The sequence below is a fragment of the Marinobacter lacisalsi genome, from assembly GCF_042651045.1.
GTDB lineage: Bacteria > Pseudomonadota > Gammaproteobacteria > Pseudomonadales > Oleiphilaceae > Marinobacter > Marinobacter lacisalsi.
The window spans coordinates 1-57,671 of the sequence record NZ_JBHSDI010000064.1 but is presented as its reverse complement, the minus strand read 5'-3'; the positions used below and the strand labels follow the sequence as shown (position 1 = coordinate 57,671).

The 57,671-nt window shown below is 58.7% G+C and carries 45 protein-coding genes and 1 tRNA gene (1 of these 46 running past the window's edge); 24 read left to right on the top strand and 22 right to left on the bottom strand.

The window, feature by feature from the left end:
- Window positions 1-606, top strand: the 3' portion of a protein-coding gene (locus tag ACFOZ5_RS19265) for a pirin family protein (RefSeq protein WP_379890441.1). Its footprint begins 279 nt before the window's first position; 606 of the gene's 885 nt are visible here — the last part of the coding sequence; the start codon falls outside the window, past its left edge; the stop codon is at window positions 604-606.
- A gap of 59 nt (window positions 607-665) precedes the next feature.
- On the opposite strand, the gene ACFOZ5_RS19260 is transcribed toward ACFOZ5_RS19265, so the two are convergent.
- Both ACFOZ5_RS19260 and ACFOZ5_RS19255 read right to left on the bottom strand, forming a co-directional pair.
- A complete protein-coding gene (locus ACFOZ5_RS19260) occupies window positions 666-2,642 on the bottom strand; it encodes a hypothetical protein (RefSeq protein ID WP_379890439.1) in 1,977 nt (658 codons plus the stop codon).
- 70 nt (window positions 2,643-2,712) lie between these two features.
- Window positions 2,713-3,120 carry a PaaI family thioesterase gene (locus tag ACFOZ5_RS19255; protein WP_379890437.1) on the bottom strand — a complete coding sequence of 136 codons (408 nt, stop codon included), beginning with the start codon at window positions 3,118-3,120 and terminating at the stop codon, window positions 2,713-2,715.
- An 85-nt stretch (window positions 3,121-3,205) separates the two neighbouring features.
- Here ACFOZ5_RS19255 and ACFOZ5_RS19250 point away from each other — a divergent pair, with 85 nt between their 5' ends.
- Window positions 3,206-3,967: a pseudouridine synthase gene (locus tag ACFOZ5_RS19250; RefSeq protein ID WP_379890435.1), complete on the top strand. Its 762-nt coding sequence runs from the start codon at window positions 3,206-3,208 to the stop codon at window positions 3,965-3,967.
- On the opposite strand, the gene efpL is transcribed toward ACFOZ5_RS19250, so the two are convergent.
- The 4 genes from efpL to ACFOZ5_RS19230 form a co-directional block, all read right to left on the bottom strand.
- Window positions 3,930-4,496 (bottom strand): elongation factor P-like protein EfpL, encoded by a 567-nt coding sequence (gene efpL / locus ACFOZ5_RS19245; protein WP_379890433.1) that lies wholly within the window; start codon window positions 4,494-4,496, stop codon window positions 3,930-3,932. The two genes, ACFOZ5_RS19250 and efpL, sit on opposite strands and share 38 nt — an antisense overlap.
- Before the next feature lie 130 nt (window positions 4,497-4,626).
- Window positions 4,627-5,265, bottom strand: a complete 639-nt coding sequence (locus ACFOZ5_RS19240; RefSeq protein ID WP_379890430.1) for an SDR family oxidoreductase — start codon at window positions 5,263-5,265, stop codon at window positions 4,627-4,629.
- A gap of 121 nt (window positions 5,266-5,386) precedes the next feature.
- Window positions 5,387-6,607, bottom strand: coding sequence for a cation:proton antiporter domain-containing protein (locus ACFOZ5_RS19235; RefSeq protein WP_379890428.1), 1,221 nt, complete (start codon window positions 6,605-6,607; stop codon window positions 5,387-5,389).
- Between the two features lie 326 nt (window positions 6,608-6,933).
- Entirely contained in the window at window positions 6,934-8,670 is a 1,737-nt protein-coding gene (locus ACFOZ5_RS19230) for an isocitrate/isopropylmalate family dehydrogenase (protein ID WP_379890426.1), read from the bottom strand.
- A gap of 325 nt (window positions 8,671-8,995) precedes the next feature.
- On the opposite strand from ACFOZ5_RS19230, the gene ACFOZ5_RS19225 reads away from it, so the two are divergent.
- Window positions 8,996-9,211 (top strand): hypothetical protein, encoded by a 216-nt coding sequence (locus tag ACFOZ5_RS19225; RefSeq protein WP_379890424.1) that lies wholly within the window; start codon window positions 8,996-8,998, stop codon window positions 9,209-9,211.
- A 122-nt stretch (window positions 9,212-9,333) separates the two neighbouring features.
- On the opposite strand, the gene ACFOZ5_RS19220 is transcribed toward ACFOZ5_RS19225, so the two are convergent.
- Complete coding sequence (locus ACFOZ5_RS19220) at window positions 9,334-10,011, bottom strand: nitroreductase (RefSeq protein WP_379890422.1); 678 nt, start codon at window positions 10,009-10,011, stop codon at window positions 9,334-9,336.
- Window positions 10,012-10,337: 326 nt separating this feature from the next.
- Between ACFOZ5_RS19220 and ACFOZ5_RS19215 the strand changes: the two genes are divergently transcribed.
- The 13 genes from ACFOZ5_RS19215 (at window position 10,338) to ACFOZ5_RS19155 (ending at window position 29,926) form a co-directional block, all read left to right on the top strand.
- Window positions 10,338-12,062: a GMC family oxidoreductase gene (locus tag ACFOZ5_RS19215; RefSeq protein ID WP_379890420.1), complete on the top strand. Its 1,725-nt coding sequence runs from the start codon at window positions 10,338-10,340 to the stop codon at window positions 12,060-12,062.
- 55 nt (window positions 12,063-12,117) lie between these two features.
- Window positions 12,118-13,875, top strand: coding sequence for an aldehyde dehydrogenase family protein (locus tag ACFOZ5_RS19210; protein ID WP_379890418.1), 1,758 nt, complete (start codon window positions 12,118-12,120; stop codon window positions 13,873-13,875).
- A gap of 44 nt (window positions 13,876-13,919) precedes the next feature.
- Window positions 13,920-14,534: a TetR/AcrR family transcriptional regulator gene (locus ACFOZ5_RS19205; RefSeq protein ID WP_379890416.1), complete on the top strand. Its 615-nt coding sequence runs from the start codon at window positions 13,920-13,922 to the stop codon at window positions 14,532-14,534.
- Window positions 14,535-14,543: 9 nt separating this feature from the next.
- Window positions 14,544-14,786: an alkaline phosphatase family protein gene (locus tag ACFOZ5_RS19200; protein ID WP_379890574.1), complete on the top strand. Its 243-nt coding sequence runs from the start codon at window positions 14,544-14,546 to the stop codon at window positions 14,784-14,786.
- Window positions 14,787-14,915: 129 nt separating this feature from the next.
- Window positions 14,916-15,725, top strand: a complete 810-nt coding sequence (locus ACFOZ5_RS19195; protein WP_379890414.1) for a gamma-glutamylcyclotransferase family protein — start codon at window positions 14,916-14,918, stop codon at window positions 15,723-15,725.
- Between the two features lie 9 nt (window positions 15,726-15,734).
- A complete protein-coding gene (locus tag ACFOZ5_RS19190; RefSeq protein WP_379890411.1) occupies window positions 15,735-16,463 on the top strand; it encodes a hypothetical protein in 729 nt (242 codons plus the stop codon).
- Between the two features lie 33 nt (window positions 16,464-16,496).
- Window positions 16,497-21,542 (top strand): diguanylate cyclase, encoded by a 5,046-nt coding sequence (locus ACFOZ5_RS19185; RefSeq protein ID WP_379890408.1) that lies wholly within the window; start codon window positions 16,497-16,499, stop codon window positions 21,540-21,542.
- Window positions 21,543-21,901: 359 nt separating this feature from the next.
- A complete protein-coding gene (locus tag ACFOZ5_RS19180; RefSeq protein WP_379890406.1) occupies window positions 21,902-22,558 on the top strand; it encodes a hypothetical protein in 657 nt (218 codons plus the stop codon).
- Window positions 22,559-23,080: 522 nt separating this feature from the next.
- Window positions 23,081-23,782, top strand: coding sequence for a hypothetical protein (locus ACFOZ5_RS19175; protein WP_379890404.1), 702 nt, complete (start codon window positions 23,081-23,083; stop codon window positions 23,780-23,782).
- A 255-nt stretch (window positions 23,783-24,037) separates the two neighbouring features.
- Window positions 24,038-24,802 carry an FKBP-type peptidyl-prolyl cis-trans isomerase gene (locus ACFOZ5_RS19170; protein ID WP_379890402.1) on the top strand — a complete coding sequence of 255 codons (765 nt, stop codon included), beginning with the start codon at window positions 24,038-24,040 and terminating at the stop codon, window positions 24,800-24,802.
- Window positions 24,803-24,977: 175 nt separating this feature from the next.
- Entirely contained in the window at window positions 24,978-26,042 is a 1,065-nt protein-coding gene (locus tag ACFOZ5_RS19165; RefSeq protein WP_379890400.1) for an HlyD family secretion protein, read from the top strand.
- Between the two features lie 12 nt (window positions 26,043-26,054).
- A complete protein-coding gene (rbbA, locus tag ACFOZ5_RS19160) occupies window positions 26,055-28,802 on the top strand; it encodes a ribosome-associated ATPase/putative transporter RbbA (RefSeq protein ID WP_379890398.1) in 2,748 nt (915 codons plus the stop codon).
- A gap of 2 nt (window positions 28,803-28,804) precedes the next feature.
- Window positions 28,805-29,926 (top strand): ABC transporter permease, encoded by a 1,122-nt coding sequence (locus tag ACFOZ5_RS19155; protein WP_379890396.1) that lies wholly within the window; start codon window positions 28,805-28,807, stop codon window positions 29,924-29,926.
- Window positions 29,927-29,928: 2 nt separating this feature from the next.
- Here the strand turns inward: ACFOZ5_RS19155 and ACFOZ5_RS19150 are convergent, their stop codons facing one another.
- Window positions 29,929-30,270, bottom strand: coding sequence for a zinc ribbon domain-containing protein YjdM (locus tag ACFOZ5_RS19150; RefSeq protein WP_379890394.1), 342 nt, complete (start codon window positions 30,268-30,270; stop codon window positions 29,929-29,931).
- 695 nt (window positions 30,271-30,965) lie between these two features.
- Here ACFOZ5_RS19150 and ACFOZ5_RS19145 point away from each other — a divergent pair.
- Both ACFOZ5_RS19145 and ACFOZ5_RS19140 read left to right on the top strand, forming a co-directional pair.
- Window positions 30,966-31,673 carry a hypothetical protein gene (locus ACFOZ5_RS19145; protein WP_379890392.1) on the top strand — a complete coding sequence of 236 codons (708 nt, stop codon included), beginning with the start codon at window positions 30,966-30,968 and terminating at the stop codon, window positions 31,671-31,673.
- Between the two features lie 287 nt (window positions 31,674-31,960).
- Window positions 31,961-32,263 (top strand): 2OG-Fe(II) oxygenase, encoded by a 303-nt coding sequence (locus ACFOZ5_RS19140; protein ID WP_379890390.1) that lies wholly within the window; start codon window positions 31,961-31,963, stop codon window positions 32,261-32,263.
- Between the two features lie 56 nt (window positions 32,264-32,319).
- Here ACFOZ5_RS19140 and ACFOZ5_RS19135 read toward each other — a convergent pair whose 3' ends face one another.
- The 6 genes from ACFOZ5_RS19135 to ACFOZ5_RS19110 form a co-directional block, all read right to left on the bottom strand.
- Window positions 32,320-33,519 carry a CaiB/BaiF CoA transferase family protein gene (locus ACFOZ5_RS19135; RefSeq protein WP_379890388.1) on the bottom strand — a complete coding sequence of 400 codons (1,200 nt, stop codon included), beginning with the start codon at window positions 33,517-33,519 and terminating at the stop codon, window positions 32,320-32,322.
- A gap of 255 nt (window positions 33,520-33,774) precedes the next feature.
- Complete coding sequence (gene prpF / locus ACFOZ5_RS19130) at window positions 33,775-34,953, bottom strand: 2-methylaconitate cis-trans isomerase PrpF (RefSeq protein WP_379890384.1); 1,179 nt, start codon at window positions 34,951-34,953, stop codon at window positions 33,775-33,777.
- 260 nt (window positions 34,954-35,213) lie between these two features.
- Window positions 35,214-37,826: a Fe/S-dependent 2-methylisocitrate dehydratase AcnD gene (gene acnD, locus ACFOZ5_RS19125; RefSeq protein WP_379890381.1), complete on the bottom strand. Its 2,613-nt coding sequence runs from the start codon at window positions 37,824-37,826 to the stop codon at window positions 35,214-35,216.
- Window positions 37,827-38,156: 330 nt separating this feature from the next.
- Entirely contained in the window at window positions 38,157-39,287 is a 1,131-nt protein-coding gene (prpC, locus tag ACFOZ5_RS19120) for a bifunctional 2-methylcitrate synthase/citrate synthase (RefSeq protein WP_379890379.1), read from the bottom strand.
- A 39-nt stretch (window positions 39,288-39,326) separates the two neighbouring features.
- The gene (prpB, locus tag ACFOZ5_RS19115) at window positions 39,327-40,214 is read right to left on the bottom strand and encodes a methylisocitrate lyase (RefSeq protein ID WP_379890377.1); all 888 of its coding nucleotides are present in this window, start codon (window positions 40,212-40,214) and stop codon (window positions 39,327-39,329) included.
- Window positions 40,215-40,412: 198 nt separating this feature from the next.
- Window positions 40,413-41,093: a GntR family transcriptional regulator gene (locus ACFOZ5_RS19110; protein WP_379890375.1), complete on the bottom strand. Its 681-nt coding sequence runs from the start codon at window positions 41,091-41,093 to the stop codon at window positions 40,413-40,415.
- A 390-nt stretch (window positions 41,094-41,483) separates the two neighbouring features.
- On the opposite strand from ACFOZ5_RS19110, the gene galU reads away from it, so the two are divergent.
- Complete coding sequence (gene galU, locus ACFOZ5_RS19105; RefSeq protein ID WP_379890373.1) at window positions 41,484-42,332, top strand: UTP--glucose-1-phosphate uridylyltransferase GalU; 849 nt, start codon at window positions 41,484-41,486, stop codon at window positions 42,330-42,332.
- 4 nt (window positions 42,333-42,336) lie between these two features.
- On the opposite strand, the gene ACFOZ5_RS19100 is transcribed toward galU, so the two are convergent.
- Window positions 42,337-42,753 (bottom strand): helix-turn-helix domain-containing protein, encoded by a 417-nt coding sequence (locus tag ACFOZ5_RS19100; protein ID WP_379890371.1) that lies wholly within the window; start codon window positions 42,751-42,753, stop codon window positions 42,337-42,339.
- Between the two features lie 292 nt (window positions 42,754-43,045).
- Here ACFOZ5_RS19100 and ACFOZ5_RS19095 point away from each other — a divergent pair, with 292 nt between their 5' ends.
- Window positions 43,046-43,858, top strand: coding sequence for a RibD family protein (locus tag ACFOZ5_RS19095; protein ID WP_379890369.1), 813 nt, complete (start codon window positions 43,046-43,048; stop codon window positions 43,856-43,858).
- Here the strand turns inward: ACFOZ5_RS19095 and ACFOZ5_RS19090 are convergent.
- Genes ACFOZ5_RS19090 through ACFOZ5_RS19075 form a run of 4 tightly spaced genes read right to left on the bottom strand, consistent with a single transcriptional unit; the run spans window position 43,855 to window position 48,063 of the window.
- Window positions 43,855-44,763, bottom strand: a complete 909-nt coding sequence (locus tag ACFOZ5_RS19090; protein ID WP_379890367.1) for a lysylphosphatidylglycerol synthase transmembrane domain-containing protein — start codon at window positions 44,761-44,763, stop codon at window positions 43,855-43,857. The two genes, ACFOZ5_RS19095 and ACFOZ5_RS19090, sit on opposite strands and share 4 nt — an antisense overlap.
- A complete protein-coding gene (locus tag ACFOZ5_RS19085; RefSeq protein WP_379890365.1) occupies window positions 44,760-46,664 on the bottom strand; it encodes a glycosyltransferase family 4 protein in 1,905 nt (634 codons plus the stop codon). Before ACFOZ5_RS19085 ends, ACFOZ5_RS19090 begins: the two co-directional genes overlap by 4 nt.
- A complete protein-coding gene (locus ACFOZ5_RS19080) occupies window positions 46,651-47,049 on the bottom strand; it encodes a 6-pyruvoyl trahydropterin synthase family protein (protein WP_379890363.1) in 399 nt (132 codons plus the stop codon). The genes ACFOZ5_RS19085 and ACFOZ5_RS19080 overlap by 14 nt, the downstream gene beginning before the upstream one ends.
- Window positions 47,050-47,073: 24 nt before the next feature.
- Entirely contained in the window at window positions 47,074-48,063 is a 990-nt protein-coding gene (locus ACFOZ5_RS19075; protein WP_379890361.1) for a zinc-dependent alcohol dehydrogenase, read from the bottom strand.
- 125 nt (window positions 48,064-48,188) lie between these two features.
- On the opposite strand from ACFOZ5_RS19075, the gene ACFOZ5_RS19070 reads away from it, so the two are divergent.
- From ACFOZ5_RS19070 to ACFOZ5_RS19055, 4 genes are all read left to right on the top strand, one after another.
- The gene (locus tag ACFOZ5_RS19070; protein ID WP_379890359.1) at window positions 48,189-48,947 is read left to right on the top strand and encodes a CDP-alcohol phosphatidyltransferase family protein; all 759 of its coding nucleotides are present in this window, start codon (window positions 48,189-48,191) and stop codon (window positions 48,945-48,947) included.
- A gap of 16 nt (window positions 48,948-48,963) precedes the next feature.
- On the top strand, window positions 48,964-49,545 hold the full coding sequence (locus ACFOZ5_RS19065; protein WP_379890356.1) for a YceI family protein: 582 nt from the start codon (window positions 48,964-48,966) through the stop codon (window positions 49,543-49,545).
- Window positions 49,546-49,651: 106 nt separating this feature from the next.
- Entirely contained in the window at window positions 49,652-50,644 is a 993-nt protein-coding gene (locus ACFOZ5_RS19060; RefSeq protein WP_379890354.1) for a DMT family transporter, read from the top strand.
- 75 nt (window positions 50,645-50,719) lie between these two features.
- A tRNA-Val gene (locus ACFOZ5_RS19055) sits at window positions 50,720-50,796 on the top strand.
- Between the two features lie 307 nt (window positions 50,797-51,103).
- Here ACFOZ5_RS19055 and ACFOZ5_RS19050 read toward each other — a convergent pair.
- The 3 genes from ACFOZ5_RS19050 to ACFOZ5_RS19040 form a co-directional block, all read right to left on the bottom strand.
- A complete protein-coding gene (locus ACFOZ5_RS19050) occupies window positions 51,104-51,622 on the bottom strand; it encodes a hypothetical protein (RefSeq protein WP_379890352.1) in 519 nt (172 codons plus the stop codon).
- 667 nt (window positions 51,623-52,289) lie between these two features.
- Window positions 52,290-55,025, bottom strand: a complete 2,736-nt coding sequence (locus ACFOZ5_RS19045; protein WP_379890350.1) for a phospholipase D-like domain-containing anti-phage protein — start codon at window positions 55,023-55,025, stop codon at window positions 52,290-52,292.
- Between the two features lie 23 nt (window positions 55,026-55,048).
- A complete protein-coding gene (locus tag ACFOZ5_RS19040) occupies window positions 55,049-57,574 on the bottom strand; it encodes an anti-phage-associated DUF1156 domain-containing protein (protein WP_379890573.1) in 2,526 nt (841 codons plus the stop codon).
- Window positions 57,575-57,671 lie beyond the last annotated feature (97 nt).

Genomic DNA, 57,671 nt, shown 5'->3' with positions numbered 1-57,671 from the left:
GGGGACTTGTACTGGCTGAGCGCAGGTCGGGGCGCCATGCACGACGAATCGCCCAGATCCGGGGAAGCACGCATTCGCGGCCTGCAGATCTTTGTCAAACTGCCGGCGCAACGGGCCTACATGCCTCCCGAGTCGCTCCACGTTCCCGGCGCCAGCATGCCCACTATCATGGGGCCCGGTACGCGGGTGCGCGTAGCCCTGGGTTCCAGCAATGGTATGGAAGGAAAATCGGGAACCCCGAACCCGCTTACCCTGCTGGATGGCTACCTTGATGGCGGGGCGCATTTTTCCCACGAGGTCGCGGCCGGCGGATCTGTATGGATCTATGCGGTGGAAGGCGAGCTCACCGTGCAGTTCAATGGCGAGACCCGCAGAGTACAGGGGGGCAACGCACTGGCGCTGAGGACTGATGCGGAGGCCAGTAACATCACGCTGAACGCGGTCCGGACAACTCATTTTGTGCTTATCGCGGCCAAGCCACTGGATGAGCCCTTCGAACAGAAAGGCCCGTTCGCCTTTGCGACGGCTAAGGAAAATGAACAGGCCGTAGCTGATGCACAAGCGGGGGTTTTTGGTGACATCGCGACCTTACGGGAAAGTGCCTGATCGTTGCTACAGCCAGGCCGCCATATCGCGGGCAATCAGGTCAGGCAGGCACGGAGGACTCACTCCTCCTCCGGCCTGGCCCAGCTTTCAAGCCCGAGTGCTACCACGCGGGCTACGTCAGCCTCCGGCACGGAGGTAAGATCCCCGGTTTCGAGCGGATCATAGTGGAAGGCATACAGCCGCGAGGCAAACTCTGCTATGGGAAGTGAGGCCTCCCCCCGGAATTCACCGTGGCCCCGGGTTGAGCACCGAATGCCCTGGCCCCAGTCCTGGCCGCTGTCGTTATTGGGGTTGAAGAAATAGACCCGCATTTCGTTGGTGGGACTGAGACCGACCCGCAGGATAGTGATGGCGTGGCGCCCGACAAATCGCGCCGCACTGTCTGTCACCGCGATACCGGCCGGCTGCGGGTGAATGAGGGGCATCTGGCCATTGAAGTAAGGGTGATAGCTGGCGTAGAAGCACCGCACAAATCCTTCATAGTCCCTGATTTCCCCCGTGTGGATGTCCGCGACTACCAGGAACTCATGATTCACCCACCAGCCGTAGAATTCCGGGTTGATCCAGCGGTGGGCATCATCATCCCGGTCACTGCAGCGGCGCCACATCTCGCCGTACAGGCGGTCAAGGTGTGGAATCAACACCACGGAAACAGGATCCACGTCGACAGGCGCTTCCTTTACCAGCCCCACCTCCAGGTCCTTTGAGGACACCTGGTAACCTTCGAACCGGGTCAGGACTTCGTTGTCCCGTGCCGCCCAGGCCAGCACCTGAAGGAGGTAATCCGCCTCGTTGGCGGCCCACATGGACAGCCCGATGGCCGACTGGCAGCTGGGATTGTTGCCCTGGCCAACCCCAAGTGGCTGACCCAGCAGGTTGAGCACACCGGCCAGCAGATAGACCCGCGGCGGCTGGTCTTCGCCGAACGCCTCCGTCAGGGTACGGGCGGTTTCCGCTGACAGCGTGAGCTTGATCTGCCGCCACAGGGCCTGGGCCACCGGGGGCGTAAACAGTGAGCCTCTCTCCAGCATCATGGTGAGCCCGAATACGGCCTGACAGGTTTCCGGGTATATGGCTTCGTCGATCAGCGCATTGACCAGCTCGTTATAACAGTAGAAATCGTCCAGACCGGTCATGGTCAGGCCCAGGGCCGCCGGAATCAGGTCATCCTGGCCGGTGCTGCGAAGGTATCGGAGCATGGCGGCATGGTAGGGGGACGCGAGACCCGTGTCGTGCATGCTACGGGCCATACTGGCGGCCTCGTCCGACAGTTCAACATCGTCCATCTCGCTCAGGCGCTGTTCGTATATGGCCAGCCCGGGGTCTTCCGCGCAGGCGAGAGACGGCGCGAACAGCGCGCGCACCAGCCTGGTCGCGTCGGCGGTGCCACGGGTCCTGATGTCCGGATCGTAAAGACACTTTGCAATCTGGCCGATCATGTCGCAAATGCTGTCCACCTGCACCGGGCCCTGATCCAGTAGCCGCCAGACCTCGGCAACCAGGCTGTCCAGCAGGCTCTCATACCCCAGGTGGGCAATAAGGTACTGGTAGAGCTGTTGCACGAGCAGGCCCAGCTGTTCGGGTCGCTCGCGGTCCGCTTCACTCATCTGCCCCGACAACAGGTCAAGGTTCAGTGCCATCACCTGGGTCAGGAAGTGCCGGGCCTGCTCGGACGAGATGCCAGGATGGAAATAGTCACCCAGGGTCACTGCCAGCAAGCGGATCTCACTGCTGGCCTCGACAATGGTGGTGACAGCCCCCGCTTCCCGCAGTGAACGTTTGGCCAGGGCCGGCTGCAGGATGGCGGGCCGGGCCCAGTCGCTGGCCCCGAAAATGCCAGCCGACTCCAGTGCCCGGACCCGACGGTAAAGGGCATCAAAGCCCCCTGGCACCAGCATCAGCGCCCGGGCACGCTCAAGCAACACCAGGCTGGACGCTTTCGGATCCATCCGCCGCGCCCGGGCAAAGTCAGCCAGGGCAACATCGAATTGCTGCACTGTGGTAGCCAGCACGGCATCATCTTCCGGTTGGTCCATAACAACGGGCTCCTTAGCCAGTCCTACCCGATGCCGTTCGCCCATGTCGGGCCCCGATAACTTACCCCGCTCAGGCTGTTACCACACTGAACACCGCGCTCGCTGTGGCAATGCATCTTGATCCAACATAGAACCTGCAACCGGCAAACGCCATGCTGCGACCGACTTTGTGAACATCAGTATGAACCTCCACCCAGTCACCCTGCTCCGCCTTGCCGACATAATCCATGGTCTGACTCGCCGTTACCATCGGCGTCGGAGGCTCCGTGGAGAACGCCGCCGCGTAGCCCATGGCAATATCAGCCAGAGTGCCGAAAACGCCGCCGTGGGCCAGCCCCCTGGCGTTACAGTGCCTGTTCTCAATCCGCAGCCCGACAACCAGCCCGGACGCCTCGGTTTTCTGGTAGATCGGCCCCAGTAACTCCGTATAAGGGCTGGTGCGCGACAAGGTCGCAAATCCTTCAGGTATGTCATTCATATCCGTCTCCTCCCTGAATGCCGTCACCGATGGTGACAAGGTTTGATACCATGCATCAAACTCCCAGACCACGCCGGACGTAGCCTTGAAACTCTCCCGCATCCTGAGCAACCAGAATGGTATCAGCCGCAAGCAGGCGAACCTGACTATTGCCAGCGGGCAGGTACGAGTGGATGGCCAGATATGCACCGAGGCCGCCCGGGATATCTCCCGTTTCCAGAGCGTGATGGTGGGCATCAAGGTCATCCAGCAGGCTGAACCGGCGCATTACCTGATGCTGCACAAGCCGGCAGGCTACCTCAGCGCGACCGAGGATCCGGTCCATCCAACGGTCATGGAACTGGTACCACCTGAGCTCCGGGGGCACCTCCACATTGCCGGACGACTGGACCGGGCCACCACCGGCCTGCTGATCCTGACCAACGATGGCAACTGGTCACGACGATTGACGGAACCCGACATCAAGATACCCAAGGTTTACCGGGTGACCACCCTCACGCCCATCGGCGCTGATGCTATCAACCAGTTTGCCGAGGGCATCTGGTTCGCCTGTGAAAAGCTGACGACCTCACCCGCCACCCTGGAGCCGCTGGCGCCCCTGGAGGCAAGGGTGACCATCTTCGAAGGTCGCTACCATCAGGTGAAACGGATGTTTCATGCCGTGGGTAATCAGGTTACCAGCCTGCATCGGGAACGCATTGGTACCATAGCCCTGCCGGAATCCCTGCCCCCGGGCGCCAGCCGCAGCCTGACGCCAGAGGAAATTGGCTCCGTGCCATCCCGCGGGACGACAATCGCCACTGCAGGCGTTACGCCCGCCCCAGGAACTTCCGCTCTTCCACGTTGATCTTTATCCGGTCACCTGTCGAGATGTGCTCCGGTACCTGCACCACCAGGCCCGTGGTCAGTCTGGCGGGCTTGGTGCGGGCTGTGGCAGAGCCGCCCTTGACGGATGGGTCCGTTTCGGCGATTTCCAGATCCACGGTGGGCGGCAGATCGAGTGCGACAGGCGCGTCGTTAAGCAGGATAACCATGACACCCTGGGTTTCCTCGGTGATGAACAGCAGCTCGTCGGCAATGGCTTCCCGGTTCAGGCTGTACTGGGTGTAGTCCTCCGTGTCCATGAACACGTATTCATCACCATCGGCGTAGGAAAAGGCCGCTGAGCGGCGAACCAGGTCCGCCAGGTTGAGAATGTCGGAATCTTTGAAGGTCTCATCCAGCTTGGCATTGGTCACCACGTCGTACATGCGCATACGATAGAGGCTGCCACCGGCCCGGCCCTGGGGCACGGAACGCTCGATATCCCTGACGAAGTAGACCCGGCCATCGTATTCGATGGCCTGATTTTTCTTGATTTCACTGGCTTTTGGCATTGCTGTCAGTCCTGCAACCATAAAGTGGGGTTCACGGCTTGCTGATATATCACGACTGACGAAAACAATCGACAGGCAGAGCAGGAAATACCGAACTGCCATCTCTTTTTGCCGCCTGGTGACACAGGGTTTACAGACGTGCAAGCGACTCGGCAATGCCGTCGTCTCCCGACAACAGATCGAACGTCTGACGCACGGTGTTATCCGCGTCCAGAACGGCCAGCAACACCGAGGCAACGTCCTCGCGGGGAATGGAACCGGTGCGGTCCAGTCTCGGGCTCAACTCGACCTTTCCAGTACCCGGGTCGTTGGTTAGCGGCCCGGGACGAACCAGAGTGAAATCAAGGCTGCTGGCACGCAGGTGCTCGTCAGCCTTCTGCTTGGCCCTCAGGTAGTGATGTATCTTCTCCGGGGCTTTCTCCGGTGCGTCGGCCCGCATGCTGCTGACCAGCAGAAAGCGCTTCACGCCGGCGGCCTCGGCCGCATCAATCAGCCTGATGGCGCCGTTCTGGTCGACATCAACGGTCTTTTCCGGGCCGGTATGGGGGCCGGAACCCGCGGTGAATATCACCGCATCGCAGTCTTTAAGGGCATGGCTGCAGTCCTGCTCCAGATCCGCCACCACGGTTTCTGCAGCCCCGAGCCGCTCCAGCTCGGGCGCCTGTTCCGGGTTGCGTACCATGGCTCGTGCAATGTGCTGACTGTCAGCCATGTGCCTGACAAGGTGCTGGCCAATCTTGCCATTGGCACCGGCGATAAGAACACGCATGGATCACCTCCTGATCGGTTGCGGCATGATCATTACTATCTGCGTCCGACAAGAGACTGTTTCAAGCCAGTCGTTAACATCGGGCCCGCAGGCGGAACACGGCGTCGGTGCTCATGGGACATTACCTGTGCGACCTGCCATACCATTTTCCGAATGGTGCCGCCGTTACACCGTGTACTATCAATGAGGCAGCCACCAGCAGACTGACGGCCACCCAGGCCATGCCGGTACCTGTTTCACGGTGGATATACAGCCCGTAGTAGAGCGCGGATATACCGATAGGTCCGAACCAGCCGGCCAGGCCCGCCATTGACAGGGAACGCCAGTCGGGAATCAAAGGGCGCAGTAACAGAATCACCGGTAAACGCCGTAGCAACAGCACCGACAGGATCAGTGCAGGCGCACTCCATCCCAGTGCCAGCCATTCCCTGAGCGGAATCATAAGCCCGAACAGCATGAAGACCGGCAGTGTGAAGAGCAGATTCACCGCTTCCTGTATATTGGCCTCCCGGGACCGATCCTTGCCCTGAACCTCCTGGTCAAAGGCTACGCCCGCCACGAATACCACCACCAGTCCGTCCGTACCCAGTAATTTCCCCAGCCCGACGGCAAGTAGCGTCAGCGCCAGCGTCACCGACAGGAAGGATGGCTGATCCACAAAATCCCGCCGCTCCGCCAGCCTCAGCAACCTCCCCACAGTCAGCCCCAGGATGACACCCAGCACCGCGGCACCGCCCACCTCCCACAGCAAGACGCGCCACACCCATTCATTGGCCGCAGCCGACACCCCGGTTGTCATGAGAAGCACAGGCACCATGACCAGGGGCAAGGCAAGCCCATCGTTCAGGGCTGATTCCGAGGAAAGCGTGTGGCGGAAACGCCCTGGCAGGTGGCGCTTGGCCACACCACCCGTAACGATCGAACTGGCGATCACCGGATCGGTGGCGCAGACCGCCGCACCAACGGCCAGGGCAGCGAGGACACCCACATCCAGAAACCCGAAGGCCAGGGCAGCGCTGACCAGACAGAACAGCGGCATCCCGACCACGATCAGCACCAGCACCGACTGCCAGTGGTCGAACAGGTAGCGCGGCGGCAGCCTCAGGGCGATGCCCATCAGACTGATAGCCAGGGTCAGGTGCGCGGCTTGCTCCAGGATGAACTTGTCACCGCCCCAACGGGATGCATCCAGCCAGCCCAGCCCGACAGGGCCTACAAACACACCTGTCAGGAATGCCAGCATGGGCAACGAAGCCCAGCTGCGATCAAGAGGCCTTGAGAAAAGCCCCAGCAGCAACACGATGGCGCCGACCAGGGCGAGAGAGAGGTTAAGTTCCGCCATATCCCTTCACACCCTCCAGGCTCAAATGTCCTGTTTCCGCACCACAGCGGATTGCGCTCAGTGAACCGTTCGTTTCCAGCAGAGCACCTTCGGCCTGGTCCAGGCCGAGGTAGCCCGTTCCACCAACCACCACAATCAACGACCTTTTCATGCCCCAAAGGATAGCCGGCGATGATACTCCGGCAAGCACAGCGGGGTTACAGCTCTGCCAGCTTTACTCGACTGATCGAAGGCCGGGTTCTCTTAAGCTAGCGGGGATCAGGCACAGCGGCTGCATTGTCATTAACCGGCTGTAACGAGTGAGCGCGACCACTACCCACGACGCTTCAGAGCCTCTGTCGCAAGGCATCAATGAACCCGTACAGGTCCACCACCCTTTCGGCATCGGGGTCAGTGGTCTTGCCCTTCAGATCGGCCGTAATAATCCCGTCGGCCACTGTGTCCTTGAGTGCCTGCTTGAGCGCTTCGGCATAGCTGGCCAGGTCCTCGTTGCCGTCTCGCTCGCCGAGCGCCTCAAGCGCATTGCCCAACGCATAGATCAGTGCCGAAGGGTTAAAATGCGCCTCCTTTCCGCCACTTTCCCGGTACTTCAGGTAAAGGTCGTGGGCGGTACCATGAGGCGCCTCGAAAAGCATGGTGCCTTCCTTGCTTTCGATGATCGAGCTCGCGGTGGCCAGGCTGCCGCCCAGGGCAGCGGAAATATCGGAAAAGATATCGCCATCCAGGTTCTGGGACGGATACAGGGCATTCCGTGGCGGGTCGGTAATCATCTTAATCAGTTGGCTGGAGGGCCGCATTATCATGAAGGATGGTGGCGGCGTATGCTGCTTGGCCAGCTCCCGGCGTACCTCGGTAATAACGTTACTGAAGACTTCGTCGTACTCCATGTATTCCCGCTTCAGGCCGAAGTAGACTTCCTTGTCCTTGCGCGAGGCGTCGCGGAAGACCTGGCTGACCCAATCCTTGATCGCCTGGCGGTCATTGGACATCAGCAACATGGGGTCACCTTTCCTGACATGCCTTGCATGCCGCTCCTCGCCATCCACCACCACCTTGACGATGCCGTCTTCCCTGGCGGGCTCGTTGAAGCTGCCGTATTGGTCGCCACCGCCGGCACTCATGCGGGAGATGGACACATGGACATTACGCGGCGGAATGCCGTGGAGCTTCAGCTGACTGACCAGCTTGAACAGCTTGCGGCCGGTAGTATTGTCCGGCACCCCCCAAAGGGCGTGGTCAGGCGGGTTGGAAACGATCCGCGCGGCCTGGGCATCAATCAGCTCGTAGTAGAAGCCGAGACCGAGTTCCTCCACCTTTTCCTGGTAGTCCTGTTTGTAAATGCTCTCGATGGTGGCTCGCATGGCACCGTCGTAGCCGGGAATCACCGTGTCCTTCAGGCCCAGGTAAATATCCCGTTTTTCATCAATGGCACGCTGAAAGAACTGGTGGGCCCAGTGGGTAATGTCCGCTGTGTCGTTGGTGGCGAGCAGCAGCGGATCGCCTTTGCTGATCTCCCGGCGGTGTAGCTCCACCGGGTCGCCACTGCTACCCACGAACAGAAGTTTGATGATCCCGGTGGCACGTGACAGTTCGTTAAAGCTGTCCTTGATGCCTCCGTTGTCCATGGTCATCACCTCGATATCGCGACCGATCCACTCCGGTCGCCTCACCCGGATGTTGCGGAACTGGATATCCTCACGAGTGATATTGCCGCCAATGCCCTTTCGGATGGCGCCATTGGGGGATTTGGTGGCCAGGGGATCCAACGACACCCCGTCAAGGTCCGGGTGCTTCCTGAGCAGTTCGTCAAGCTGACTCCGGTTGACGGTGATACCGGCATTCTTGATGCCTACGCCATACGTCCTGAGCGCCTCGATGGACTCGGTCACCGCTCTGCCATTGGTGACCAGGCGGTTCTCGGCGGAAAGATCGATTTCCCGGAGCTCGATATCCAGCCTGGAGGAGACAAAGGTCTTCAGCAATTCCTCGAAGGCCACCTGGGCCATCTCGTCGCCGTGGAGAATAACCAGTGGCGATTCCACCTTGATCTTGTTGTTTCCCATCATGCTCTCCTCTGGGTTGTGTCCTGTGAGACGGAATGCGGAATCCGCAGCTGCCTCTCTTTACCCTAAGCCTGATTGAGCAGGGGTCAAGGAAAGCAGGCCTGAAGCCACAGGCCGCTGCACCGGGTACTCTCAACCCGCCATGAACCAGTGGACCTGCCGCGAACACGCAAGGAGATACATCATTTCAGGTGATGTCAGGAATATTGAGTGACAATTTTTCTCACAGGCGCGACTCCTCAATAATACAACCATCGAGATCAGCGAAGCCTGTCAGCCGCTGAGACCCGACGAAATCCAATAGTCGTTTTTGAGGAGTTCTATTATGTTCGGTATCAATGTAAACCTGAAGAAAACCGCTGCCATCGCCACCATCGCCGTTGTTGGCGTCATGGGTGCCGCCAATGCCAGTGCCCAGCAGGTGTGGATGGAAGAAGTACTGGAGCAGCAACTCCAGGCAAGCCAGACCCAGCAGGACAGCAAAGCGTCCGAAACAGCTGACAACAAGGCTGAAGAGAAGACTGACAGCAACGCATCATGAGTTGCTGACAGGGCCCTGACCATCACTGGCCAGGGCCCTGGACTTCAAGGTTTTATGTGGCCGCCTGGCGGGTTTTGTTGTCCCGTCTCCAGCCGGCACACAGTCGTCACCGGCTTACCCCATTATTCATCAAAACCCAGGAATCGCGCCGTGTTGCTGACGGGGCGTCGACGTGACACCACCGAGTTGGCAACAAAGTCATCGTCCGGCCATCCCAGTGCAACACAGGTCAGTATGACCTGATCCTCGGGAATACCGGCCACCTCCCGAACCACCGGGCTTTGCATAATCCCCTGCCCGTTGATCACCGCCCCCAGGCCCCGACTCCAGGCTGAGAGCACCAGACCGTAGGTCATCGCGCCGGTATCAAAGTGGGCGATCGGATTGTCCAGCAGTACCCGATCAAAACAGACGACAATTGACACGGGTGCATCGAACTGGCGGAAACCGCGCATTACCCAGTCCTGGCGGCGCTCGGCGTCATGACGCTCTATACCCATGGCCTCAAAAAGCTGCACCGCAATTTCAACCTGACGCTTTCGGTGCTCACCTTCGTACGCGCTGTAGTCCCCGATTTCACGGCTGGGAGGGACCCCTTCAAGCATCCGCTCGGTATTGCCCCGGCGAACCCGCTCCAGGGGCTCGCCGGTCAGGACATGCAGGTGCCACGGCTGGGTATTCATTGAAGACGGTGCCCGGTTGGCCAACGCAATCACCTCCTCCAACAATGCCCGCGGGACGGGTTGATCGGTGAATCCGCGGATGGAGCGGCGTTCCTGTATTACCTGGTCAAGTTTCATCGGTGAACCTTTTTTGTTTGTTTCTGACATTGGCACTGTGTCTCAACGAGCGATCAGCTTTGCCTTTGGGGGTATTTCGATATGTTGCTAAGAATTAGCATGACCTGTCCCGCAGAACAACAGGTCCGGGCGTTACCGCCCACCTTTCAACACTGAAACCTGCTCGTTTGTATTTTTTCTGATCAGCTTCTGGTAATTCCGCGCAACACTGCTATGTTGATATCAGATGAACATAACACCTGTTATGTTCATCTGATATCAATAATAAACTGCAGGCTCTGCCAATACCAGGCAGGACCTGCCCGGTAAGGTTGTCGGAGATAATTATGACGAACAAAAACAAGAAGATGTCGGCACAACTCGAAGAGCAGTTCGAGTCGGGGCGACTGTCGCGCAGGGGGTTCATCAGGGCAATGGCGGCGCTCGGCATGGTCGCCTCTGTGCCAATGGTGCTGGGGGCACGGCATGCGAAAGCGTCGGCTGCCGACGATTATGACTATGTCATTATTGGGGCCGGTTCCGCCGGCTGCGCCCTGGCAGCGAAGCTTGCCGAGGACCCGTCAAAAAATATTCTGGTCATCGAAGCAGGGCCAGCGGACACCCATCAGGCGATACATATACCGGTGGCGTTTCCGCAGTTGTTCAAAACACCTTTCGACTGGGATTACACCTCCACCCCACAGCAAGGCCTGGCTGATAACACCGTCTACATCCCCAGGGGCAGGGTCTATGGAGGATCCAGTTCGATCAACGCCATGATCTACATGCGCGGCCACCCGAGCAATTACGATGACTGGGCAAGCGAGAACCCGGGCTGGAGCTACAAGGAACTGCTGCCCTATTTCATTCGAGGTGAAGACAATTCACGGGGCGAGAGTCCGGTGCACGGCGTCGGCGGTCCCCTGAGCGTTATCGACCAGCGCGACCCCAATCCCCTGTCCACAGCCATGGTCGCCGCCGCCGGAGAACAGGGGTATCCGCTGAACGCGGATTTCAATTCCGGCAACCAGGAGGGCTTCGGTCTCTATCAGGTCACCCAGAAAGATGGTATGAGGGCGTCTGCCGCCGGTGCCTACCTGTATCCCGCCCTGGAACGGGACAATGTCACCATTCAGGGTGAGTCGCTGGTGCACAACCTGATTATGGAGAACGGCCGGTGTACCGGTGTCCGCTTCGAGTCTGGTGGTAGCATCCACCAGGTACAGGCCAGCCAGGAAGTCATTCTCTCGGCGGGGGCCATCGGCTCACCGCAGATTCTCATGTTATCCGGCATTGGCGCCCGGAAAGACCTGGAAGCCCTTGGCATTTCCGTGGTCAGGGACCTGCCGGGTGTAGGTCAGAATCTTCAGGACCATGCCATGGTCCCGGTTGCCCATGAATGCACACAGCCTGTCACACTGGCAGCAGCCGAGACACCTGAACAGGCAGAACTGTTCAAGCAGGGAATGGGTCTGTTGACGTCAAACATTGGTGAGGCCGGCGGTTTCCTGAAACTGGATCCGGAGGCCACTGCACCGGAGTTGCAGTTCCACTTTGCCCCCAACTACTTCATCGCGGACGGTGCCGGCAACCCGGAAGGCCACGGTTTCACGTTGATGCCGGGCATTGTGGGCACCCGAAGTGCCGGCTCCGTCAGGCTCACATCATCAAATCCCCACGCCAAGCCAGCCATCGACCCGGCGATACTGAAGGACGATCACGACCTGGAGGTGATGGTCGAGGGCATCAAGATTGCCAGGAACATTCTCAAAGGCCCAGCCCTGGACGAGTACCGGGGAGCTGAATACATGCCGGGCGACGCCGTCCGCACCGATGACGAGATACGCGACTACATCCGCAATAACACCCAGACCATCTATCACCCGGTCGGTACCTGCAAGATGGGGCCTGACGGTATGTCGGTCGTGGATTCAAAGCTGCGAGTGCATGGGGTCAGAGGCCTGCGGGTTGCGGACGCATCGATCATGCCACGCATCATCAACGGCAACACCAACGCAACCTGCATGGTGATTGGCGAAAAATGCGCTGACCTGATTCGCGAACATGCCTGATGACCAGGTCCACTTTTGCCACCCGTCTTCAACCGTTAATCGGTAAGGAACCGTCATGACAGCAACACAATCACACCCCGCTCCTGATTCGGCCTTTGAATCTCTCGACCAGGCCGTGGCAGACCTCAAGAGCAATGCCCTGAAATGGGCGCAGACATCGACCAGCGAACGCATCCGCCTGCTTTCCGAGGTCCGCGACCGCCTTATAAAAGTGGCGCCCGCCTGGGCCGAAGAAGCCGCGAGACAAAAACAGATACCGGCCGGCTCTCCCCTGGCCGGAGAGGAATGGATATCCGGCCCCTACGCGGTCATGAGTGCCTGCAACCAGCTGATCCACACGCTTTCAGAGATGAAGGGGAAAGCCTACCTGGACAAGATACCCTTGCGGGAATCCGTGACCGGACAGGTCATCGCCAAGATCGTACCCCATTCGGTCTGGGATCATCTTCTGCTATCCGGCGTACGGGCCGATGTGTGGATGGAGAAAGACGTAAACCGGGCCAATCTCCGGACCCATACCGCAAGTGCCTATGACATACCCCCGTCGGAACGGGAGGGCAAGGTGGCACTGATCCTCGGTGCCGGTAATATCGCGGCGATCCCCCCTTTGGACTGTTTCCAGAAACTGTTCTCGGAGCACCAGGTCGCCATCCTCAAAATGAACCCGGTCAACGAGTACCTGGATACGTACCTGGAGGATGCCTTCAAACCCCTGATCGACGCAGGTGCGCTGAGAATTGTCCGGGGCGGTCTCGAGGTAGGACAGCATCTTTGCAACCACCCCGACATTGACGAGCTGCACATCACCGGCGCCGGGGCCTCCCATGACGCGATTGTCTGGGGTGGCGGGGAAGAAACCGCGAAAAAAAAGGCCGCAGGCACACCGGTCAACAACCGCCGGATCACCTCCGAGCTGGGTGCCGTCTGCCCGACCATTGTCGTCCCTGGTCCCTGGAGTGACGCCGACATTGCCTTTCAGTCTGAGCATATCGCCACCCAGAAGCTGCACAATTCCGGTTTCAACTGTGTGGCCTGTCAGATGCTGATTCTCCCCCGGGACTGGGACCAGTCCGACAAGCTGATGAAGCGTGTTGAGGCGACCATGGCGAGGATACCCTCCCGTCCACTCTATTACCCTGGCGCGGCTGACCGCATGGCCGGCTTCTCCGCCAACAGCGACAACATCCTAAAATTCGAACGGCCGGGCGCCGACGCCTGTATCGTTGAACCGCTGTCATCCGAATCAGCCACTGGAGAGACCAAGCCCTGGTTCAGCAACAACGAAGTCTTTGCGCCTGCCATGAGCACCTACCAGATTGAAGGCAAGGATCCCGCGGAGTACCTGCGCAAGGCAGTCGCCTATGCCAATGATCAACTGCACGGCACGCTCGGCGCCAACATTCTGATCCACCCGGCGACCATCCGACAGATCGGCCAGGATACCTTCGAGTCGATCATTGCGGAACTCCGTTATGGCACCATCGCCATCAATGCCTGGACCGGTCTCGGCTTCCTGATGCCCCAGTGCCCCTGGGGTGCTTTCCCGGGTCATACCCTGGACGACGTACAGAGCGGCATAGGCTTTGTGCACAACACCTATATGTTCGACAAGGTGGAGCGCTGTGTGGTCTACGCGCCGTTCCGGCCATTCCCCAGGAACCTGCTGAGCCTCGGGTTTACCCTGTTGCCCAAGCCACCCTGGTTCGTTTCCAACCGGAAGCAACACCGGCTTGGCCAACTGCTGACGGAATTCCAGTATCAGCCCTCTATACTGAAGGTTCCCAGAATCTTCCTGAATGCCTTGTTGGGCTAATGGGCGTGGGTTAAAGTCAGGCAAAAATTCGATCAGGAGTGGTGATGGCAACCGTTGAAAAGGTCCGGAAAATGAAGGCGGATGCTCGCAAGCGCTCAAAACAGCGGGTAGAAACCAAAAATGAACTGGCCTCACATGCCATCATCGCTCTTTCCGAGCTTGGCTACGCCAGGACAGGGTTGCGGGACATTGCCACCTTGTCGGGGCGCTCCGTGGGAGCGCTCACCTACTATTTCGATGACAAGATCGATCTCATTTCCTACTGTGTACGCCTGTATAAAGAGCAGTTTGTGCGGCAGATTGATGCCGCCATGAGCGGACACAACAGCAGCACCAGTATTATGGAAGCGGTCACCAGTGCCTTCGCCTGGGCCATAGAGCACGACGCCCACAAACACCGGCTGTGGTATGACATTCGCTCCCAGGCCCTGTTCGAAGAGGCCTTCCGGCCGGTGGTCCGGGAAATCGAAGATAACCTGATTGCCATGGTGGTGCGCTTCCTGACCCGGCTTGGACGGCCGGTGGATAACGGTCAGACCATGTACTTTGTGCTCGACGGCCTGTTTCGGGTCCACCTGCAAGCGGCCCTTGAGGGTGACACCCATGCACCGCAGAACCTGAAAACCGCCATGGTCGCGGTGCTGGACGGCATGGAATAGCCGCGCCGGCTGACCACCCGGCGAACGGGCCCTGAACGAGATCTACCAGGCCTCAGCAGCAATGGAGAGATCGGGTCGAAAACCCTGCTGGTGGTCACGTTCGACAGGAATGGTGGTCTGTTCGACCATGGTCCTCCGCCTTATGTCCGAATTCCCGGTACCCTATGGCAGGAACCCTTCCGGAAACGGCTCCTGGAAACGCCATCGCTATTCATGCAATGCGTGATAGAAAAGTCATGGCTGGCAGGTTAACCTGTACACAAATTAATAAATCATAACATTCCGGTATCCGGGTCCGGGAGCGGAGATTCCCTTCCTCCAGTGCGAGTGCCCTGTAACCGATAAACTGGACTTTCAGCGGATCACCACGATCACCGACCTATGTTTCGCTACTTCGGTTTTGGTTCCAATATGAGCATGCGGTCGCTTAGGGCCAAGGGAGTGGCGCCCCTGGCATCGCAGCGAGCGGTGCTGCCTGGTTGGCGCCTGCGCTTCAATGTGCAGCACTTTTTCCGGCATGAGGGCGGGGTCGGCAACATCGAACAGACCGGCAACCCGGACGACCGCGTACACGGCGTGCTTCATGACTGCCCTGATGAGGCGCTCGCCCTGCTGGATTCCGCCGAAGCCTATGGGCACGGTTATGACCGGATAGACATCCACGTAAAGCCCTCTGAAACCGGCGTTGACCGGCAGGCGGTACCCGCCCTGACCTATGTTGGCATGCCCCGGTTCATTGATAACAGCCGCCTGCCCAGCCGCCGTTACCTGAACATCGTCCTGGATGGTGCGCGGCAGGCAGGGCTGGATAAGGATTACATCCAGGCTTTGGCGCGGCACCCGGTGCACCAGGTGGAGCCTTACCCGGCCTTCACACCGCCAGCCGGAGATCACCCGACCTTTGACCGGGAAACCCTGGCCGAGCACCCCCATTACACAGCGCTTTATGGGTCGGTGTTTGATATGGCAGAGGCACGCCCGTTGCATGAATTTCTCAAGGGCTTTCTGGGGGGCAGGGATATGACGCTGTATCATCTCAGGCGGCTGGACAGCAGCACCGTTAACGAAAGCATGGACGATATCCGGAAGGGACGCCTTGATCAGGCCCAGAAGCAGTACCTCAATACCTACCTGCATGAGTACGCCAGGGAGTACCGCTATGTCGGGCACTATAACTACGATAAAGATTGAGGAAGTCGTATGGAAATGTCTGTAACCTCACCCTTCCCTCCCGCTCTGGCACACGGTGCCATCGAGGAAGTTTTCACCGACGTATATTTCGTCAGCGGTGCCATGGAAACCGTACTGATGGACATGGACTGGCAATTCAGCCGCAACATGACCATTGTCCGGGATGGTGAGCGACTGATCCTGATCAACACCGTCCGGCTGGATGATCAGGGTCTGGCCCAACTGGACCGCCTGGGAAAGGTCACCGATGTCATCCGGCTGGGGGCGCTCCACGGCCGTGACGATGCCTTCTACGTTGATCGTTACCAGGCCCGCCACTGGGTAATGCCAGGCATAGAGGCGAGTGATGCGATGGGATCCCGGCCGCTTGATCAGGCGTCGCCGCTACCCATCAGCGATGCGTCCCTGTTCCGGTTCGAGACCTCAAACGTTCCCGAGGGCATCCTCAACCTTCAGCGGGATGGCGGCATCCTGATCGCCTGTGATGCCCTTCAGAACTGGCTGAGCCCCGATGAACACTTCTGCGACGAGACCCGCCACCGTATGGAAGGCATGGGCTTTTTCACCCCCGCCAACGTCGGCCCGGTGTGGTTGCAGGCGGCAGAACCGGCTGCCGAGGATTTCCGGCGCCTTGCGGCACTGAATTTCAGGCACGCTCTCTGTGGCCATGGTGCACCGCTGCTCGACAGTGCCCATGGGCAGTTCAGTGCCACCTTTAACCGGATGTTCCAGTGCTAGTATCCCCTCTGGTCGCAGTATGAGCGGTACCTGATGACAAGCAACATGGACCTGCCCGGGTACTCCGTCGTTTCATGCCAGTGGCGCCATGGTGGGCGTGTGGCCTATGGCGCACGGCGGCTGGCGGATGGGGCGAGCGTTACCATTGAAACGCTGAATGCGGACTATCCGGATTGCAGGCAGGTGGCCGCGCTGCAACATGAGGTCAGCATCACGGCCCGTCTTGAGGCTGTGGATGGTGTGCGCCGGATTCATCAGGTTATCCCCCATGGCAGTGGCAACCTGGCGCTCGTCACCGACCATTACGACGGCTCTCTCGCGTCCCTCCTGAACCGGACCCGCAACCGGCGACTGCCCGTCAGCCGGGTTCTGGAGATTGCCCTGAGTCTGGTACAGACACTGAGCGATATCCATGCCCGCGGCATTGTCCACAAGGCGGTAACACCCGGTAATGTCCTGGTGGACCGTGACCGCAATCTGCTTGCACTGGCAGGCTTCAGCATCGCCTCCGAGCTGGGTCAGGAAAAGCAGGCTACGGAACTGTCAAACCACATGGAGGGGACACCGGCGTATATATCGCCGGAACAGACCGGGCGCATGAACCGCAGCCTGGACTATCGATCTGACTACTACTCACTCGGCGTTGTGCTGTTCGAACTGCTGACCGGCCGCCCCCCGTTTGTCGCGGACAACACTCTTGAGTGGGTGCACCATCATATCAGCCGACTGCCCCCGGCTCCGCACACAGTGTTACCGGCAATACCCGAGGCCGTTTCCGCCATCATCCTGAAACTGCTGTCCAAATCCCCGGAACAGCGCTACCAGAGCGGAGAGGGCCTGCTGCACGACCTTGACCGGTGCCAGCGGGCAGTGAATCAGGATCAGCCACTCGCCCCCTTCCCGCTGGGAGAGAAGGACCAGCTGCAGACATTCCTGATTCCCCAGGCCCTTTATGGGCGCGACCAGGAGCTTCAGGAACTGCTGGAGCTGTTCGAAGAGGCCGTGGCGGGGCATACCCGCTTTTGTCTGGTGCACGGTTACTCCGGTGTGGGCAAGTCGGCCCTGGTCAACGAGATCGATCGTTACCAGGTGCGGGAACGCGGCTTTCTGGTGCAAAGCAAATTCGACCAGTTCCAGCACAGCGAGGCCTATTCGACGCTGGCGATCACTTTCCGCGCCCTGGTCCAGCAGGTTCTGCTGGAGCCGGAATCCGGGCTGGCCCAGTGGCGCGTGCGCCTGTCTGATGCCCTGGGCCCGAACGGTGCCCTGGTGGTCGACCTGGTGCCAGAACTGGCGCTGATCATCGGTGAACAGCCCGCAATGGCCGAGCTGCCCCCGGCAGAGAGTCGTAACCGGTTGCAGCTGGTATTAACGGCGTTTTTGCGAGCCTTTGCCGGCAAGGGGCACCCCGTGGTGCTTTTCCTGGACGACCTGCAGTGGTGTGATACTCCCACCCTTGACCTGTTGCGCCGCATCGTCACCTCGCGGGAGCAGAGCCACCTGCTGCTGATCGGAGCCTATCGCAGCAACGAGGTGAGCCCTGCCCATCCACTGAGCCTGCTGCTTGATGACCTGAGCAACCACCGGCGTCTGCATGAGATCCCGGTAAAGCCACTGGACCAGCACGCGGTGAACCAACTGGTGGCGGGCGCCCTCCGCTGTGAGCCTGACACCAGCCGCGAGCTCAGCGACATGCTTTTTCACCGTGCCCGTGGCAACCCCTTCTTTACCAACGAGCTGCTGCGCCATCTGCATGCCCAGGGAGCTATCTCGTCAGACCCGGCCACCGGCCAATGGCGCTGCCAGCTCGCTCCAACCACCTGGGACAGCGTCAGCCAGGATGTGGTCCGGTTCATGCTGGAAAACCTGCGTCAGCTGCCCGCGCAAACACAGAAGGTACTGCAGCTGGCCGCCTGCATCGGCAACACCTTCAGCCTTCATACCCTGGCCACCATCTATCAACATTCCACGGCGGAAACCGCCCAGGCACTGCTGCCGGCGTTGAGGCAGTACATCATACTGCCGTTGCACAGCGACTATCGCCTGGTCAACCAACCGGTTGAAAGGCTCTCGCTCAACCCCGGCTACCGTTTCCAGCATGATCGGGTCCAGCAGGCCGCCTATAACCTGATTGACGCGGATGAACGCCCGTATGTGCATCTCCAGGTCGGGCGGTTGATCCTTCAGGATAGTGGTCAGGGGGCAGACAGCGACCACCTGGTGGATATCGTCAATCATCTCAACCAGGGGCGGAGCCTGATGGCTTCCGACCGGGAACGTCTGCAACTGGCCGAGTTCAACCTGCGCGCCGGCACCCGGGCACGGCAGGCATCAGCCTACGAGTCAGCATCAGGCTATTTGCAGGTCGCGAAGGAGCTTCTGCCAGAAGATGCCTGGTCCGCCATGCCCTCACTGATGCGGACATTAGCTGCGGAGATGCAGCAATGCCTGTACCTGACCGGGGCGACCCGGGAGGCCGACGCCTGGCTGGAAGTCATGCTGGACCATGCGGAATCCGACCTGCACAGGGCAGACATACTCGCCACCCGAACCCGCCAGAACGCCACACTTGGCCGCATGAGCGAGTCAATTCATGCCGCCATCGAAGGGCTGGCACTACTGGGTGTTGATTTCACCGAACACCCGACGCTCGACGATATAGCCCTGGAACGCCAGCGGGTGGAGGAATACCTGGCGGGCCGGGACATTGCCGACCTGGTTGATGCATCGATCATAGAGGACCCCGCCACGCTGACAGCCATGCGTCTGCTGATGGAGATCTTCGCTGCGGCCTTTCTCTCCGGCAGCAACCTGTTCAGCTACCTGGTACTCAAGGCCGTCAACCTTGCGCTGCAGCGGGGCAATTGCCCGGAATCGGCGTTCGCCTACGCCGCCTATGGCATGCTGCTGTGCGGTGAACTGGATGAACCCGCCACTGGCTATCAGTACGGCAAGGCGGGCCTTGCCATCAATGAACGCCTGGACGACATCAGCCTGAGGGCACGGGTCATCTATGTGTATGCCATGTTCATCCATCACTGGAGTAACCACTGGTCAACGCTGACGCCCTGGTTCCGCAAAGGTATTGAGGCGGGCTACCAGTCCGGCGACCTGCTCTACCTCGCCTACAGCGCCCAGGACTGTGTTATCTGGGACCCCGGCATGGATCTGGAAACCGCCCGCCGCCTGCATGAGGAAAACCTGGAAATCGTCCGCGAATGCGCCTACCAGGACTCGCTGGATTCCGGCACCCTCTTCCTGCAGATGCAGCGCAATTTCCTCGGCGACACCCAGGCCCCGAACAGCCTGAGCAGTGATGACTTCGATGCCCGGCACTGCCTGGAGGCCATGAATGAGCGCCAGTTCATGACGGGCATTGCCAACCACCACATCTACAGCGCCGAGATCAACCTGCTCTATGGCCATCACGAACAGGCCCTGGGCTTCGTCAGGAAGCAGGACACGCTGACCAGGTCCGCCATGTCGCTACCACAGCTGGTGCGTTTCTACATCGTAGCCAACCTCACTCTTACCTCGGTCTACCCGGATATGGACGAGGCGGAACAACGGACAACACGCAAACGGCTGGAACATGACCTGGCGCGGATGACCCGTTGGGCCGACAACTGCGAAGCCAACTTCAGGCACCTGCAATGGCTGATGACCGCAGAGCTGGCCCGCCTGGACGGCGCGCCGGTTGCCGCCCTGGAATTCTACGACGCGGCCATCGACGGTGCCCGGGCCAATGGATTCCTGCGCGATGAGGCCATGGCCTTCGAACGGACCGCACGTTACCTGCTGGCGCTGGGCAGAGGCCGTTCAGCGGAAGGTTACCTGCGTGGGGCTCATGGCGTATACAACCGCTGGGGTGCCAGGCGTAAAGTGGAACAGCTGGAACAGGAGTTCCCGGTGCTGCGGGAATGGAGCCAGGCCCAGGCACGCGACTCCGGCACCGCCCTCTCCAACCTGGACCTGGCCTCGGTGATGAAAGCCTCCCGCGAGATTTCCGGCGAGATTGTGCTGGACCAGCTACTGCAGAAAACCCTCGCCATCCTGCTGGAAAACGCGGGTGGCCAGTGGGGCTGCATGATCGTTCGGGACGGGGGTGAGTATGGTGTCGAGGCTGCCATTTTCCCGGAGCAGCGCCGCCCTCAGGATGACATCCCCGGCCACTCCACCCTCACCGACAATCGGGGCAACGCCATTGCCCTGCCCATGAGCATCATCAGCGAGGTATTCCACCGGGGAGACGCCATTGTCCTGCACGATGCGGCCACCGAAGGACCATTCCTCAACGATCCCTATACCGTGACCCTGCAACCACGCTCGGTGCTCTGTGTGCCCATCCTGCGGGAGCGCTTTGAAGCGGCCGTCTACATGGAGAACAACCTGACGGATGGTGTCTTCACCGAGGCCCGTCTGGAACTGATCCGGCTCCTGGCCGCCCAGGCTTCCGTCGCCATCGAAAACGCCCGCCTGTACACCCAGGTACAGGACTACTCCCATACCCTGGAGCAGAAAGTGGCGGAACGTACCGCGGAGCTGGAAATTCTCAATGAAGAACTTCAACTGCTGGCAGACCGGGACGGGCTGACCGGCGTTGCCAACCGGCGCTCCGGCAATGCCTACCTCCAGGAGACCTGGCTGCGTCTGCGGCGCGAGCCCCAGCCACTGTCAGTCATCATGCTGGACGTGGATGACTTCAAGCTTTTCAACGACCGTTACGGCCACCAGAAAGGTGACGAGTGCCTGATCCTGGTCGCCAAGGCACTGCAGGCCCAGATGCAGCGCTCCACCGACATGGTGGTGCGATACGGCGGTGAGGAATTCATGCTGATCCTGCCCAATACCGATCACGAAGGCGCTCTCCAGGTGGCGGAAAACGCCCGCCTCGCGATCGAAAACCTCGACATCGAACATATTGACGCCTCAACCAGCACCCGCATCACGGTCAGTGTGGGCAGTGCCACCGCCTTGCCGGGTGAGCAGACCACCAGTGAGCAGCTGGTGTATGCCGCTGACCAGGCCCTTTACAGGGCCAAAGCAAGCGGGCGTAACCGGATAGCGGTGGCTGGCTGAAGACCTCAACAATCGCGTCCCAGTAACGGTCCGATTCAGCCTGGTCCGTGGTCGCTACCTGTAATTTGTGACAACTGTCATTGGTTGATTTTTGACCTTCCTCAATAACGTCTTTTGTGCCTTTCGTGTGATAGCGAGCACAAATTCCACCTCCTACACTGCCCGGAACCATCGCAAAGATCCGTTTTGGATCTGAGCGTAGGTGAATCAGAACGGTTTAGCAGCTGCATTTTGAATCGTTCCAAAAGGTCGATACAACAACGTAAATTTTAAAAACTTATAAAAACGAGGTTCTTATGAAAACTTACAACAAAATGAAACTCGCCGGCATCTCCGCTGCCCTGGTATCAGGACTCATCATGTCTGGTTCAGCACTGGCCATCGGCGGTGGCGGTGGTGGCGGTGGTGGCGGCGGCAGTGATTGCCGAGTCAGCACCGAAAGGGGATCCGGTGCAACCTTCTTCGTGCCCAGTGGTGGAAGCGGCAATTACAACATCCTGGGCTGGGGTAACGGCACTGGCGGCACCGTAAGCACCTACGATGGCCTGCTGGAGTCCGTCGCGGAACAATGCGTTCTGGTAGCCGCCGCCACAACCTCAAACTCCGGCAGTGGCCGAGAAGTAGCAAGCGCTGTCAATCAGGCGAAGAGCCGCTACAGCAACATTGTTGGTTCAGACCCGAAAGTCTGTACCTCTGGCCACTCACAAGGCGGCGGCGGTGCGTTCAATGCCGCAAACCGTCTTGATGCAGACTGCGTTATCGGTCTTCAGCCGGACACCGTTTACACAACCAGCATTGACCGTCCCGTCGCCAGCGATGTGGACGTTGTCTGTATCTTCAGTACCGGGGACACCCTGGCACCGGCTTCGCCGTTTAACGCCAATAACTGCCGTCGTAACTCCACCCGTTATTCTCAGGAGTTAACCTCTGGTTCTCACTTCACACCGACCTCTGGTGATGGTGGTGCACCTGGTGACGCAATGCGCGAGTATACGTCCCGCTGGCTGGTTAACTGATCACTGTTGTAGTCTGAGCTGATCGAGAAACCTCAACCTACCCGGTTGAGGTTTCTTTATCTCTCCCTAACGAACATTGCCCGAAACCATTTCTTGACGTTGCATAAGAATCAAAAAATACCTATATATAATTGAAGCGCATAGATCAAACAGACAGTCATAACGTGCATTTCAAGCACCTGAATTATCCAGGCCTCTAAAATCTCTGACCGGCTTATCGATGTCCGTTGAGGTTTTTATCCAGGATGCTCGATTGAAGCTCCCTTTCCACCAAATACCAGGCTTTTCTATGACCTGGGTCCTTGATCGTTTTTTGAGCTACCACTAAAGGTTATTTTCTGCCTTTCATGTGATAGCGAGAAAACAACCGAAATCCTACACTGCTTGCAACCTGCCGTGACGTGTTTTCGGACATAAGCGCAGGTGTTGATCAGTAAGGTTTGGTTGCTGTCATTAGCATGACAGCTAGTCCAGCAGCAAGAAATCACAACTATCAACATAACTTATAAAAAGAGGTTTTTTATGAAATTTTCAAAACAACTAAAAATGGCGGGTATCTCCGCCGCCTTGGTGTCTGGTCTCATCATGTCCGGTTCAGCATTGGCCATAGGTGGCGGCGGCAGTGGCAGCTGCAGCGTTGACACCGAACGAGGATCTGGCGCCCGTTTTTTTGTACCCAGCGGTGGTAGCGGCAATTACAACATCCTGGGCTGGGGCAACGGTACTGGCGCTAGCGTAAGCATGTACAGTGGCCTTCTGGAGTCTGTCGCAGAACAGTGCGTCCTAGTCGCCGCTGCCACAACCTCCCAGTCGGGCGATGGTCGCGACGTAGAGAGCGCTGTTAACCAGGCGAAGAGCCGCTACAGGGGCATTGTTGGTTCAGACCCGAAAGTCTGTACCTCTGGTCACTCACAAGGTGGCGGTGGTTCCTTCAACGCTGCGAATCGTCTTGATGCAGACTGTGTGATCGCTGTTCAGCCCGACACTGTATTCACTACACGCATCTATCGCCCTGTGTCCCGCGACACTGACGTTGTCTGTATCTTCAGTACCGGTGATGTGCTGGCTCCCGCATTGCCTTCCAACGGCTTGAACTGCAGAGCCAACTCGACCCGGTACACACAAGAGCTCACGTCTGGTACCCACTTCGCACCAACATCGGGTGATGGTGGCGCAGTTGGTCGGGTCATGCGAGACTATGCTCAACGTTGGTTGGTTCAGTAACCACTGGCAGCCTGAGCAATCTGAAAAAACCTCAACCCGCGTGGTTGAGGTTTTTTTTGGATCAGATCATTGGCAAAAACCGTAAGATCCACAATCGGTTCTGTTTTATAACGTTCTTGGCACGCTGACGCTTATTATGCTTCTGGAGATTCACTACCTAAAGCTTGAAAAACAATCTATTGAAAGGTTAACCCGGAGCATAGCTGGAGAATTCTGTCATTTATAACATCCATCCCGGTTCAGCGAGGAGATCACATGAAAAAGACCATGAGTGCTTTCACGATACTGGTAATGAGCGCTGTGTTCGTCGGAACCTATAGCGAACCATCCAGATCTGAAGACTCACAAAACCAGCAAACGGCGGCCGATCAAAAGGAGCATGATTTCGAATCCCTGAACGATCGTTATAGTTATGCCTATGGAGCTGATCTCGCAAAGAAGTTCAAAGCGGAAGGCGTTGAGCTGAATGTCGAGATTATGGCTTCAGCAATGCAGGACGTGTTTGGTGACGGCGAGAAGAAGATGTCGGACGGGGAGATCGCCGCTACCATTGATGTCTATATGCAACTCCATCAGAAGAAAAAAGAAGCAGAGAATGCCGCCATAGGTGAAAAGAACAGGAAGGAAGGAGAAAACTTCCTGTCGGAAAATGCCAGTAAAGACGGCGTGGTCGTCACTGAAAGTGGTTTGCAATACAGAGTAATTACCGAAGGTGATGGCGGCTACACACCAACAGCAGATGATATAGTGACCGTGCATTATCGAGGCAAGTTCATCGATGGCAGTGAGTTTGACAGTACTTATGAGCGCAGCGAGCCCTATAGTGTCAAAGCCAAAAAACTCATCGAAGGTTGGGGTGAAGCACTTCAGTTGATGTCAGAAGGTTCGAAATGGGAGTTGTACATTCCTGCAGACCTTGCTTATGGAGAAGAAGGATCAGAACCCTATATTGGCCCCAATGCTACGTTAATATTCGAGGTGGAGTTACTCGACATCGAAAAAGAACAAGCAGAAGGATAGTGAATGCACAGATATGGAACACGGGGGATCCCACTGGCTGGCCGTGATTGTTGCTTCTGCAAAGGAATGATCCCGGACAGGAACCTGACAAATTCATCTGGCCAGGCAAGGTGAAGCGCCCGTAAGCTGGCATAATGGTATGTAAGCTCCCCACCAACCAGATAGGGACAGCATTATGTCGGTAAAGAAATGGCTCCCCTGGACCCTGGTGGCATTGCTCGCGATTGCCGCATTCTGGGCCTGGGATCAGTACCGCACCGATGAATTGCCGGACCATATCGCCAGTGGCAACGGCCGGATCGAAGCAACGGAGATCGACATTGCCACCCAGTCCGGGGGGCGCCTGCTGGAGGTTATGGTGCGGGAGGGCGAATTTGTTGAGCCCGGGCAGTTGCTGGCACGGGTGGATACTCAACGCCTGCAGGCCTCACTGACCGAAGCCCAGGCCCAGGTCCAGCAGGCCCGCCATTCCGAAATTGCCGCCGAAGCCATGGTCTCCCAAAGGGAAAGCGAGAAAGCCGCCAGCCTGTCGGTGGTGGCACAGCGCCAGACTGAACTGACCTCCGCCCGCAATCGTCTCAACCGCTCCCGGGCCCTGGCTGAGCGAGGCTCGATTTCCACGCAGCAACTGGAGGATCACCAGGCTGCCGTTCAGGCCGCCGAGGCCGCCCTCAACGCCGCAAAAGCACAGGTCGCCTCCATGGATGCCGCCATCGCCGCCGCCAGGGCTCAGGTGGTTCAGGCACAGTCGCTGATCCGGGCCACCGAAGCGACGGTGGAACGACTTCAGGTGGACATTGAAGACGCCGACCTCAAGGCGCCCCGTGCCGGGCGCGTTCAGTACCGGGTGGCCGAACCCGGTGAAGTGCTGGCCCCCGGTGGCCGCGTGCTGAACATGATCGACGTCAGCGATGTCTTCATGACCTTCTACCTGCCAACGGCAGCGGCAGGCAAGGTGGCGCTGGGTACCGAGGTAAGGCTCGTGCTGGACGCCGCCCCGGAGGTGATTGTGCCGGCCAGGATCTCCTTTGTGGCAAGCGAAGCCCAGTTCACGCCCAAAACCGTCGAGACCCAGAGTGAACGCCTGAAACTGATGTTCCGGGTCAAGGCCAGCATCGATCCGGCGCTGTTGAAGAAGTACGCCCGGCAGGTGAAAACCGGCCTGCCCGGCGTGGCCTACGTGCGGCTGGATGACACCCGGGAGTGGCCGACTGAACTCCAGATGCCACAAGTGCAGTAACCGGTGGCCCCCATGAACGGCCTCGTGGAACCCCCGCCACCGCCGGTCATCCGGCTTGACCGGGTCAGCCTGCGTTACCGTAAACACCGGGCCTTGCAGGATATTACCCTGGAGGTGCCACCGGGCCGCATGGTCGGCCTGATCGGGCCGGATGGGGTCGGTAAGTCCAGCCTGCTATCCCTGATGGCGGGCGCACGTGCCATCCAGGAGGGCACCGTCCACGTGCTTGGCGGCGATATGGCGGACGCCCGCCACCGCCACGCCACCGGTCCCCGTATCGCCTACATGCCCCAGGGACTGGGCAAGAATCTCTATGCCACCCTGTCCGTTGAAGAGAATCTGGATTTCTTTGCCAGGCTGTTCGGCCATGGCCGCCAGGAACGCGAACAGCGCGTCACTGAACTCCTGGCCGCCACCGACCTGCTGAGATTCCGCGACCGGCCAGCGGGCAAGCTGTCCGGCGGCATGAAACAGAAGCTGGGGCTGTGCTGTGCACTGATCCATGACCCAGACCTGCTGGTACTGGATGAGCCCACCACGGGTGTGGACCCGCTGTCCCGGGCCCAGTTCTGGGCGCTGGTGGACCGGGTGCGCCGTCGCCGCCCGGGCATGAGCGTGGTTATTGCCACCGCATACATGGAAGAAGCCGAACGCTTTGACTGGCTGATCGCCATGGACGAGGGCCGGATTCTGGCCACCGGAACCGCAGAAGCACTGCGGGAACAAACCGGAACGGACACCCTGGAAGCGGCGTTTATCCGCCTGTTGCCGGATGAGAAAAGCCGCAAGCACCAGGCGGTCACCATTCCGCCACGCACCAACGGCATTGACGGACAACCCGATATCGCGATCGAGGCCGAAGGGCTGACCATGCGGTTTGGCGACTTTGTTGCCGTACAGGACGTCAACCTGAGGGTGGAACGGGGCGAGATCTTCGGTTTCCTGGGCTCCAATGGCTGCGGCAAAACCACCACCATGAAAATGCTGACCGGTCTGTTGCCAGCGTCGGAGGGCAATGCCCGGCTGTTCGGGCACCCGGTGGACGCCACCGACCTGGATACCCGTCGCCGGGTGGGTTACATGTCCCAGTCCTTTTCCCTGTACACCGAGCTGACGGTTCGCCAGAACCTGGAACTGCACGCCAGGCTGTTCCACCTGCCAGCGGACACCATACCTACCAGGGTTGACGAAATGCTGGAGCGCTTTGGCCTCGCCGGGGTAGTGGACGAGCTGCCCTCGGCACTGCCCCTGGGGGTCCGGCAGCGGCTCTCCCTGGCGGTAGCGGTTATTCATCGGCCCGAGCTGCTGATACTGGACGAACCCACCTCGGGGGTGGATCCCATTGCCCGGGACCAGTTCTGGCAGCTGCTGATCGACCTTTCCCGGCAAGACAGGGTGACGATCTTTATCTCCACCCACTTCATGAACGAAGCCGAACGTTGTGACCGGGTCTCGCTGATGCACGCCGGCAAGGTGCTGGCAAGCGGCACCCCGACCAACCTTCGGGAAGCCAGGGGTACAGAAACCCTCAACGACGCTTTCGTTGCCTGGCTGGAAGAGGCCGCGGGCAAGGCCGACGAAAGCGTGGCTCCGCCTGTGGCCAGGGCCGATGGCAACAGCGGGCCACCCAAAAGATTCAGCCTGTTGCGTCTGTTCAGCTACACCCGCCGGGAAAGCCTGGAGCTGCAGCGGGATCCGATCCGGGCCACGCTGGCGTTACTGGGATCCGTAATCCTGCTGGTGATCATGGGCTACGGCATCAGCATGGACGTGGAGGACATCCGTTTCGCGGTGCTGGACAGGGACCAGACCAGCACCAGCCGCCAGTACCTGCTGAACCTCAGTGGCTCCAACTATTTTATCGAGCGCCCGCCGATCACCGACTATGGCGACCTGGACACACGCATGCGCAGCGGTGAACTGGAACTGGCCCTGGAGATACCACCGGGGTTCGCCAGTGACCTGCAACATGGCCGCCCGGTCGCTATCGGCGCCTGGGTGGACGGCGCCATGCCCAGCCGGGCGGAAACCGTGGCAGGCTACCTGCAGGCCTTGCACGGTGGCTGGCTGCAGGAACAGATGCGCTACCAGTCCACGCCGCCTGCCCAGACGCTCTCCATCAACGTCGAGACCCGCTACCGCTACAACCCGGACGTCGCCAGCCTGGTGGCCATCGTACCCACGGTTATTCCGCTGTTGCTGATGATGATCCCCGCGATGCTCACTGCCCTGAGCGTAGTGCGGGAAAAGGAGCTGGGTTCGATTATCAACTTTTACGTTACACCGGTGACCCAGCTGGAGTTTCTGCTGGGAAAACAGATCCCCTACATCGTACTGGCGATGATCAACGTCCTGTTGCTCACGGCACTGGCAGTGTTCGTGTTTGGCGTTCCCTTCAAGGGCAGTTACCTGGCCTATGTGACTGGCGCCCTGCTCTATGTGATGGCGTCAACCGGCCTGGGGCTGCTGGTGTCCAGTTTCATGCGCAGCCAGACCGCGGCCATCTTCGGGACTACCATCATCACCCTGATCCCCGCCGTCACCTTTTCAGGGATGACGACGCCCGTGTCGGCGCTGGAGGGTATTCCGCGGATCATTGGTGAGATCTACCCCACCTCCCATTTCCTGACCATCAGCAGTGGTACTTTTTCAAAGGCACTGGGGTTTGCCGACCTGTCCGGCTCGTTCTGGCCGCTGGCACTGTCCGTTCCCGTGATACTGGGCCTGAGCCTGATGGTCCTGAAGAAACAGGAGCGCTGACCGTGCAGCAGCTGAGCAACATCTTTCACCTGACCATAAAAGAATGGCGCAGCCTGGGCCGCGACCGGATCATGGTGGCGCTGATCCTGTTCGCTTTCAGCATCAACATCTACATCAGCAGCGCCAGCATCCCGGAAACCCTGCACATGGCCCCGATTGCCATCGTGGATGAGGACCGCTCGCCCCTGTCGGTCCGTATGACCGGCGCGTTCTATCCGCCCTGGTTCATTGCCCCGACCCGTATCGAGCAGCACCGGATCGATCCGTTAATGGACGCCGGCGACTATACGTTTGTGCTGGATATTCCCCCCGGCATGCAGCGTGACCTGCTGGCCGGCAACCAGCCCACCCTACAACTGAATGTAGACGCCACGAAGCTGAACCAGGCGTTTCTGGGGGCGGGCTACATCCAGGCCATCCTCACCGAGGAAACCCGGGCGTTTGTGCAGGGCGACCGCAGAGCCACCTCCCCGGTTGAGCTGGAGATCCGCAACCGGTTCAACCCGGCCCTGAGTCAGAACTGGTTCGGCGCGGTGATCGAACTGATCGACAACATCACCATGCTGTCGATCATTCTTACCGGAGCGGCGCTGATCCGGGAGCGGGAGCACGGCACCATTGAACACCTGCTGGTGATGCCGTTGCGGCCGGTGGAAATTATGGTGGCAAAGGTGGTGGCCATGGGTCTGGTGGTACTGCTGGCCTCCAGTGCATCCCTGGCACTGGTGGTACAGGGCTGGATGCGGGTACCCATTGAAGGGTCGACGCTGCTGTTCCTGGTGGGCACAGCCCTGCACCTGTTTGCCACCACGTCCATGGGTATCTTCCTGGCCACGGTGGCCCGGTCGATGCCGCAACTGGGGATGCTGATCATCCTGGTGCTTATCCCCCTGCAGCTGCTGTCCGGCGGCGCCACACCCTTCGAGAACATGCCCTACTTTGTCCAGACCATCATGCAGGTGGCGCCCACCACGCACTTCATCGGCCTGGCCCAGGCGATCCTGTTCCGGGGGGCAGGACTGGCCATCGTGTGGCCGTCCCTGCTGGCCCTGGCGGTGATCGGTGGGGCGTTCTTTGTGCTGTCGCTGCGGCGTTTCCGCAAGAGCGTTGCGGGAATGGCCTGATATCAGGCCTTCTTCACGAACTCGGACTTCAGCTTCATGGCGCCGATGCCGTCGATCTTGCAGTCGATGTCATGATCACCGCCCACCAGGCGGATATTCTTGACCTTGGTGCCAACCTTCACCACCAGTGAGGAACCCTTCACCTTCAGGTCCTTGATGACCGTTACCGTGTCACCGTCTGCCAGGGCATTGCCATTCGCATCTCTGACCCCGGCATCGTCCGCTACGCCCTGAGACTCGACGCCAGCTCTCCATTCATGGCCACACTCGGGGCAGACGAAAAATTCTCCGTCCTCATAGGTGAATTCGGACTGGCATTCGGGACAACAGGGCAAATTGCTCATGGAAGATCTCACTCTATGGAATGTTGAAGCGCTGGATGAGCCATACCCGTAACACCTGGCCGCCCACTACCGTACACCTCTGTCAGGTCAGCCATTATACAGGCACTGCAGGCAATTGCGTGGGCCCGTTCCAGGATGGGCTTCAGGAAACGAATCGGTAGTGGTAATGCGTTACCGAAGACTTGCTGAATGATACAGAGTGGCAATAATGACAACCATAAATAGCCTTATAACGTTAATACAAAAGCCAGCCAGAAGACTTGGTAGAGAAACATAAGACAGCAAGCTTATAATAAATTAATAATTACCTTGAATTAACCAAAAAAAGAATTTTTTATTTTACTACCAAACGAAACCACTATTAAAAAATATGTACATATATCAAAACCGTCGTGATGTTATACGCAAACTCTCGACTGACCAAAACCGCTTAAAGACAGGCGATGCGATGTGTGTCTGATGTTATTACTTTGAGTTTCCATATAACATTATTTTTGTGTTTTTCATGTGATAGCAGAACAAAAAACTAGCTCCTACCCTATTTTTGAACCTGCCGCGACAGACTTCTCTCAAGTCTCAGCGCAGGTGCTTACCGGTATGTTTTCATAAGCCGTTTTTTGAATACTTACTTTTTATCCATAAAAATCGGTTGAATGTAGTAATCGTTAACACAACGTACAAACAAGGGAGCTACAATGAAATTATCAACAAAAATGAAACTGGGAAGTATCGCCGCCATTCTGACATCAGGGCTGTTCATGTCCGGTTCCGCACTCGCTGTTGGCGGTGGCGGCGGCAGCGGTCCTTGCAGTGTAGACGAGGAACGGGGCTCTGGCGCCCGATTCTTCGTACCAAGCGGGGGTAGCGGTCAGTACAACATCATGGGCTGGGGTAATGGCACCGGCGGTACCGTGAGCGCGTACAGCGGTCTGCTGGAGTCTGTTGCAAGCCAGTGCGTTCTGGTAGCCGCTGCGACAACCACCCAGTCCGGCAACGGTCGCGATGTGGAGGATGCGGTTAACCAGGCCAAGAGCCGCTACAGCAGCATCGTTGGGTCCGACCCGAAGGTTTGTACCTCTGGTCACTCACAGGGTGGCGGCGGTTCCTTCAACGCTGCGAACCGGCTGGATGCGGAGTGTGTGATCGCCGTTCAGCCTGACACCGTGTTCACCACACGCATTGATCGCCCTGTGTCCAGCGATACCGATGTTGTCTGTATCTTCAGTACTGGCGACGTCCTGGCTCCGGCAATACCGTCTAATGGCAGAAACTGTGAGCGCAACTCAACCCGTTACACCCAGGAACTGACATCCGGTACTCACTTCGCCCCGATCGGCGGTACCGGTGGCGAGCCTGGTGAAGTCGTACGTGAATACGCTAACCGTTGGTTGGTTAACAACTAATCGCTATTGGCGTTAGCACGTAGAAAGAACCCCAGCCGGTCAGGTTGGGGTTCTTTTGGGTGTAACCACAATCTCATTCTCGCCGATAGGACTGAATTCCCTGCCCCTCACCAGGTTCCAGGATACCGAATGAATCTCTTTTCTCAGCGACTGCCTTACCCTCCAAGCGGTGACCATCAGCCGAAACATTGGCTGGAAAGCCGTCAAGCTGGCAGCCCTCTTTCAATTACCTGACAGAGCCGCCACAATCGGGGGACAGCTTCATTCACTGATGAGAAATGCCCAAGATGTCAGCGAAGGTAAAAAACCGGGTCCTGTTCCACTCCAGATGGTTAAACCTCTATCTGGTCCGTTACCCCGAGGGCCACAAGATCGCTCCCCATGTGGACATGGTGGCCGGCGGCAAGCTGTACAAACTCAACTGTGTGCTGGTCAAACCCCGTTCCGGTGGAGAATTTTTCTGTGAAAAGAACATCTTCAACCTGTTCGGGCGAATCATCCTTTTCCGTCCAGACCTTCACCAGCATTCCGTTTCCAGAATTGAACATGGCAACCGTTGGCTCTTGAGCCTGGCCTTTAACCGGCACTGAGACCACGTTGTAGCAAGAGCAGGCGCGACGGAATACGGTCGCGCCCTACAATGAGCTCATCCTGGCTCCGATGTAACGGCTGCGCCCGCACTCACCATCGCCTCTATTTCTCCGCTGGAGTAACCACAGTCTTGCAGCAAGGCGACGGTGTGCTGCCCAATAGCCGGTGCACCATGCCATGCCTGACCCGTTACGGTTGAGAATCGCGCTGGTGCCCTCGTCTGCCGGATTCGCCCGGCCTGCGGATGGTCGTAGCACACCAGCAGTTCATTGGCCTGAACCTGTGGATGCTCCAGAACCTCAGTGCGAGTCAGGACTGGCGCACACGGAACCGATTCCTCGGACAACCGTGCCAGCCAGTGCTCTGCAGAATCGGTCCTGACGACAGCCTGAATCAGCTCCAGGCGGGCGTCGATATGCCTCTGCCTCAGTTCAGCGGTCAGAAATCGTGGATCATCCGCCCATTCCGGCCGTTCAACGGCCCGGATCAGGGCCTGCCACTCGCGGTCATTCTGTACAGCGATGGTGATGTAGCCCGTAGTGGTTTCATAGATGAGATCCTGGAAGCTCGCCGCTTCCTGTTGCGGCAGGTCCGCCTGTACAAAGGTCTGGCTGCCCATATCGGAACTCCACAGAAACGCGATCACGGCATCCAGCATCGACAGTCGCACGTGCTGACTTTCACCGGTGCGTTCGCGAGCAAACAGCGCCGCCGTTATGGCCTGGGCCGCCGTCACACCGGTGAGTTTGTCCGGGAGAATGGTTCTCACCAGTTGCGGGCGTCGTCCATCGGCCCCCGCCTGCACCGAAGCCAGGCCAGAGAGGCCCTGAATCAAGGGGTCATACACCGGGCGTTGCGCGTAGGGTCCCGTGTCGCCGAAACCGCTGATCGACACCATGATCAGGTCCGGTGCCACCTTGCGCAGTTCGTCTTCTCCAAGCCCCATACGCTCAATGACGCCGGGCCGGAAATTCTGCACAAACACATCCGCCGTGGACACCAGCCTCAGCAGGGCATCACGCCCTGCCGGCTCTTTCAGGTTGAGCGCCACCGACTTCTTGTTGCGGTTATTGTTGAGAAAAGAGGCCGAGACGTCCCCCTGGCGGTTGGCAGCAGAGCGCGTAAAATCGCCCCCGGCCGGGTTCTCGATCTTGATCACCTCGGCGCCCTGGTCTGCCAGCATCATCGTGGCCAGGGGGCCGGACACCATCATCGTCAGATCGATAATGCGAATGCCTTCGAGTGGTCCAGTCATGGGGGCTCCTGTCGCCGGTTAAGTCGAAAGGTATAGCGTTGCCGTCAGGCTATGCCGACGTCAAGGCGACATAGTTGAACAACAGACTCCGTCATTACTCGCAGGCCGGGCCTAAAACCACTCATCGATCTCGAGGGGCCAGTCGGTTCGAGCCCCAATGGGACATTCCACCCGCTGACAAAAAAGCCGCCAGGGCCAAAGGGCAATGGCGGCAGTATCAGGAGACCAATCCCGAATCGAATCTAAACCGGGTCCCTAAAAAGAGTCCCCAGGCACCCTGACCCACCCCTCCATAAGCACTCTGGCACTACGACTCATAACAGCCTTAGCCGCAGTCCACTCCCCGTTAACCTGCTTGGCCTCAGCCCCAACCTGAAGCGTTCCCGAGGGATGCCCAAACGTAACCGAAGTCCGATCCCCACCCCCGGCAGCAAGGTTCACCAGAGTCCCAGGCACCGCAGCCGCCGTAGCAATCGCCACAGCCGCCGTCCCCATCATCGCATGGTGAAGCTTGCCCATAGACAAGGCCCTGACCAGCACATCCACATCACCGGCCTTAATGTTTTTACCCGAAGAACTCACGTAATCCCTGGGCGCGGAGACGAAGGCCACCTTGGGCGTATGCCCCCGGTTAGCGGCTTCCTCAGGTGTCTTGATCAATCCCATCTTCACCGCCCCATGGGCCCGAATCGTCTCGAACCTTGCGAGTGCTTCAGGATCACCATTGATGGCGGGTTGCAACTCGGTCCCTTGATACCCGATATCCTCCGCATTCAAGAATATGGTCGGTATGCCGGCATTGATCATGGTGGCTTTAAGGGTGCCCACACCGGGTACCTCCAGGTCATCCACCACATTGCCGGTGGGGAACATGGCGCCCTCGCCGTCGGCCGGGTCCATGAATTCCACGGCCACTTCGGCCGCCGGGAAGGTGACGCCGTCCAGCTCGAAGTCGCCGGTTTCCTGCACTTCGCCGTTGGTCATGGGCACCTTGGCAACGATCGTCTTGCCGATGTTGGCCTGCCAGATGCGGACGGTAGCGATGCCGTTGTCCGGTATCCGGCTTTTTTCCACCAGGCCGTTGCTGATGGCGAAGGGGCCGACGGCGGCGGAAAGGTTGCCGCAGTTGCCGCTCCAGTCCACGAAGGCCTTGTCGATGCCCACCTGGCCGAACAGGTAGTCCACGTCGTGGTCCTCGCTCTGGCTTTTCGACAGCAGCACGGTCTTGCTGGTGCTGGAGGTGGCGCCGCCCATGCCGTCGATCTGCTTCTCGTAGGGGTCGGGGCTACCGATGACGCGCATCAGGAGTTTGTCCCGCGCCTCGCCCGGTTGCTGGCAGCGTTCCGGCAGGTCGGCGATGTTGAAGAACACGCCTTTGCTGGTGCCGCCACGCATGTAGGTGGCGGGGATTTTTATTTGGGGTGCTTTGCTCATTCTGGTTGGTACCTGTGTTCGGTTTTGGCTTGGGGAGTGGCCTGCTCCACCTTCTCCCTGACCCTCTCCCCTCAAGGGAGAGGGGATGTATGGGTCGGGCTTTGGCAGGTGCCTGCTCCACCCTCTCCCTGGCCCTCTCCCCTCAAGGGAGAGGGGATGTATGAGTCGGGCTTTGGCAGGTGCCCGCTCCACCCTCTCCCTGGCCCTCTCCCCTCAAGGGAGAGGGGATTTAGGGCGCGGGTTTGGGAGTTGCCGGATGCTCAGGCGGCGCCTTCTGTTTCCAGGAAGTCCTGGGCGAAGCGCTGCAGTACGCCACCGGCCTTGTAGATCTCCACTTCCTCAGCCGTATCCAGGCGGCAGGTGACCGGCACGTGTTCGGTGCTGCCGTTCTTGCGGTGGATGACCAGGGTCAGTTTTGCGCCCGGCGCAGCGGTGCCTTCCACGTCGTAGACTTCGGTGCCGTCGATAGCCAGGGTGTTACGGGTGGTGCCTTCCTCGAACTGCAGGGGCATCACGCCCATACCGATCAGGTTGGTGCGGTGGATACGCTCAAAGCCTTCCGCCACGATGGCTTCCACACCCGCCAGGGCCACGCCCTTGGCGGCCCAGTCACGGGAGGAGCCCTGGCCATAGTCGGCGCCGGCGATGATGATCAGTGGCTGCTTGCGCTCCATGTAGGTCTCAATGGCTTCCCACATGCGGGTCACCTTGCCTTCCGGCTCGATGCGGGCCAGGGAGCCCTGCTTCACATTGCCGTTCTCGTCCCGCACCATTTCGTTGAACAGTTTGGGGTTGGCGAAGGTGGCACGCTGGGCGGTCAGGTGGTCGCCCCGATGGGTGGCGTAGGAGTTGAAGTCCTCCTCCGGCAGGCCCATCTTGTGCAGGTATTCACCGGCGGCGCTGTCCATCAGGATGGCGTTGGACGGCGACAGGTGGTCGGTGGTGATGTTGTCCGGCAGCACCGCCAGCGGGCGCATGCCCTTGAGGGCCTTCTCGCCCACCATGCCGCCTTCCCAGTATGGCGGGCGGCGGATATAGGTGCTCTGGGGCCGCCACTCGTATAGGGGCTCACTGGCCGCCTGCTTGTCCCGGGTCAGGTCGAACATGGGGATGTAGGTGTCGCGGAACTGCTGCGGCTTTACGCTCTGTTTGACGATGGCATCGATCTCTTCATCGTCCGGCCAGATGTCCTTCAGGGTGACCGGGTTGCCGTTCTGGTCGTGGCCCAGCACATCCTTCTCGATGTCGAAGCGGATGGTGCCAGCAATGGCGTACGCCACCACCAGCGGCGGCGAGGCCAGGAAGGCCTGCTTGGCGTAGGGGTGGATGCGGCCGTCGAAGTTGCGGTTACCGGACAGCACCGCGGTGCTGTACAGGTCGCGGTCGACGATTTCCTGCTGGATCTTCGGGTCGAGGGCGCCACTCATACCGTTGCAGGTGGTGCAGGCAAAGGCCACCACACCGAAGCCCAGGTTCTCCAGCTCCGGCAGCAGTTTGGCTTCCTCCAGGTACATCTTCACAGTCTTGGAGCCCGGCGCCAGGGACGATTTCACCCATGGCTTGCGAGTCAGGCCCAGCTTGTTGGCGTTACGGGCGATCAGGCCCGCGGCCACCATGTTGCGGGGGTTGCTGGTGTTGGTGCAGCTGGTGATGGCGGCAATGATCACCGCGCCGTCCGGCATCTTGCCTTCTTCCTGCTCCCATTCACCGGCAATGCCACGGCTGGCCAGCTCGGTGGTGGGCAGGTGGGCGTGGGGATTCGACGGCCCCGCCAGGGTGCGCTCCACCTTGCTCAGGTCGAAGGTCAGCACCCGCTCGTACTCGGCCGTCTTGAGTGCATCGGCCCACAGGCCGGTATGCTTGGCGTAGGTTTCCACCAGCGCTACCTGGTCGTCTTCACGGCCGGTCAGCTTGAGGTAGTCAATGGTCTGGCCGTCGATGTAGAACATCGCGGCGGTGGCGCCATACTCCGGGGTCATGTTGGAAATGGTGGCCCGGTCGCCCACGGTCAGGCTGTCGGCGCCCTCGCCGTAGAATTCCAGGTAGGCGCCCACCACCCGTTCCTTGCGCAGGAACTCGGTGATGGCCAGGACCATATCGGTGCCGGTGATACCCGGGCGCAGCTTGCCCTTGAGCTCGACACCGACGATGTCCGGCAGGCGCATCATGGAAGCGCGGCCAAGCATCACGCTCTCTGCTTCGAGGCCGCCCACGCCAACTGAAATGACGCCCAGGGCATCTACCATGGGGGTATGGCTGTCAGTGCCCACACAGGTATCCGGGAAGGCCACGTGTCTGCCCTCGCCGTCCGGCCGGTTCTGGATGACCGGCGACATCTTCTCCAGGTTGATCTGGTGCATGATGCCGTTGCCAGGGGGAATCACATCCACATTACGGAACGCGGTCTTGGTCCAGTCGATGAAGTGAAAACGGTCGTCGTTACGACGGTTCTCGATCTCCCGGTTCTTCTCGAAGGCGTCCTTCTCGAAGCCGGCGTGTTCCACTGCCAGGGAATGGTCGACGATCAGCTGGGTGGGCACCACCGGGTTTACCTTGGCGGGGTCGCCGCCCTTCTCGGCGATGGCATCCCGCAGGCCGGCCAGGTCCACCAGGGCGGTCTGACCCAGGATGTCGTGGCACACCACCCGCGCCGGGTACCAAGGGAAGTCCAGATCCCGCTTGCGCTCGATCAGCTGCTTCAGCGAATCCGTCAGCATGGCCGGGTCACAGCGGCGCACCAGCTGTTCCGCCAGGATACGGGAGGTGTACGGCAGAGTGTCGTAGGCGCCGGGCTGGATGTCTTCCACGGCCTGGCGTGTGTCGAAATAGTCCAGATCTGTGCCTGGTAGGTTCTTGCGGTATTGGGTGTTCATGTGGGGGCTCTCTCAGGAAGCGGTGTTCGGTTTGTCCCCTCTCCCTTGAGGGGAGAGGGTTAGGGTGAGGGTGAAAGAGGCGTACCCTGGTGCTGGACGCTCCACCCTCTCCCCGGCCCTCTCCCCTCAAGGGAGAGGGGGTTAACCTGGTGCCTGACTTCATTCGGAGTCTGGCTGATACTAATGTTGTGCTTCGTCACATCCCCTCTCCCCTGGAGGGAGAGGGTTAGGGAGAGGGGGAAAACGGCATAATCTGGTGCTGGACGTTCCACCCTCTCCCCGACCCTCTCCCCTCAAGGGAGAGGGGGCGTAAGTCTCACACACGCAGTGTTACGGGCGCTCGTCAATCGGCACCCACTTCGAATCCGCCGGCCCGGTATAGTCGGCACTGGGGCGGATAATACGGTTGTTTTCCCGCTGTTCCTTCACATGGGCCGTCCAACCAGACACCCGTGACATCACGAAGATGGGGGTGAACAGTTCGGTGGGGATGCCCATGAAGTGATAGGCCGACGCGTGGAAAAAGTCGGCGTTACAGAACAGCTTCTTCTCCCGCCACATGACTTCCTCGCAGCGTACGGAGACCGGATACAGCACGGTGTCCCCCACTTCCTCCGCCAGCTTCTCGGACCACTTCTTGATGATGGCGTTGCGCGGGTCGGACTCCTTGTAGATGGCATGGCCGAAGCCCATGATCTTTTCCTTGCGCTCCAGCATGCCCAGCAGGCCCTTCTCTGCCTCGTCCGGGGTCTGGAACCTCTGGATCAGCTCCATGGCCGCCTCATTGGCGCCGCCGTGCAGCGGGCCACGCAGGGTGCCGATGGCACCGGTCACGCAACTGTGAATATCCGACAGGGTGGATGCACAGACCCGGGCGGTGAAGGTGGACGCATTGAACTCGTGCTCCGCGTACAGGATCAGGGACACGTTCATCACCTTCTCGTGCAGCTCGCTGGGCTTCTTGCCGTGCAACAGCTCCAGGAAGTGGCCGCCGATAGAGTCGACGCTGCTCTCGGTCTCGATACGCACACCCTCATGGGCGAAGCGGTACCAGTAGGTAATGATGGACGGGAACACCGCCAGCATTCGGTCGATCTTGTCGTCCTGCTCGCTGAAGTCCTGTTCCGTCTCCAGGTTACCCAGCATGGAACAACCGGTGCGCATCACATCCATGGGATGGGCGTCTTTGGGGATCTGCTCAAGCACGGTTTTCAGGGCCGCCGGCAGGCCACGCAGGCTCTGCAGCTTCTGCTTGTACCCGTCCAGCTCCTTGCGGTTGGGCAACTTGCCCCGCAGCAGCAGGTAGGCGATTTCCTCGAACTGGGCCTTCTCCGCCAGGTCGGCAATCTCATAGCCGCGGTAGGTCAGGCCAGCGCCGGATTTGCCGACGGTGCACAGGGCGGTTTCGCCGGCTACCTGGCCACGCAGGCCTGCGCCTCCGAGTTTCTTTGCTTCAGCCATGGGTCACTCTCCTCATCAGAATCTTGTTGTCGGCGTTGATCAGTTCTTTTTCTGGGCGAAAAGCTCATCCAGCTTCTGTTCGAAGTCATGGTAGTTCAGGAAGTCGTACAGCTCCGCACGGGTCTGCATGATGTCCACCACGTCCTTCTGGTCGCCCTTTTCCAGGATATTTTCGTAAACCAGCAGGGCCGCCTTGTTCATGGCCCGGAACGCGCTCAGGGGGTACAGCACCATGCCGGCGCCAGCTTCGGCAAGCTCGGTCTTGTTGTACAGCGGGGTAGCACCGAACTCGGTGATGTTGGCCAGCAGGGGCGCATCGATGGCAGCGGCGAAGGCCCGGTAGTCGGACAGATCGTGCACCGCCTCGGCGAAGATACCGTCGGCGCCGGCTTCAATACAGGCCTTGGCCCGGTCGATGGCGGCCTCCAGCCCTTCCTTCTGGAAGGCATCGGTGCGGGCCATGATGAAGAAGTCCTTGTCCACGCGGGCATCGGCGGCGGCCTTGATGCGGTCCACCATTTCCTCTTTGGAGACGATCTCTTTATTGGGTCGATGGCCGCAGCGCTTCTGGGCGACCTGGTCTTCAATGTGGATAGCGGCCACGCCGGCACGCTCCATCTCGCGAATGGTGCGGGCGATGTTGAGGGCCCCGCCCCAGCCGGTATCAATGTCTACCAGCAGCGGCAAATCGGTGGCGGTGGTGATACGCCGGGCGTCTTCCACCACGTCGTTCATGGTGGTCATGCCCAGGTCCGGCAGACCGAAGGAGGCGTTGGCCACCCCACCACCGGACAGATAGATGGCCTGATGCCCTACCCGCTCCGCCATCATGGCCGAGTAGGCGTTAATGGTGCCCACGATCTGCAGGGGGTTATTGTCGGCAAGGGCCTTGCGGAACCGGGCGCCGGGGGATGCTGGTCTGGTCATGGTGCTCTCCTCGATTTAAAGACTTTTGCCACGGAATCCACGGAATCACACGGAAAAAGGACATAGATAAAAAAGAATCTGGTGGCGGGGGCCTTCCACGTCTGAAGGCCACCCGCAGCCCATGTCTCTTTCGCTTTTCTTCCGTGTTCTTCCGTGGATTCCGTGGCTAAATTTCTTCTTTCTCTTCATAACAGCCCGTCAGATGTTCAACAGGCCATCGTTGATTTTCTGTTCAATATTCTTTCTGGCGGCATTGATGTGGCGTTTCATCAGGAACTCCGCCAGCTCGCCATCCCGCTGGGCGATAGCTTCCGCTATACGCCGGTGCTCACCCAGGGCACGGTGCGGCCGGCCGCTGGAGGTACTCAGCCGGTATCGGTACATGCGCACCATGTAGTAAAGATCACCCAGCAGCATTTGTGCGAGTTTGGCATTACGGCTGCCGGTGGCAATGCGATGATGGAAGTCGTAGTCGCCTTCCGCCTGGTAGTAGGCCTGGCCCTGGACTTCCTCGATCATGGCTTCATGGCTATCGAGGGTAGCCTGCAGATCGGCGATTTCCTGGTCGGTCATGCGTTCCGCCGCCTGGCGCGCGGCCAGGCCTTCCATCGCCTCGCGGATGCGGTACAGCTCCATCAGTTCATCCGCGCTGATGGACACCACCTTCACGCCGGCATGGGGCCGGCGCACCAGCAACCCCCGGGACTCGAGGCGGCCCAGGGCCTCCCGCAGGGGGCCGCGGGTCAGATTAAAGCGTGCGCACAGCTCAACCTCGCCGATCTTTTCACCGGGGGCAAGGTCACCCATCACGATGGCCGTTTGCAGACAATCGAAGGCTTCGTCGGCGCGGGTTAGGGGTTGTGGTGCGGCTGAAGTCATAGTTTTGTCGACAATATAATCAGAACTTGGTTAAAAAATACGCTCAACCCCAATTATTGTCAACAATCCTTAAGACTAAACCCTGATCTATTGTCAACACACCCGAAAGCACCATGTTGGTGCAAGAAAGGCCGGGCAGTACTATCCATCACGCCACACACCACCGCATGGAGAAATGGTAAAGCTCCCGCAACGCGCCAGTGTTTCCATTGGCGGGCGCAACTTGGTTACACTTGGCATGCTTTCTGATTGCCTATGGTTGAGCGCAAAGAAGCCCACGGAGAAGTTCTGGGTGCTTTCTGCCGGTGCGCAAAGCGCCAGAGGATATTCAGAGCTGGTTGAGTGGCTTCCCTACCCTCATTCAGGAAACTTTTACTAAGGATGTTATCGATGATCAAAAAATGCCTTTTCCCCGTTGCGGGTTACGGAACCCGCTTCCTCCCCGCCACGAAGGCCATGCCCAAGGAAATCCTGCCGATTGTGAACAAGCCCCTGGTTCAGTACGGGGTTGAGGAAGCCTCTGAAGCAGGCATCAACGAGTTCGGTTTTGTGACCGGGCGAGGCAAACGGGCGATTGAGGATCATTTTGATATCAGCTACGAGCTGGAACACCAGATTGCGGGCACCGGCAAGGAAGACCTGCTCACCTCCATCCGCGATCTGATCAACAACAATACCTTCGCCTTTACCCGCCAGAACGAGATGAAAGGCCTGGGCCATGCCATCCTCACCGGTCGCAACCTGGTGGGCGACAGCCCCTTCGCCGTGGTACTGGCGGACGACTTCTGTGTAACCCCGGAAGGCGAAGATGGCGTACTGACCCAGATGGTCAAGCTGTACAAGCAGTTCCGCTGTTCCATTGTGGCTATTGAAGAAGTACCCAAGAACGAAACCCACAAGTACGGCGTGATTGCCGGCGAAACCATGAAGGATGGCCTGTACCGGATCACCGACATGGTTGAGAAGCCCTCACCGGACAAGGCGCCGTCCAACCTGGCGATTATCGGCCGGTACATCCTGACGCCGGATATTTTCGAGATCATCGAGAACACCAAGCCGGGCAAGAACGGCGAGGTGCAGATAACCGACGCCCTGCTGGAGCAGGCCAGGAATGGTTGCGTGCTGGCGTACCAGTTCCGTGGCAAGCGCTTTGACTGCGGTTCAATCGAGGGGTTTGTGGAGGCGACCAATTACGTCTACGAGAACGTCTACCTGAAGAATAAGGAAAAGAAGAAGTAAGTCGTCAACGACCCAATAGCTGAAAGATCATGCGCCGGTTTTCTTCCGTGCTCTTACGGAAGCGGCGCAGTAATTCCGCTTCCTCCTCCGATGGCTGTATCCGCTGGAACTGTCGCTCCAGTTCATCCAGTGCACCGACCAGCTCATCACTGTTCGAGAATGCCAGCCCCGGCAACTGCAACTGCCCCGGGTTCACGCTGACCTCGGAGTCCAGCAGGGTTTCCAGCGGTGCTTCCAGGTGACGGCACAGGTCAATCAGCTCGTCCACCGCCGGGTAAAGACGCTGACGAGCGTCCACGTGTTCCCAGCGGGCAACGACCGCCGGATCAACGCCACACAGTTCCGCCAGGTCGCGACGGGACAACTGCCTTGCCTCCCGGGCGTCTTTCAGTCTCTGCCAGAATGTTTCCATGTAGCGCATGGCGATCTCCTGCCGGTAGTACGGCCTTTGGTTCGCGGTTGCGAAAGGCTGTTGGGCCCTACTTTATCCTTTACCGGATCATTCCGCGATAACCGGGTCACAACTGCGGATCATCCAGCACCGCGAGGTGGCCTATCCGGTTCTTACCAGTTCATTACAACCCATCTGGCCACGACTTTTCCATTGGCAGGGGTCTGTCTATGTCTTTAAAGTGAATCAATGACGATTTCTGACGTAAGTGTTCTACAGGGGCATAGGCCCGACCAAACCGGATGGAAAACACGAGGCATTGATGACTCCAGACCAGGCCTGGGAACTGATTCTGCAACAGCGACATCACCCCGACGAAGGCAGTGAGAACTGGCATGTAAGGCAACCCGTGAGCGACGCGGACTGGGCCGTACAGCTGCTGCAATTGTTCGGCCCATTGGTTCAGGCATTGCCGGCAAGCCAGCCGCAACAGATCATTGCCCAGATGGGCCAGAGCCTGGACGGCCGTATTGCCACCATCACCGGCAATTCCCGCTACATCAACGGCGAGGACGGGCTGGTCCACCTGCATCGGATGCGGGCAGTATCAGACGCAGTGCTGGTTGGCTCCGGCACGGCCAGCGCCGATAACCCCCGGCTGACCGTGCGACTGACCACCGGCCCCAACCCGGTGCGGGTTCTGGTCGACCGGCACCGCCGGGTACCCGAAGACCATCACCTGTTCAACGACGGTGCTGCACCCACCCTGCATCTGGTAGCCGGTCGTTTCAACCCCGCCACACTGCCGGCCACACTGTCGGCTGGCGTTTACGAAATTCCCTGCCTGAGTGATGAAGAGGGCCCTATCGACCCCACGGAGGTGCTACGGGTTCTGCTGCGGTTGGGGTTGAAACGGATCTTCGTGGAAGGTGGGGGGCAGACGGTTTCCACCTTCCTCAGGGCCGGGCTGGTCGACCGGCTGCATGTGCTGGTGGCGCCGATGATCATTGGCAGCGGCCAGCCGGCTTTCTCGCTGCCTGAGATCGACAGCCTGGGCGACGCCCTGCGGCCAGCGGCCAACATGGTCAATCTTGGCAGCGATATGCTCTTTGACCTGGATTTCTCCGGGCGTTAATCCGGGTTTTTACGGGCGTTAAACAGAAACAGGGCCCCGGGCAGTGACGACACCAGCACCAGCAACCCGTAGCTGACCGACAGTGCCACACCCTGCCCCGCTTCCAACCCGGCCAACGGCCAGATCAGTGCTGCCACGCCTTCGCGGACACCCCAGCCGGCAATGGTCAGGGGGATTACCATGGCCATCAGCAGCACGGTGCACAGGGCCAGCAGCAGCCAGGGATCCCGGCGGGCAATGTCCAGTTCCAGCCCCATGGCCAGACACCAGAACACCAGCAGATAACTGCCAATCACCAGCAACGATGAGATCAATTGCACCGGCAATGCGGTTCGGTTTAGCAAGGCATGGTTCAGGTCCTTCCGGAAACGGCGCCACCATTGCTGAACCGGTGGTGCCTGCAGCAGCGACCAGATCAGCAGGCCGGCCACCAGTAACCCCGGTATCAGGAACAGGCCCGGCATGGGCGGCCATTGGACCGACAACCCGATAACAAACAATGGCAGTGCCAGGAGCAGCAGCACGAGCTGACCGGAGAACCGCTCGATCATAACGCCGTGAATGGCCAGGGCGGTTTCGTTCGTATGGCGGCTGTGTCGCAGGGCCCTCCCCGCGTCGCCAACCACACCACCGGGCACCAGCTGGTTCACCATGGTTGCCAGGTAGTACTCACCGATGGCGTGTACCAGCGGGAGATGACCGCCCAGCCTTGCCACCGTATATCGCCACCGCCACGCGGAAATCACCACCTGCAGGGGCGTGACCAGCAGGGCCAGCAACAGCCACGGCAACGCCACTGACCGGAGCTGACCCTGAACCTCCTGCAGATCCACCCGCCAGAGCACCAGGGCCAGTACGGCCAGGGTGACCAGCCAGCGCCCGAAGGCCCGTTGGCGGGCGTTCACGATTCAGGCACCCCCAGCAGGTCGATATGATCCACCTCGATGACCAGTTGGCCCTGGTCCGCCTGCCGGGCTCGCTCCGCCAGCCACTGGTCGAGCCAGCGACTGTCGGGCGGGGAGTCTTTGGTCTCCGACAGGAGCTGGGCCCGCGCGGCCTCTACCCAGCCTTCCATGAGGGCTCTCTGCAAGGCGGACTGTGCGTTGTCCAGGTGCCATACGCTTGGCTCACTGGTCACCCTGTAGCCCATGCCTTTCAGTGCCCTGGCCAGATACTCGCTGGCGTCCGGGCCACAGGCAGCGCCGGTGCCCTTGTCACCGTGCTGGTGTTGGTTGACCCAGTGACGCAGCGCATCGTCGGCCCGGTGTTCGGGCAGCAACCGAAAATGCCCGGCGTAAGACAATACGATGAGCACCGCGGCCTGACGGTCCGCTGCTGCGCCTGCCAGCGCATCCAGCCAGTTGCGGGAGACCAGGTCAATCAGGGCGGAGGCGGTCAGCAGGTTCAATGGCCGTGGCAGACACTGCCCCAGGGTGGTCGCCTGCAGCCTTTCGACATGAATGATGGGGCCTGATTCGGTGCGGGGCACACCAGCGAGCAGACGGGCATCCTGGTCAAACAGGTGCCACTGGCAGTCGTCCTGGCCAGCGGCGGCCAGCGCACGGTTCAGGTAACGCCAGTTGGAGCCGGTGCCGGATCCGATATCGGCAATGACCGGGGCTGCTTGCCCCCGCGCCCGCAGCCAGCCGAGCGCCTGAAGGGTCAGCGCATCGGAACGGGCGGCATGATCTGCCGGCTCCCTCAGTGCAAGCCAGGAAGCATCAAAGTCGCTGCCGGTGGGTAATGCCTGCACAACGGCCAGGCGGAATTCTTCAGCGGCCTCTCGCCAGCTCCTCAACCGACCGGCACTGTCCAGGGCAGCCTTCCGCTGGTGGGTGAGCATCGCCGGGTGCCGTACACGTTCCTCAAGCAGCCCGGTCAGGGTTGCCACATCTCCGGCCGGATAGATCAGGCACCCGGGTCGGTCGGCCGTGACTGCCAGCGCGCCACCGTCTGACGAAATCACCGGCAGGCCGTGGGCCAGGGCCTCGTCAATAACCATACCGTAGCCTTCATACAGCGAGGGCAGGACAAACAGGTTGGCACGCCGGAAGGATTGCACGAGTGCAGGCCCGGAGAGCTCGCCGGTCAGTTGGATCTGGTCGGCCAGGCCCAGCGCTTCAATCTGCTGCCTGACCTCTGCCGCATAGTCCGGATCCCGCGACATGGAACCGGCCAGCTCACAGTGCCAGCCAGGCCCGGGCAGTTGCGCCAGCGCCGCCACAAGCTGGTGCTGGGCCTTGCGGGGTGACAGGTGGGCCAGGCACAGGATGCGCAGGTCGGTTGGTGTTGTAGGAACCCGTTCCGGCCTTTGAGCCGGACGCTGCACGCCCGGTGGTACGGTGGCGATACGGCCAGCGGGCACCTGGTAGCGCGAGAGGCCCGCTGCGGTGGTCTGGCTGGTGGTGATCACCCGCCGAACGGCGGCCAGTGCCCGCCGCTCTGTTTCAAAAAAATGCCGTTGCGTTTCCCCGCTGAGGCCGGTTTCATCCGCCAGTGGGTGATGAACCAGCGCCACCAGATTCAGGCGATGGCCATGACGTTCGGCGGCTTCCGGGCAGCCACCCAGGGCCAGGCCATCAACAATGGCAGTGGCATGGGCCGGCAAGGCGGACAGGGCGTCTTCCAGTGACTGACGGGCCTGCTGGTCGACATCGGGAAACCGGCCTGCCAGGCCTTTCAGCCTGACCGGCTGGCCGAGTTGCTCAAGGCCTTGCACGATTTCACGCACATAGCCGTAGCCGCCGGTCAGCTGCCCGGGGTCTCCCGGGACCATAACCGTCCACGGTGCCTCAGAGCTTGCCACGATAGCTGGCCCAGGCAACGTGGGATTCCGACAGGGTGACCACCATGCCACTCAGCCCTTTGGCGCTTTCCCCCAGCTGGCCGTCCTGGATAGCTTCCGCCATGCGGTCGAACACGTGGCGGGCCATGAATTCGGTGGTGGTGTTGTGGCCGTAGAACCGCTCGAGTTCATCCAGATTCTGCATGTTGATGGGAGCCAGCACCTTGCCGAGTACCTCGCTGGCCAGACCGATGTCCACCACCAGGTCGTTGTCGTCCAGCTCCGCGCGTTCAAAGCCTACATCCACCACATAGGTGGCGCCGTGGAGTTTCTGGGCGGGGCCGAACAGTTCACCATCGAAGCTGTGGGCGATCATTACGTGGTCACGAACGGTGAGTGTGTACATGGTGCGTCCTTGGTTCTCTGGAAATCAGGAATAGTGAATACGATGACACAGGGCATCGGATGCGCCGGCTGCCAGTTCCTCCATGACAGCGGGCAATTCGCTGAAGGAGCTTTCACCGGTGATCAGAACGTCCAGTGCGGGATCTGCCAACAGTGACAGGGCCAGGGTCATGCGGTCGGCATGGCTCCAGCGCGGGGCCTGCCGGGGGCTGACCTTCCCCACCTGGCTGGAGCGGAGCGTCAGCCGGCGGGAGTGGAAGGCCCCGCCCAGGCTTGCGGGTACCGCCTGCCCGCCATACCAGCTCATCTCGATAATGCGAGCCTCGTTATCGGCCAGGGCCAGGGCACTGTCAAGACCACCGGGGTGGCCACTGGTGTGGAATACCAGGTCATGGTCATCCCGGTCCAGGGAGCTGGCCCAGTGCACCCCGAGGGCTTCCAGCACCGCCCGCCGGCTGGGATTGGGATCGACTGCCGTTACCCGCGCCCCGGGGATACGGGAAGCCAGCCAGGCGACCAGGCACCCCACCACCCCACAGCCGACCACGGCGATGCGATCCCCCACCAGGGGGCCACCGTCCCACAGGCCGTTAATGGCGGTTTCCATATTGGCGGCCAGCACCGCACGTTCCGGCGGTACTGCCTCAGGCAGCGGGGTAACCGCCGCTGCCGGCACCCGATATCGTCGCTGATGCGGAAACAGGCAGAATACCGTCTTGCCCACCAGATCCACCCGACCACCGACCACCCGGCCCACATTCATGTAACCGAAGCGAACCGGCCCGGGGAAGTCGCCCTGCTGGAACGGCGCCCGCATGCGCTGGTATTCCGATTCCGGAACCTGGCCGTTGAAGACCAGCGCTTCAGTGCCACGGCTGATGCCTGAATAGAGGGTTTCCACCTCCACCCAGGGTTCCTGGTCCGCGTCGTGGGCCACCTGCCCCTCAGCAATCTCGCCATGGCCGTTACCCAGGGACCAGAACGCCGGTGAGGTTTCCATTGACGGTGAGGTCATAATCGCTCCATGCTCAGCGGTTACTACTGCCGGGGTGACCTTGGTGACGACCGATGCCGCTGAACCGGAACCCCGCATGTGGTGTATATATGGACATACAGCATAGCGTACGACAGGTAACGGCTATGGATTCTTCCCTTCGCGACAATGCCCTGGCCAGGGCGCCCTGGCGAGACCTGCTGCTGGCCGGCCTTGGCCTGGCGACGTTACTGGCACTAACCGGCTCCATGCTGGATCTGCCTGCCGTATCCGTCGCCGTGGCCGGCCTGCTTTATGCCAGCCTCGCCCTGTTACTCATAACCGGGCTGGCCCTGAGCGGCAGCTGCTTCGGCCCTGCGGACCGGGTGACCCTTGGCCGCGCGGTGCTGGTGCTGTTTCTGACCAGTCTGACCGTACAGCCCGGTTTGCTGCAGCAACACGCCTGGCCCTACGCCCTGCTCTGTCTGACCGCTCTGCTCATGGACGGAGCCGATGGCTATGTCGCCCGGCGCACCGGCACCGCCAGCCCCTTTGGCGCCCGCTTCGATATGGAGCTGGACGCCTTCTTCATACTGATGCTGTGTCTGGCTGTGATGGTACTGGGAAAGGCCGGCCCTTGGGTACTGCTGATCGGCCTCATGCGTTACGGCTTTGTCATGGCGGGCTGGTGCTGGAAGTGGCTCAGTCATCCGCTGCCCGAGAGTTTCCGCCGCAAGACGGTGTGCGTATGGCAACTGGTCACGTTAATGGTGGCATTACTGCCGCCAACGCCTGGCCTGCTGGCACGTTCTTCGCTCATAATAGCCCTGATCCTGTTGTCCTGGTCCTTCGCCATCGACAGCCGCTATCTGTATCAGCAAACCCGACAAGGAGCCCATGATGGTCATTCAACGGAAGACAGCTAACACGAAGGTTGCCGGCGTGGCAGCAGCACTCTCACTGGCGATCGGCAGCAACGCGGCGCTCGCGGAGCCAAAGAGCTACAAGATTGACGACAACCACTTCTCGGTTACCTTTGAAGTGGATCACCTGGGCTACGCCTCGGTCATCGGCATGTTCCTGGAAGGCAAGGGCCAGTTCGAATACGACGCCGAAGCAAAGGATGTGACCTCCGGCAAGGTGGTATTCCAAAGCGCCAGCGTGTTCTCCAACCACGAGAAACGCGATGAACACCTGCGTAAGGACGATTTCCTGCACGCCGACCGCTACCCCGAGATCACCTTCGAGGTCACCAACTTCGAAACCACCGGCGACAATACCGGCAAGCTGACCGGGGATCTGACCATGCTCGGTCAGACCCACCCGGTCACCCTCGACGTTACCCTGAACAAGGCCGCGGAGTACCCCATCAGCCATGAGGAATACACCCTGGGCCTGTCCGCCAGCACCACGATCCAGCGCAGCGACTGGGGCATGGACTACGCGCTGGATCCGTTGATGGTCGGCGACGATGTGCACCTGCGCTTCGAGTTCGAGGCCATCGAGGACAACGGCTGGCTCTGATTGCTGTAGCGGATATTACAGGCGTGGTTCCGGCATCCTTCGATTAGCTCAGGGGTTATGAGCATGCTAAACTCCGCGCCCTGATTTTTCGGATACACTCGGTGCCATGGCCCTTTCCAACGCCAACAAGTCTGACCTGCTACTCGTCTTCGTGACCCTGCTGGCTGCGTTCAGCTGGGCCTTTTCCAAGGAAGCGGTGCTGCTGATGCCACCGCTGATGTTCATGTCCCTGCGTTTCCTGATGGCGGGCGCCATCCTGGCCTTGCTGGCCCGGCGGCAGCTGACGCGCCTGAGTGTGCAGCAGATCCTTCGCGGTGCGCGGGTTGGCCTGGTCTTCGGCTCCGCCATGAGCTGCTGGGTGATGGGCATCTGGCTTGGGGTCAACCTGGGCGAGGCGGCCTTCATTGTCAGCCTTGCGGTGGTCATTGTTCCCGTGATTGCGCGTATCTTCTTCCGGGAAGAGCAACCGCTGAGCACCTGGCTGGCCCTGCCCGTGTCCGTCTGTGGCCTGGCGCTGCTGTCGCTGGAGAATGGCTTCCGCCCGGAAAAGGGGCAGCTGCTGTTCGTGGTCGCCGCCTTTATCTTCGCCACCGCGTATATCCTCACTTCACGCACGGCGAATACCCGCACGGTGGTGACTCGCAGTGGCGAGAGCGTCACCAAAGAGCGGGTTCCTGCGTTACCCCTGACCACCCTGAGCATGACCACGGCCGGCCTGCTCACCGGAGCGATCTCCCTGTTTTTCGAACAGTGGCAGGCCACGTTTGCCGGCTTCACCGGTGAAATGTTCTGGTGGTTGTTCGCCAGCGCCACCATTGGCACCGCCTTCCGCTTTCTGGTGCAGACCTATGCCCAGAGCCTGTCTTTCCACAGCCACGGCGTGGTGATACTGGTGCTGGAGCCAGTGTGGGTTGCCCTGATGGCATGGGCCTGGTTCAGCCAGACCATGACGCCCACCCAGATCGCCGGTTGCGGCGTAATCCTGCTAGCCCTGCTGATCAATCGCTGGACCGAATTGTCCAGGGCCCTGCGCACCTGGCTGCGCAAGTCCAGCCGCGCCCGTCGGATCGCCCGCATCCGCTCCGCCCGGCAGCCCTGAAACCGCCGCGAAAAAGTGCCGGAAAATGGTTGACCACAGGGGCCCGGATCAGTATATTTCCACCCCGTTGCACACAGGACCATAGCTCAGTTGGTTAGAGCGCTGCCTTGACATGGCAGAGGTCGGCAGTTCAAATCTGCCTGGTCCTACCAATATTTGCGAATAAAGCCAGTGACTTACGAGAAATCGTGAGAGCTGGCTTTTTTCGTTTGGCAATACTTTCGCAATACTTTCGCAAAACGATTTACTTATACAGTGGTCTGTTTAGAGTCCTATATTCAGCAACCTGCCAACTATCCGATGATGCGCGGAGGGTTGTTGCACGTTAAAATCCTGCCGTCCCGACAGGATTTATCTAACGCTTAGCCCGGTCTCGAAAGAGCCAGGCTTTGTTGTTTCTGGAATACAGCCTTTCTCGTCACCGTTTCTCAAGCGCTTGGAAATAACGTCACCACTCGGTCACCGTTTCGCGTGTCTCTGAAACATCCCATTTGTGAGGAACGGCTCCACCATTCGGCCGAAATCCTCACCGCCCATTTTCTCAAAATCCCGCTCTAATTGCCTGCGGCGCAGGCGTTCTTGCTTTAACTGTTCCTGCAACACCTGATTGTGCAGGAATAGCAACCCAGCCAGATCGCTCACACGCGACGATTCCCGTGCTGTCCTAGCTAGGACACCTTTTAATTCAGAGCATTGCTCACGAAGCTCCAGAGGACTCTCCCCGAGACCAGAATCTGGCAAGGTTAATTCATCCAGATACTTCAGCATCTTAGCCCAACACACCTGAGCATCACCGAGCAGGCGGAGAGCATCCTTTTTTGCGGCTTCACCATCGGCCGTCCCTGACCGAATATCCCGTTGAAGAATGTGGCAATCCGATTCAAACCGCTTTTGCTGATCCTCAAGGCATGAAACAAATCCCATGACAGCACTCCCTTCTTGTTGTGTTCTAAAAACATTACCAACAGAAAGTGACATGGCCCTGCACGAGTTGTGGCGAATAATGGCAATCGTGCCAACACCGAATTCTGAGCGCTAGCACGCCGCTGATTTCCAGCAAATATTACGGACGAAAACAGGAGTGATGTTATGAAAGTCCTGAGACTGGCAGGAGCGATCGAGAAAACCGGTCTAGCAAGATCTGATCCAGAACCTCAGAAGCGGCCAAACGGGCAAGATCATTCCTCCGATAAGCAACGACATGGGCTTTGGATCCAACGAATAATTTCTGATATCCCAAAGCAGTGTCGCGACACCTATGCCGAGCAGAATATTCGCCGGTACCCCATAGTCGGCCAGCCACGCCCAGAAAAACATTCCAATGAGCATGAGCAACATTCCGTTGATCATCTGGTTTAAGGATTCCGGTTCAAGAAAAGTCCTCAGCATGCTTTAACCCCACAAAACGTCGGATGCGTCCCATAGTTTCGGAGTCCATCATACCCGCGAACAGGTATTGTCCTAATTAGCCTGCTCGCCTCCTTACAGAAGCACCGACGTACTTGGTGCTTTTGGCAATTACTGTATGCTAGCTGAAAAAGCAAGGTCAGCCAGCGGTGCCTAAAAACACTGGCGGCACGCCACGAAAAACCTCCTTTCGGGGGCGTGCATTCTTTTCCTTTATAAAAGCCCGCTCAGAACCGCTCTAGCTCCAGCTCTTAGTCATCAACTGCATAAAATCTCGCCGTGAGAGCACATCCGAGCAATTTCGCCAGTCTTTCTCTGAGGGCTGCATAGTCGTCGTGTAACGAAGATCGAAACCGGTAGCTGTTTTCTGGGCATTGATATATTCATCCATTTTCTCGCCAAGAGTTTCGATGTCGTCAATCCACTCATCCTTGATCGTATCTGGCAGCGATCCGAACAGGTTGTACCGGTCTCGCATTCTTTCTGAGAGCTTTTCGTAAACCGTCTCGTCAACCGTGTTCTCATTCACTAAGTTGAGCATATCCACTTTTTCACGCACTTGCCCGAAGCGCTTGATGCGTCCGATACGCTGTTCCAGACGGGTTGGGTTCCATGGAAGGTCTACATTGATCAAGGTGCCAAGCGTCTGTAGGTTGAGACCCTCACATGCGGCGTCCGTCGCCACCATGATACGTATCTCATGCTCAGCGACGCTCTTTTTGAGCACTTCTCGTTCACTGTATACGCTATCGCCTCTCTGATAGAGGCGACTTCTTCCTGCACCCGCATACAAGCCAATGGCTTCATCTGGGTAGCGACTTGCCAGAACATCAGCCATCCACTTAGCGGTATCATAGTACTGGCTAAAAATGATGACGCCGTGATCAAGCCACTTCTCGCTATCCAGGTAATGAATCACTGCGCTCACTTTAGGGTCGTTCTCGATACGCTCCAACCGTTCGATAAGACGCTGCAGGACTACGCGCTCTTCTCCCGACTCCAGAGTCAGATCAACTTCGGCATCATCGCCCTCTTCATGCACTGTCCGTCCTTCGAGGAGCATGCGCGACGTACTGAGGCCGGCAGCGATACTTGAGCAAATGCGCTGCTCCATCAAATTCTTCATGAAGCCGCCGCCCTTACCGCGTTTGGCCAACGCTTTGCCAAAATTTCGAGCCTCAACATAAGCCTGACGAAAATCCTCACTGGTGCGCAGTGCGTTTCCCTCAAACAGAGCATTAAATTGATGGACCTTTTTAGCAAGAGCAGCATCCGGATGGATGTCCACGCCCACCTTCGTGAGCAACCCAGCATCCTCCAATGCCGTTCGCTTCCGGAGCACTATGTGGCGAACAAGAGGGTTTTCACGCTGAAAAAAAGTCGCTCCAGCTATCCCTCTGTGCAGCTCTTCCTCCAGATCATCTCGCGCATCTGTACTCAAATCTGTGAAAGGCTTAGATGTTTGCCACTCATCATGAGCACAGCCAAGATCTTGCCTCATTGCGCTGTACAATCGGCGCGCCCGCGGTTCCTGAGTTGAGTCTACAAATGGGAGTGGAGAGCGAAGAAGTTCCCAAGCAAACGAGGGCTCAACCACCTCCTGTTCACCGGCTAGAATAGGCAATACCTCTTTCGGGCGGTGCCATTTCGCAAAGTCATTTCCCAACACGAACTGCCCTTTGCCCTGGTGAAGAATGCTCATGAGATCCCACAAGTCTTCAGACCGTGTCTGGATGGGTGTCGCTGTCCCCAACAGAACATGATCTGCCCTGGAAGCAATTTCCCGCATGAACGCAAGAAGCTCGTTAGGAGTTCCAGCATCACGACCAAAGCCTTGTCGACTGCGTGCCTTGTGTGCCTCGTCCAATATCACTAAGCCAAAGCGCAGACCAAGCAAGTATTGCTTCTCAAGAGAGTCTCGAACCATCAAACCAGTGGATACAATCCCGATACGTAACGGGCATTTCGCAATTTGCTCCCGGCCAGCTGGAGAAATGGTGCGCTCATCATGGTCAAGCCAGGCCTTTCTCTGTGTCTCCCAGCGAGCACAGGGAATACCGAGTTTATCGATCATCTCGGTCTGCCACTGCTCACAAAGCGTGGCAGGAGCAAAAATTACTACCGGCCGACGAACCTTCTGCTCTTTGTCGCCAAGGAGACATAACGCCAAAGCGGCAGTAGCAAGAGAAAGCGTCTTCCCCAGGCCGACTTCATCTGCCAACAAAAGACGCACAATGTTGTGGTTTCGATAATGGCGTAAAGATTCAGTTATGAAACCCTGTTGCCATGGCTGAAGCGAGAGACCTTCTCTGTAAAGAGGTGACTCAACCAGTGCCGCTGGCGCCACATCCTCATCATCTTCGATATCTTCGAAACCAACTTCTCGACGATCACCCCGTCTGCGAACTTCGCGAATAACGGCTTCTGGCAGTGGGCGCGCCGCATTCCACAGAAAATCAAACTCCTCTTCGATCCACGCCACACCCTCGGCTGACTCGTCTTCCCAAAGAATCTCGTAGTGCCGTTGCCATCCACTGCGCGTTTCATTCATCGACCCGATGAAGCCGAGTTTGCGACCGTCCGCTAGCTGAATCACTCCTGCTTTGCCGTGTAGAAAGCCGCAGACGCTATCTGGAGCCACCCGCACGGCTTGACCATGCTTCGATAAAAATGAATCGAGACGACGGTACCTCTCTCGATTGAGCAAAGCTTCAGCCTCTAAGCCCTGCTCATTCCAGCGCCCAAGCATTTTGGATTGCCTCAATTGGGCAATCTTCAGATCATCCGGGTGAATATCGACGTTGCAGACGATCTTGACTTCAGGGATGGTTTCCAAAAGCTCGTCGGCTACTTCGAACAGTGAGCTGGTGAAATAACCAGCAATACGCTTGTAGCTTCGAGCCCCCTTTAGGTGCTCAAGTAAAAAAGAGCTGTCCAGTCGATGGGTGCGCGACGAGAACCGGCGAATCGTCATAGCTTACCGTCCATGCGACCTCATTATTGGCCCAACGCTCTCAGGTTCTTAAGCCGTGCACCGAGAACCTCAGCTGCCTCTTGCACTGCCGTGTCTGTTGCCTTTTTTTCGATAAATCTAAGCATATCAATTAGTAACGGACGGACCTCCATAAAATCCGGCAATTCTTGTTGGAATTGGTGAATAACCGCCTGGGGCTCTACTTCTTCAAGAATTTGCTGCAATCCGATGAAAATACGACCCAACCACGTTGCACCAATTTCAGTGCTATCGGTAAGCTCTCGCGACGAAAACTCGGTTACCTGCTTTAACCGAGATCCGTTAGCCTTCATTTCACCCATTACCTTGGAATAATCCTGGACCCGGAATGCCTTTGCAAAATTCTGATAATTGTCGAGTTTCGACGCCCCAGTGGTCTCCATATCCATCATTCGTAAATAGAAACGTTGCATACCGGATAATCGCGCCCACGTGGCGGAGCCTAATCCCTCTGGCACTAAGAGACTGTTAGCCGCTTCAGCTGCCTGTTGAACGATTTCATCTACAACGGTGGTCTCTCCCCTTGTACGCGGGCGGATTGCAAAACTTGTAACATCCTCACCACCGATAGATGTATAGGCCGTCAGAACCTTTAGCGCGGCCGCATAACCTGCCATCTGCAGGTCAGAGTCATTGAAAACGGATTCGCCGTGTTTATCCTTAACTTCGTCGTTGATATGCATCATAGATTCAATCTGGCGTTGAACCTCCGTGCGCACGGCCGGAAGAATGCGCTGTTTGAACCCGGCTCGGTCACCGGCCGAGCGCTTGCGGAGCATCAAAGTTACCGTTCCCTGTACGTACCCACCTTTTTTTAATTCAGAAGTTGTCTCTGTGGCGATATACCAAGCCGCCACGACTTGGAGCCCTGCAGCCCAGAATATACCTACCATATCGGACCATACGCCGGTGTCCTGATGAGTAAACATTACACACTGCATTCCATTATCGGGCATGTGTTTTGCCATCGCCAAATAGGCATTTACCATTCCACGCCGGAAATCATCACCCGAGCCTTTGATTGCAAACGCCCTCCGGGAATCCCAAGTCCATTCGTCAAATGGTGCAGGCGGGTCCTTTCGTAACCATGCAATAAAAAATTCCGTAATTTCATGATAATGCACTGCATCAGCGTATGGAGGATCTGTTATCCAAAGGTCGCAATCCTTGCCGATGGTATCGGAAGCGGCGCATTCGACCCTAGATTCCGCTGGAAAACCGAACGAGCGCTTGGGGAACTTATTGGGAGCAAATGCGAATGCTCTTGACCCATAATTATTGAACGTATTTAACGCCTGATTCGTAAAGACTCCACCTATCCATATTTCCTCTGAGCGCGAACCTGCTCCGCCGGGTTTCATTGCACATAAACGAGAGAAATAATTTACAAGTTCAGCCAGGTACAACTGGGCGACAGGATCCTGCTTTGCATATTCTTTATATTTTGCGAGGTAAAGAATGTTCCGAGCATTGAACAAATGGTGCCAATAAGTCCAGCCACGTGTTCGAATCGGTTCGTCTGTTTTGTCACCTGGCTCTATAGCCATGTCAGGCACTAATCCCCTTGATTGCCAAAGATCGAGGTTCTCCGTAACGATCTCCTCGACCTTCCGTTCTCGCTCCAAATCACTCTCGGTTACGGATGCAAAAAAAGTAGAAGGTCGCCACTTATGCAAAGTGTCTCTATGCATCCAGTAGATGCAATAAAGTCTTTCACGAAAGATATCGTCCGGCTGGGGCATAAAATCACTTTTTTCCCAGCGGCGTAGACGGTTGGTTGTATAGCCCCCAGGCGAACGAAAGTCTCCCCGAAGAGTCTTAACCGGTGTTTGATAAGTTCTACCGTCAAGATCGTATATCAAAGCACCATTTCGTACGGTACCTTTCTCGGCTGCTTTCATTTCAGCTTTTGAGACGCCATTGATGACTTCAATATCGAAGCGTTTATTCGCGTGGTTTGGAACCAGTTTGGCTATAACCTGGCGAGTTTTGGAAATCACCCAAGAAGGAGCCATCGGCACCAGCCAACCAGTTTCCGGACACCTTGTTTCCAAGCAGTAAAGATATGCTTTTGCGCGATTGCCCTGTTCGTCGTGCTCAACGCCGAGCTTTGTAATCTCTGCATCCACGGCATCAAAAATTTTCCGCTGAACTTGTTCAAGCTCATCGCGTTTTTCTGGAGAAGCGCCAATGATGTTTAGAGCCCCCCAGGTAAGCATGCAAGCTATTGGATTCAGATCTGAAGCGAAGGTCTCGCAGCCAAGACGTGCCGCTTCGAATGGGATAGAACCGCCCCCTGAGAAGGTGTCACCCACGCGCGGTCGATGACCAAAGCGTAAAATTCCGAGTTGTTCAACCAATTCCTGAAAAGAGCTTGCATTGATTCCCAGTCGTGAATAGTGCTGGTTAACCTCAGGCCAAACTGAAGAATAAAGCCAATCTTGGTTGACCTCTTCCGGTCGTTTACATAGAGATGCCTTATCCTCGTAATTGCCAAACGTTCCGGTAATCCCCCCGAAAAACAGCGGTGATCAAAAGTAGAATTTTCCGTAAGCTACACGCAGGGAGATTCTGCATGAAGAGGTCACGTTTTTCCGACAGCCAGAT

Excerpts from the sequence above, each read along its gene's own strand:
- ACFOZ5_RS19260 (WP_379890439.1), bottom strand. The coding sequence starts at position 2,642 with ATGGACCAACCGGAAGATGATGCCGTGCTGGCTACCACAGTGCAGCAA.
- ACFOZ5_RS19255 (WP_379890437.1), bottom strand. The coding sequence starts at position 3,120 with ATGAATGACATACCTGAAGGATTTGCGACCTTGTCGCGCACCAGCCCT.
- efpL (WP_379890433.1), bottom strand. The coding sequence starts at position 4,496 with ATGCCAAAAGCCAGTGAAATCAAGAAAAATCAGGCCATCGAATACGAT.
- ACFOZ5_RS19240 (WP_379890430.1), bottom strand. The coding sequence starts at position 5,265 with ATGCGTGTTCTTATCGCCGGTGCCAATGGCAAGATTGGCCAGCACCTT.
- ACFOZ5_RS19235 (WP_379890428.1), bottom strand. The coding sequence starts at position 6,607 with ATGGCGGAACTTAACCTCTCTCTCGCCCTGGTCGGCGCCATCGTGTTG.
- ACFOZ5_RS19230 (WP_379890426.1), bottom strand. The coding sequence starts at position 8,670 with ATGGGAAACAACAAGATCAAGGTGGAATCGCCACTGGTTATTCTCCAC.
- ACFOZ5_RS19225 (WP_379890424.1), top strand. The coding sequence starts at position 8,996 with ATGTTCGGTATCAATGTAAACCTGAAGAAAACCGCTGCCATCGCCACC.
- ACFOZ5_RS19220 (WP_379890422.1), bottom strand. The coding sequence starts at position 10,011 with ATGAAACTTGACCAGGTAATACAGGAACGCCGCTCCATCCGCGGATTC.
- ACFOZ5_RS19215 (WP_379890420.1), top strand. The coding sequence starts at position 10,338 with ATGACGAACAAAAACAAGAAGATGTCGGCACAACTCGAAGAGCAGTTC.
- ACFOZ5_RS19210 (WP_379890418.1), top strand. The coding sequence starts at position 12,118 with ATGACAGCAACACAATCACACCCCGCTCCTGATTCGGCCTTTGAATCT.
- ACFOZ5_RS19205 (WP_379890416.1), top strand. The coding sequence starts at position 13,920 with ATGGCAACCGTTGAAAAGGTCCGGAAAATGAAGGCGGATGCTCGCAAG.
- ACFOZ5_RS19195 (WP_379890414.1), top strand. The coding sequence starts at position 14,916 with ATGTTTCGCTACTTCGGTTTTGGTTCCAATATGAGCATGCGGTCGCTT.
- ACFOZ5_RS19190 (WP_379890411.1), top strand. The coding sequence starts at position 15,735 with ATGGAAATGTCTGTAACCTCACCCTTCCCTCCCGCTCTGGCACACGGT.
- ACFOZ5_RS19185 (WP_379890408.1), top strand. The coding sequence starts at position 16,497 with ATGACAAGCAACATGGACCTGCCCGGGTACTCCGTCGTTTCATGCCAG.
- ACFOZ5_RS19180 (WP_379890406.1), top strand. The coding sequence starts at position 21,902 with ATGTCTGGTTCAGCACTGGCCATCGGCGGTGGCGGTGGTGGCGGTGGT.
- ACFOZ5_RS19175 (WP_379890404.1), top strand. The coding sequence starts at position 23,081 with ATGAAATTTTCAAAACAACTAAAAATGGCGGGTATCTCCGCCGCCTTG.
- ACFOZ5_RS19170 (WP_379890402.1), top strand. The coding sequence starts at position 24,038 with ATGAAAAAGACCATGAGTGCTTTCACGATACTGGTAATGAGCGCTGTG.
- ACFOZ5_RS19165 (WP_379890400.1), top strand. The coding sequence starts at position 24,978 with ATGTCGGTAAAGAAATGGCTCCCCTGGACCCTGGTGGCATTGCTCGCG.
- rbbA (WP_379890398.1), top strand. The coding sequence starts at position 26,055 with ATGAACGGCCTCGTGGAACCCCCGCCACCGCCGGTCATCCGGCTTGAC.
- ACFOZ5_RS19150 (WP_379890394.1), bottom strand. The coding sequence starts at position 30,270 with ATGAGCAATTTGCCCTGTTGTCCCGAATGCCAGTCCGAATTCACCTAT.
- ACFOZ5_RS19145 (WP_379890392.1), top strand. The coding sequence starts at position 30,966 with ATGAAATTATCAACAAAAATGAAACTGGGAAGTATCGCCGCCATTCTG.
- ACFOZ5_RS19140 (WP_379890390.1), top strand. The coding sequence starts at position 31,961 with ATGTCAGCGAAGGTAAAAAACCGGGTCCTGTTCCACTCCAGATGGTTA.
- ACFOZ5_RS19135 (WP_379890388.1), bottom strand. The coding sequence starts at position 33,519 with ATGACTGGACCACTCGAAGGCATTCGCATTATCGATCTGACGATGATG.
- prpF (WP_379890384.1), bottom strand. The coding sequence starts at position 34,953 with ATGAGCAAAGCACCCCAAATAAAAATCCCCGCCACCTACATGCGTGGC.
- acnD (WP_379890381.1), bottom strand. The coding sequence starts at position 37,826 with ATGAACACCCAATACCGCAAGAACCTACCAGGCACAGATCTGGACTAT.
- prpC (WP_379890379.1), bottom strand. The coding sequence starts at position 39,287 with ATGGCTGAAGCAAAGAAACTCGGAGGCGCAGGCCTGCGTGGCCAGGTA.
- prpB (WP_379890377.1), bottom strand. The coding sequence starts at position 40,214 with ATGACCAGACCAGCATCCCCCGGCGCCCGGTTCCGCAAGGCCCTTGCC.
- ACFOZ5_RS19110 (WP_379890375.1), bottom strand. The coding sequence starts at position 41,093 with ATGACTTCAGCCGCACCACAACCCCTAACCCGCGCCGACGAAGCCTTC.
- galU (WP_379890373.1), top strand. The coding sequence starts at position 41,484 with ATGATCAAAAAATGCCTTTTCCCCGTTGCGGGTTACGGAACCCGCTTC.
- ACFOZ5_RS19100 (WP_379890371.1), bottom strand. The coding sequence starts at position 42,753 with ATGCGCTACATGGAAACATTCTGGCAGAGACTGAAAGACGCCCGGGAG.
- ACFOZ5_RS19095 (WP_379890369.1), top strand. The coding sequence starts at position 43,046 with ATGACTCCAGACCAGGCCTGGGAACTGATTCTGCAACAGCGACATCAC.
- ACFOZ5_RS19080 (WP_379890363.1), bottom strand. The coding sequence starts at position 47,049 with ATGTACACACTCACCGTTCGTGACCACGTAATGATCGCCCACAGCTTC.
- ACFOZ5_RS19075 (WP_379890361.1), bottom strand. The coding sequence starts at position 48,063 with ATGACCTCACCGTCAATGGAAACCTCACCGGCGTTCTGGTCCCTGGGT.
- ACFOZ5_RS19070 (WP_379890359.1), top strand. The coding sequence starts at position 48,189 with ATGGATTCTTCCCTTCGCGACAATGCCCTGGCCAGGGCGCCCTGGCGA.
- ACFOZ5_RS19060 (WP_379890354.1), top strand. The coding sequence starts at position 49,652 with ATGGCCCTTTCCAACGCCAACAAGTCTGACCTGCTACTCGTCTTCGTG.
- ACFOZ5_RS19050 (WP_379890352.1), bottom strand. The coding sequence starts at position 51,622 with ATGTCACTTTCTGTTGGTAATGTTTTTAGAACACAACAAGAAGGGAGT.
- ACFOZ5_RS19045 (WP_379890350.1), bottom strand. The coding sequence starts at position 55,025 with ATGACGATTCGCCGGTTCTCGTCGCGCACCCATCGACTGGACAGCTCT.